At 74.1% G+C, this 57671-nt stretch carries 38 protein-coding genes and 1 rRNA gene; 16 read left to right on the top strand and 23 right to left on the bottom strand.

The features are described from left to right. The first annotated feature begins 4 nt into the window (after window positions 1-4). A 5S ribosomal RNA gene (gene rrf / locus J5Y05_RS20885) occupies window positions 5-121 on the top strand. Window positions 122-250: 129 nt separating this feature from the next. Here the strand turns inward: rrf and J5Y05_RS20890 are convergent. The 5 genes from J5Y05_RS20890 to J5Y05_RS20910 are packed head-to-tail and all read right to left on the bottom strand — an operon-like array spanning window position 251 to window position 5861. Continuing rightward, window positions 251-1561: a DUF58 domain-containing protein gene (locus J5Y05_RS20890; protein WP_210874569.1), complete on the bottom strand. Its 1311-nt coding sequence runs from the start codon at window positions 1559-1561 to the stop codon at window positions 251-253. Then, window positions 1561-2550 carry an AAA family ATPase gene (locus J5Y05_RS20895; protein ID WP_210874570.1) on the bottom strand — a complete coding sequence of 330 codons (990 nt, stop codon included), beginning with the start codon at window positions 2548-2550 and terminating at the stop codon, window positions 1561-1563. The genes J5Y05_RS20890 and J5Y05_RS20895 overlap by 1 nt, the downstream gene beginning before the upstream one ends. Further along, entirely contained in the window at window positions 2550-3761 is a 1212-nt protein-coding gene (locus tag J5Y05_RS20900) for a DUF4350 domain-containing protein (RefSeq protein ID WP_210874571.1), read from the bottom strand. Before J5Y05_RS20900 ends, J5Y05_RS20895 begins: the two co-directional genes overlap by 1 nt. Continuing rightward, on the bottom strand, window positions 3758-4525 hold the full coding sequence (locus J5Y05_RS20905) for a DUF4129 domain-containing protein (protein ID WP_210874572.1): 768 nt from the start codon (window positions 4523-4525) through the stop codon (window positions 3758-3760). Before J5Y05_RS20905 ends, J5Y05_RS20900 begins: the two co-directional genes overlap by 4 nt. Before the next feature lie 4 nt (window positions 4526-4529). Further along, complete coding sequence (locus J5Y05_RS20910) at window positions 4530-5861, bottom strand: DUF7847 domain-containing protein (protein ID WP_210874573.1); 1332 nt, start codon at window positions 5859-5861, stop codon at window positions 4530-4532. 140 nt (window positions 5862-6001) lie between these two features. On the opposite strand from J5Y05_RS20910, the gene mtnA reads away from it, so the two are divergent. The 7 genes from mtnA to J5Y05_RS20945 all read left to right on the top strand — a co-directional run bounded on the left by mtnA (window position 6002) and on the right by J5Y05_RS20945 (window position 14943). Beyond that, window positions 6002-7144 (top strand): S-methyl-5-thioribose-1-phosphate isomerase, encoded by a 1143-nt coding sequence (gene mtnA / locus J5Y05_RS20915; protein ID WP_210874574.1) that lies wholly within the window; start codon window positions 6002-6004, stop codon window positions 7142-7144. A gap of 4 nt (window positions 7145-7148) precedes the next feature. Beyond that, complete coding sequence (mtrA, locus tag J5Y05_RS20920) at window positions 7149-7838, top strand: two-component system response regulator MtrA (RefSeq protein WP_189397631.1); 690 nt, start codon at window positions 7149-7151, stop codon at window positions 7836-7838. 1 nt (window position 7839) lies between these two features. Beyond that, on the top strand, window positions 7840-10002 hold the full coding sequence (gene mtrB, locus J5Y05_RS20925; RefSeq protein WP_210874575.1) for an MtrAB system histidine kinase MtrB: 2163 nt from the start codon (window positions 7840-7842) through the stop codon (window positions 10000-10002). Next, complete coding sequence (locus J5Y05_RS20930; protein ID WP_210874576.1) at window positions 9992-11836, top strand: LpqB family beta-propeller domain-containing protein; 1845 nt, start codon at window positions 9992-9994, stop codon at window positions 11834-11836. The genes mtrB and J5Y05_RS20930 overlap by 11 nt, the downstream gene beginning before the upstream one ends. A 158-nt stretch (window positions 11837-11994) precedes the next feature. Next, complete coding sequence (locus J5Y05_RS20935; protein ID WP_210874577.1) at window positions 11995-12966, top strand: ComF family protein; 972 nt, start codon at window positions 11995-11997, stop codon at window positions 12964-12966. 313 nt (window positions 12967-13279) lie between these two features. After that, a complete protein-coding gene (hpf, locus tag J5Y05_RS20940; RefSeq protein ID WP_307854017.1) occupies window positions 13280-13972 on the top strand; it encodes a ribosome hibernation-promoting factor, HPF/YfiA family in 693 nt (230 codons plus the stop codon). Window positions 13973-14196: 224 nt separating this feature from the next. Then, a complete protein-coding gene (locus J5Y05_RS20945; RefSeq protein ID WP_210874579.1) occupies window positions 14197-14943 on the top strand; it encodes a response regulator in 747 nt (248 codons plus the stop codon). A 15-nt stretch (window positions 14944-14958) separates the two neighbouring features. Here J5Y05_RS20945 and J5Y05_RS20950 read toward each other — a convergent pair whose 3' ends face one another. Together J5Y05_RS20950 and J5Y05_RS20955 are read right to left on the bottom strand one after the other, a co-directional pair. Then, entirely contained in the window at window positions 14959-16134 is a 1176-nt protein-coding gene (locus J5Y05_RS20950; RefSeq protein ID WP_210874580.1) for a winged helix-turn-helix domain-containing protein, read from the bottom strand. Between the two features lie 61 nt (window positions 16135-16195). Next, window positions 16196-16765: a GNAT family N-acetyltransferase gene (locus tag J5Y05_RS20955; RefSeq protein ID WP_210874581.1), complete on the bottom strand. Its 570-nt coding sequence runs from the start codon at window positions 16763-16765 to the stop codon at window positions 16196-16198. A gap of 279 nt (window positions 16766-17044) precedes the next feature. Between J5Y05_RS20955 and secA the strand changes: the two genes are divergently transcribed. After that, complete coding sequence (gene secA, locus J5Y05_RS20960) at window positions 17045-19861, top strand: preprotein translocase subunit SecA (protein ID WP_210874582.1); 2817 nt, start codon at window positions 17045-17047, stop codon at window positions 19859-19861. Window positions 19862-20254: 393 nt separating this feature from the next. Here the strand turns inward: secA and J5Y05_RS20965 are convergent, their stop codons facing one another. Further along, a complete protein-coding gene (locus tag J5Y05_RS20965) occupies window positions 20255-20902 on the bottom strand; it encodes an Rv3235 family protein (RefSeq protein WP_210874583.1) in 648 nt (215 codons plus the stop codon). A gap of 317 nt (window positions 20903-21219) precedes the next feature. On the opposite strand from J5Y05_RS20965, the gene J5Y05_RS20970 reads away from it, so the two are divergent. The 4 genes from J5Y05_RS20970 to J5Y05_RS20985 all read left to right on the top strand — a co-directional run bounded on the left by J5Y05_RS20970 (window position 21220) and on the right by J5Y05_RS20985 (window position 29659). Further along, a complete protein-coding gene (locus J5Y05_RS20970; RefSeq protein WP_210874584.1) occupies window positions 21220-21744 on the top strand; it encodes a DUF6912 family protein in 525 nt (174 codons plus the stop codon). Window positions 21745-21836: 92 nt separating this feature from the next. Beyond that, the gene (locus J5Y05_RS20975) at window positions 21837-22502 is read left to right on the top strand and encodes an HAD family hydrolase (protein WP_210874585.1); all 666 of its coding nucleotides are present in this window, start codon (window positions 21837-21839) and stop codon (window positions 22500-22502) included. Window positions 22503-22989: 487 nt separating this feature from the next. Further along, window positions 22990-27918 (top strand): NAD-glutamate dehydrogenase, encoded by a 4929-nt coding sequence (locus J5Y05_RS20980; RefSeq protein ID WP_210874586.1) that lies wholly within the window; start codon window positions 22990-22992, stop codon window positions 27916-27918. 217 nt (window positions 27919-28135) lie between these two features. After that, on the top strand, window positions 28136-29659 hold the full coding sequence (locus tag J5Y05_RS20985) for a putative glycosyltransferase family protein (protein WP_372450509.1): 1524 nt from the start codon (window positions 28136-28138) through the stop codon (window positions 29657-29659). 30 nt (window positions 29660-29689) lie between these two features. Here J5Y05_RS20985 and J5Y05_RS20990 read toward each other — a convergent pair whose 3' ends face one another. From J5Y05_RS20990 to J5Y05_RS21005, 4 genes are all read right to left on the bottom strand, one after another. Continuing rightward, window positions 29690-31351, bottom strand: a complete 1662-nt coding sequence (locus tag J5Y05_RS20990; protein WP_210874587.1) for a glycosyltransferase family 2 protein — start codon at window positions 31349-31351, stop codon at window positions 29690-29692. Next, on the bottom strand, window positions 31348-33552 hold the full coding sequence (locus J5Y05_RS20995) for a CDP-glycerol glycerophosphotransferase family protein (protein WP_210874588.1): 2205 nt from the start codon (window positions 33550-33552) through the stop codon (window positions 31348-31350). The genes J5Y05_RS20990 and J5Y05_RS20995 overlap by 4 nt, the downstream gene beginning before the upstream one ends. Window positions 33553-33738: 186 nt before the next feature. Then, the gene (locus J5Y05_RS21000) at window positions 33739-34617 is read right to left on the bottom strand and encodes an ABC transporter ATP-binding protein (RefSeq protein ID WP_210874589.1); all 879 of its coding nucleotides are present in this window, start codon (window positions 34615-34617) and stop codon (window positions 33739-33741) included. After that, window positions 34610-35539, bottom strand: coding sequence for an ABC transporter permease (locus J5Y05_RS21005; protein WP_210874590.1), 930 nt, complete (start codon window positions 35537-35539; stop codon window positions 34610-34612). The genes J5Y05_RS21000 and J5Y05_RS21005 overlap by 8 nt, the downstream gene beginning before the upstream one ends. 188 nt (window positions 35540-35727) lie before the next feature. Here J5Y05_RS21005 and J5Y05_RS21010 point away from each other — a divergent pair, with 188 nt between their 5' ends. Continuing rightward, window positions 35728-36354 carry a TetR/AcrR family transcriptional regulator gene (locus tag J5Y05_RS21010; protein WP_210874591.1) on the top strand — a complete coding sequence of 209 codons (627 nt, stop codon included), beginning with the start codon at window positions 35728-35730 and terminating at the stop codon, window positions 36352-36354. Window positions 36355-36462: 108 nt separating this feature from the next. On the opposite strand, the gene galE is transcribed toward J5Y05_RS21010, so the two are convergent. Together galE and J5Y05_RS21020 are read right to left on the bottom strand one after the other, a co-directional pair. Continuing rightward, window positions 36463-37443, bottom strand: a complete 981-nt coding sequence (gene galE, locus J5Y05_RS21015) for a UDP-glucose 4-epimerase GalE (protein WP_210874592.1) — start codon at window positions 37441-37443, stop codon at window positions 36463-36465. 91 nt (window positions 37444-37534) lie between these two features. Then, the gene (locus J5Y05_RS21020) at window positions 37535-38005 is read right to left on the bottom strand and encodes a MarR family winged helix-turn-helix transcriptional regulator (protein ID WP_210874593.1); all 471 of its coding nucleotides are present in this window, start codon (window positions 38003-38005) and stop codon (window positions 37535-37537) included. A gap of 104 nt (window positions 38006-38109) precedes the next feature. Here J5Y05_RS21020 and J5Y05_RS21025 point away from each other — a divergent pair, with 104 nt between their 5' ends. After that, entirely contained in the window at window positions 38110-38523 is a 414-nt protein-coding gene (locus tag J5Y05_RS21025; protein ID WP_210874594.1) for an organic hydroperoxide resistance protein, read from the top strand. A gap of 15 nt (window positions 38524-38538) precedes the next feature. On the opposite strand, the gene J5Y05_RS21030 is transcribed toward J5Y05_RS21025, so the two are convergent. The 9 genes from J5Y05_RS21030 to J5Y05_RS21070 form a co-directional block, all read right to left on the bottom strand. Continuing rightward, on the bottom strand, window positions 38539-40080 hold the full coding sequence (locus J5Y05_RS21030) for a hypothetical protein (RefSeq protein ID WP_210874595.1): 1542 nt from the start codon (window positions 40078-40080) through the stop codon (window positions 38539-38541). A gap of 141 nt (window positions 40081-40221) precedes the next feature. Then, window positions 40222-41499, bottom strand: coding sequence for a glycosyltransferase family protein (locus J5Y05_RS21035; RefSeq protein WP_210874596.1), 1278 nt, complete (start codon window positions 41497-41499; stop codon window positions 40222-40224). Beyond that, entirely contained in the window at window positions 41496-43718 is a 2223-nt protein-coding gene (locus tag J5Y05_RS21040; protein ID WP_210874597.1) for a bifunctional glycosyltransferase/CDP-glycerol:glycerophosphate glycerophosphotransferase, read from the bottom strand. Before J5Y05_RS21040 ends, J5Y05_RS21035 begins: the two co-directional genes overlap by 4 nt. Before the next feature lie 7 nt (window positions 43719-43725). Beyond that, window positions 43726-45933 carry a bifunctional glycosyltransferase/CDP-glycerol:glycerophosphate glycerophosphotransferase gene (locus J5Y05_RS21045; RefSeq protein ID WP_210874598.1) on the bottom strand — a complete coding sequence of 736 codons (2208 nt, stop codon included), beginning with the start codon at window positions 45931-45933 and terminating at the stop codon, window positions 43726-43728. 159 nt (window positions 45934-46092) lie between these two features. Beyond that, window positions 46093-47433, bottom strand: coding sequence for a CDP-glycerol glycerophosphotransferase family protein (locus tag J5Y05_RS21050; protein ID WP_210874599.1), 1341 nt, complete (start codon window positions 47431-47433; stop codon window positions 46093-46095). Between the two features lie 154 nt (window positions 47434-47587). Beyond that, the gene (locus J5Y05_RS21055; protein ID WP_210874600.1) at window positions 47588-48508 is read right to left on the bottom strand and encodes a carbohydrate ABC transporter permease; all 921 of its coding nucleotides are present in this window, start codon (window positions 48506-48508) and stop codon (window positions 47588-47590) included. Further along, window positions 48505-49851, bottom strand: a complete 1347-nt coding sequence (locus J5Y05_RS21060; RefSeq protein WP_210874601.1) for a carbohydrate ABC transporter permease — start codon at window positions 49849-49851, stop codon at window positions 48505-48507. The genes J5Y05_RS21055 and J5Y05_RS21060 overlap by 4 nt, the downstream gene beginning before the upstream one ends. Window positions 49852-49854: 3 nt before the next feature. Beyond that, the gene (locus J5Y05_RS21065; protein ID WP_210874602.1) at window positions 49855-51234 is read right to left on the bottom strand and encodes an ABC transporter substrate-binding protein; all 1380 of its coding nucleotides are present in this window, start codon (window positions 51232-51234) and stop codon (window positions 49855-49857) included. A 334-nt stretch (window positions 51235-51568) separates the two neighbouring features. Then, window positions 51569-55261, bottom strand: a complete 3693-nt coding sequence (locus tag J5Y05_RS21070; protein ID WP_210874603.1) for an FHA domain-containing protein — start codon at window positions 55259-55261, stop codon at window positions 51569-51571. A gap of 595 nt (window positions 55262-55856) precedes the next feature. On the opposite strand from J5Y05_RS21070, the gene J5Y05_RS21075 reads away from it, so the two are divergent. Next, window positions 55857-57467, top strand: a complete 1611-nt coding sequence (locus tag J5Y05_RS21075; RefSeq protein ID WP_210874604.1) for a serine/threonine-protein kinase — start codon at window positions 55857-55859, stop codon at window positions 57465-57467. The last annotated feature ends 204 nt before the right edge of the window (window positions 57468-57671 follow it).

Raw genomic sequence — 57671 nt, forward strand, 5'->3', positions numbered from 1 at the left:
GTGTTTCGGTGGTTATAGCGTAGGGGAAACGCCCGGTTACATTCCGAACCCGGAAGCTAAGCTCTACAGCGCCGATGGTACTGCAGGGGGGACCCTGTGGGAGAGTAGGACGCCGCCGAACAAATATTGGGAAGGCCCCGCACCTTTTGGTGCGGGGCCTTCTGCGTTTCCGGGACTTTTTCCCTGTGCGGTGAGGTCATCTGCCGGCGGAGGGGGCGGGGTCGTCCTCTCCGGAGGAACCCCGTCCCCGTCACAGACGGCCGGCGGCCTTCAGTTCCAGGTAGGCGTCGGCCAGCGCGGGCGCCAGCTCGTCCGGCGTCGCGTCCACGACCGTGACACCGTGGCGGCGGAGCTGGTCGGCCGTGCGCCGGCGTTCCTCCTGGGCCTGAGCGGCGGCTGCGGCCTCGTAGAGGGCGTCCGCGTCGCCCCGGGCCTCGGCCATGCGGGCCACGAGCGGGTCCGCGACCGAGGCCAGGACGACCGTATGACGCCGGGTGAGCCGGGAGAGGACCGGGAGCAGGCCCTCCTCGACCGGGGCCGTATCGAGCGACGTCAGCAGCACCACCAGGGAGCGGCGCGGAGCCGAGCGGAGGGCCGCCGCGGTCAGGCCCCGCGCGTCCGTCTCCAGCAGCTCCGGCTCCAGCGTCGCCAAGGCGTTCACCAGGGACGGAAGCACATCGTTGGCCGTACGCCCCTGGACCAGAGCGCGGACCCGCCGGTCGTACGCCAGGAGGTCCACCCGGTCCCCGGCCCGGGAGGCCAGCGCGGCGAGCAGCAGCGCGGCGTCCATGGAGGCGTCCAGACGCGGTGCGTCGCCCACCCGGCCCGCCGACGTCCGGCCGGTGTCGAGGACGAGCAGGATGTGCCGGTCGCGCTCGGGACGCCAGGTGCGTACCGCGACGGTCGAGTTCCGGGCCGTGGCCCGCCAGTCGATGGAACGGGTGTCGTCGCCCGGCACGTACTCGCGCAGGCTGTCGAACTCCGTGCCCTCGCCACGGGTGAGCACGCTGGTGCGGCCGTCCAGTTCCCGCAGCCGCGACAGCTTCGAGGGCAGGTGCTTGCGGCTGGTGAACGGCGGCAGGACCCGTACCGTCCACGGCACGAGGTGGCTGCCCTGGCGGGCGAAGAGACCCAGCGGGCCGTACGAGCGGATCGTCACCCGGGCGCTGCGGTGATCGCCGCGGCGCGTCGGCCACAGCCGTGTGGTCAGCCGACGGCGTTCGCCGGGCGGGACCGTCAGCCGGTGGCGGGAGGCCGCCGTCTCCGTCCCCGGCCGCCAACTGCTCGGCGGCCAGGCGTCCCGGAGCTGGGCGCGGAGCCGGCGGCGCGACGGATTGGCCACCGTCAACGTGACGTCGGCGGTGTCGCCCAGACGTGTGGAGGTGTCGCCGGACCGCGTCAGTCCCAGGCTCCGTACCGGCGCGGCCAGGGCGAAGTCGCAGGCGCACGCCACGGCCAGCGGGGCGTTCACCGCGAGAATGCCCGTCCAGCTCGGGTCCCAGATGCCGACGGGGACGGAGCCCAGGGCCGCCAGGAGCGCGGCGCGACCGGTGAACGCCATCAGCGCGGGACGGGGACGTGGGCGAGGATGGCGTTGATCACGGAGTCCGTGGTGACGCCCTCCATCTCGGCCTCGGGGCGGAGCTGGACGCGGTGACGGAGCGTCGGCAGCGCCAGTGCCTTCACGTCGTCGGGCGTCACGTAGTCACGGCCCGTCAGCCAGGCCCACGCGCGGGCCGTCGAGAGCAGTGCCGTGGCGCCGCGCGGGGACACCCCGAGAGTGAGCGACGGCGACTCGCGGGTGGAGCGGCAGATGTCCACCACGTAGGCAGTGATCTCCGGGGACACGGTGGTCTTGGCGACCTCGGCGCGGGCCGCCTCCAGGTCGGCGGCACTGGCGACGGGGCGTACGCCGGCGGCCCTCAGGTCGCGCGGGTTGAACCCCGCGGCGTGCCGGGTGAGGACGTCGATCTCGTCCTCGCGGGAGGGCAGCGGGACGGTGAGCTTGAGCAGGAAGCGGTCGAGCTGGGCTTCCGGCAGGGGGTAGGTGCCCTCGTACTCCACCGGGTTCTGGGTCGCCGCGACGAGGAACGGCTCGGGGAGCGGGCGAGGGGTGCCGTCGACGGTGACCTGGCGCTCCTCCATGGCTTCGAGGAGGGACGACTGCGTCTTCGGCGGGGTGCGGTTGATCTCGTCGGCGAGGAGCAGGTTGGTGAAGACCGGGCCGGGCTGGAAGGAGAACTCGGCGCTGCGGGTGTCGTAGACCAGGGAGCCGGTGACGTCGCTCGGCATCAGGTCGGGGGTGAACTGGACGCGCTTGGTGTCGAGTTCGACGGCGGCGGCGAGGGCGCGGACCAGGAGGGTCTTGGCGACGCCGGGGACGCCTTCGAGGAGCACGTGACCGCGGCACAGGAGGGCGACGACGAGACCGGTGACGGCGGCGTCCTGGCCGACCACGGCCTTGGCGATCTCGGCGCGCAGGGCCTCCAGGGAGGCGCGGGCGTTGCCCGGGACCCCGGTGTGCCCGGCGTTGTCAGTGGTCGGGTCCATCATGGACGGCGTACCTCTCTTTCGAGGGCGTCGAGTCGGTCGGTGAGTGCGACGAGAGCCGCGTCGTCGCTCGGCGTCGGGCCGAACAGGAGGGTGTGCAGGGACTGTTCTCCGTCACCGTGGAAATGGGCGGAGAGCGCGGGGAGCAGGGCCTCGGGCGCGTGCGCCTGGGAGACGGGGACGCCGACGAGGGGAGCGAGGCGGGTGCGGGTGGCGGAGCGGAGGGCGGAGGCGGCGCGGTCGCGGGCGTTCGCCTTGCGGTAGAGGCGGGCGCGGCCTTCGACGGCCTCGGAGGCGCGGACCGCGACGGGGAGGTTCTCGGGCACCAGGGGGCCGAGCCGGCGTGCCCGCCACAGGGCGGCGAGGCCGGCGGCGACGAAGAGCTGGAGGGTGCCCCAGAGCCAGCCGGAGGGGAGCAGGTCGAAGAAGCCGCGTTCGTCCTGGGGGGCGGAGGCGTCGGACAGCGAGGGGAGGTACCAGACCAGATGCGGCCGGGAACCGAGGAGTTGGAGGGCGAGCGAGGCGTTGCCGTGCTCGGCGAGGCGGTTGTTGCGCAGGATGTCGGAGGCGCCGAGTACGACGGTGTCGCCGCCGGGGGTCTCCGTTCCGCCCGTCGCGGCCTCGGGGATGCGCAGGAGGGTGGCGAGCCGCCGGCTGCGGTAGCAGGCGTCGGCGTCCGCGTCGGTGGTGCTGTAGCGCAGACCGCCGGTGGCGGCGGACCCCGCGCGCCGGGCGGCGGGCAGGTCGCAGCCGGGGGAGAGGGTCGATGTGTGGCTGAGGGCCGGGTCGGCGGTGACGCCCGGGGCCAGCAGTTCCACGGAGGGGCCGCCCGGCGCCACGAGGACGGTGCGCCCGCCCGCCCCGGCCGTCGCGGACCGCAGTGCGGTCTGCTGACGCTCCGTCAGCAGGTCGGGTATGGCCACCAGGACGGTGGTGTCGGGGCCGGCCGCGGACCGGGCGTCGTCCAAGGTGGTGACCACACGGGTGTCCACCCCGCGGTCGGCGAGGAGTTCGGCGACGGCCCGGCTGCCGTAGGGGTCGGCGGAGCGCGGGTCGAGTTCGCCGTGCCGGACGTCGGAGCGGACCGCGGCGATCACGACGGCGCCGGCGAGCAGCAGGACGAGGGCGAGCGTGACGCCCCGCGCGCGGCTCCACAGCCGGCGGACCGTGGGCGAGGCCGAGGTGGTGGGCGGGGTGGCCTCGGTGGTCATCCGGCGGCTCCCCGGGACGTGGTGAGGTCGGCGCCGGCGGTGGTGCCCGTCGGCTGCGGCCTGGTGCGGGCCAGCTCGCGGTCGAGGGCGGCGAGGTGCCGGTACGCCTCCTCGGAGCCGGGCCTGCCGCCGTACGTGACGTCGTCGAAGTTCCGGGCGGCGGTGCGCAGCCGGTCGCCGTGGCCGGGCAGGGCGCGGCCGGCTTCCGTGGCGGCCTCGTCGGCGGTGCGGCCGGGCCGGACGTCGAGCAGGGCGCGTTCCTCCAGGGCGCGGACGAGGGCGCGCATCCGTTCCTGGACGGCCTGGCTCCAGTGGCCCTGGGCGGCGTGCGCCTCGGCGGCGGCGCGGTGGTCGGCGGCGCTGCGGGGCCGCTCGTCGAAGAGGGCGGACGCGGAGACGGGCCGGCCGTGCGGAGTGCCCAGGCGCCACCAGAGGGCGCCCAGTACCGCGAGGACGGCCACGATGACGACGACCAGGCCCACGGTCCCGCCGGGGGTCGCGCCGGAGGCGACGCTGAACAGGTCGTCGAGCCACTCCCAGAAGGCGGTCAGCGCCCGCTGTATCCAGCTCGGCTCGTTCTCGTGGTACATCCGTTTGGCCAGCTCGCGCCGGGCCGCCTCCCGCGCGGGGTCGCGCGGGAGGGTCACGGGCGGTTCGTCGCCCGATCGCGCCGACGCGAGTACGGAGACGTCGGCGGCGTGCCGCGTCACCCGTATGGCGGTGCGTGACAGCACCTCCGTGAGCACTCCCCCCGCCGTGCTCACCGCATCAGCTCCCCGGGACGGTGCCGGGGGCGCCGGCGCCGGGGGTCTGGACGCCGGCGGCACGGGCCAGTTCGAGGTCGAGGGCCTCGCGGCGGATGCGCTGGTCGATGTAGAGGAGCACGGTGACGCCCGCCGTGATCGGGAGCGTGATCGTGGAGCCGATCACCGAACCGATGCCGCTGATGACGAGGAAGGTCCAGCCGAGGCCGCCGGTGCCCTCCGCGAAGTCGCCGAAGCCGTCGCCGGCGCCCAGGCCGGCCACGAGGGTGAAGGGGATGAGGACGACCACGCTGACGGCGGCCGCGATCAGCATGGCGACGACCTGGATGCCGAGCACTCGCCACCAGGAGCCGTCCACCAGCTTGCCGGAGCGGCGCAGCGCCTTCACGATCCCCTGCTTCTCCAGCATCAGCGCCGGGGAGGCCAGGGAGAGGCGGACCATGAGCCGCACCGCGTAGACGGCGGCGCCCAGAAAGCCGAGGACGGTCAGGGCGATCCCGGCCCCGTTGCTGCCCGCGAAGAAGGTGACGAGGAAACCGGGAAGCATGCCGGCCAGGAGGACACCGAACACCATGACCATCATCAGCAGGATCAGGCCGAGGAGCCGTGGCACCTGCGGGCGGGCGTCGCGCCACGCCTCGCGGGTGGTCACCGAGGTGCCGAGGACGGCCCGGCTGGTCACGGTGGTCAGCAGGGCGGTGGCCACGACGGTGCCGATGAGGGTGACGACGAAGAGGAGCGCCGAACCGAGCATGGCGCCGAGGAAGGCGTCGGCCACCTCGCTCGCCGAGGCGTTGCGGTCGCCGAGGGACCCGGCGCCGACGCTGTCCAGGAAGAAGCCCTGGAACAGGACGGCGACGACCTCCGTGAGGACCGCGATGGTCAGCGAGATGCCGAGGACGGTGCGCCAGTGGGCGCGCATGGTGGAGACCGCGCCGTCCAGTATCTCGCCCAGGCCCAGTGGACGGAGGGGGATCACGCCGGGCTTGGCCGCGGGCGGGGGCCCGCCCCAGCCGCCTCCCCAGCCACCGGGGCCTCCCCAGCCTCCGGGAGCGCCGTAACCGCCGCCATAGCCGCCGTGGCCGCCCCAGCCGCCGCTGGGGGGCGGGGCCGCCTGCCAACCGGGGTGGGGTGCCTGGCCGGGGGCCGTGGGCGCGGACCACTGGGCGGGGGGCGGCTGCTCGTCGGACCACTTCGGTCCGGCGTGCGCCTGGTCCGGGCCCGGAGCGCCGGCGGGCTGATCGGTGCCGGGAAGGCCGGCGGGACCGGACGCGCCGGGCTCCCGCCCGTCGGACGGGGCGGGTCCGGGCGATGCCCAGCCCGGAGTGTCGTTCATCGTCGCTCCTTCACGGTGCCCGTCCGCGGTCGCGGTGGCGTTACCGCAGCCATCGTGCCATGGGGTGGACCGGCACGGACCTGGTGCGGTGCGGCCCGCGCACCTTCAGGGCGCCGCCCGGCAGGGGGCAGACTGGCCGCATGGCTGATCAGTACGCGCGAACCGGCGAAGACCGGTGCCCGAGCGGCATCCCCGTCCTGCGCTGGGAGGAACTGCCCGGGGGCCCCGCGCTGGTCCTGCTGGACCAGACCCGGCTGCCGGCCGAGGAGGCCGAGCTGGTGTGTCCCGACCCGTCCGCCCTGGTGGAGGCGGTCCGGTCGCTCGCCGTGCGCGGGGCACCGCTGCTCGGCATCGCGGGAGCCTACGGGGTCGCGCTCGCCGCCGCACGCGGTTTCGCCGTGGAGGAGGCGGCGGCGGAGCTGGCCGGGGCCCGCCCCACCGCGGTGAACCTCGCCGTCGGCGTGCGCCGCGCCCACACCGCCTACCGGGACGCCCTCGCGGAGAGCGGCGACCCGGGGCGGGCCGCCGCCGCGGCGCTCACCGCGGCGCGGGCCCTGCACCGGGAGGACGCCGAGGCCAGCGCCCGGATGGCCGGGCACGGGCTGGCGCTCCTGGACGAGCTGCTGCCCGGCGGCGGGCACCGCATCCTGACCCACTGCAACACCGGGGCGCTGGTGTCGGGCGGGGAGGGCACGGCGTTCGCCGTGGCGCTCGCCGCGCACCGGGCGGGGCGGCTGCGGCGGCTCTGGGTGGACGAAACGCGTCCGTTGCTGCAAGGTGCTCGCCTGACGGCCTATGAGGCGTCCCGCCACGACATGGCGTATACCTTGCTCACCGACAACGCGGCCGGTTCGCTGTTCGCGGCCGGTGCGGTGGACGCCGTGCTGATCGGTGCGGACCGCGTCGCGGCCGACGGTTCGGTGGCGAACAAGGTGGGGAGCTATCCGCTCGCGGTACTCGCGCGGTACCACCATGTTCCGTTCATCGTGGTGGCGCCGGTGACGACGGTGGACCCCGGCACACCGGACGGGGGTTCCATCGAGGTCGAACAGCGCCCCGGGTGCGAGGTGACGGAGGTCACATCACCCTGGGTGCGGAAGACGGGAGCGGGAGGTGGGATTCCGGTGGCACCGCTGGGGGCCCAGGCGTACAACCCGGCGTTCGACGTGACGCCGCCCGAACTGGTGACCGCCATTGTCACCGAGGAGGGCGCGGTCTCGCCCGTGACGGCCGAGGCCCTTGTCGAGCTGTGTGCCAGGTCACGCCAGGTCACGATGAGCTAATGGGATGATGTCGTTTATGAAGGGACGAGTCCTTGTCGTCGACGACGACACCGCACTGGCCGAGATGCTCGGCATTGTGCTGCGTGGTGAGGGTTTTGAGCCGTCTTTCGTAGCCGACGGCGACAAGGCGTTGGCGGCGTTCCGGGAGAGCAAGCCCGATCTGGTGCTGCTCGACCTGATGCTGCCCGGTCGGGACGGCATCGAGGTGTGCCGCCTGATCAGGGCGGAGTCGGGTGTGCCGATCGTGATGCTGACGGCCAAGAGCGACACGGTCGACGTCGTGGTGGGCCTGGAATCGGGCGCCGACGACTACATCGTGAAGCCGTTCAAGCCCAAGGAGCTGGTGGCCCGCATCCGTGCCCGGCTGCGCCGTTCCGAGGAGCCCGCTCCGGAGCAGCTCGCCATAGGCGACCTGGTCATCGACGTCGCGGGGCACTCCGTGAAGCGGGAGGGGCAGTCCATCGCCCTGACCCCGCTGGAGTTCGACCTGCTGGTGGCGCTGGCCCGCAAGCCGTGGCAGGTGTTCACCCGCGAGGTGCTCCTGGAGCAGGTCTGGGGCTACCGGCACGCGGCCGACACCCGGCTGGTCAATGTGCACGTCCAGCGGCTGCGCTCGAAGGTCGAGAAGGACCCGGAGAAGCCGGAGATCGTTGTGACCGTCCGCGGCGTCGGCTACAAGGCCGGACCGAGCTGACATGACCAGGGACAGCGCCGCGGCGGCGCCGGGCCGTTCCGGGCCGGGCGCCGGGCGGCCTGTCGACCCCGGGCCCTCCGGCTCGCGCTGGGAGCGCCTGCTGGAGGGCGGGCTGCTGCACGGCGGTGTCCAGGGCAGCCCCGTGCTGCGTCTCTTCATGCGCTGGGTGCGCCGCCCGCTGCTGCCCGTCATGCGGCTGTGGCGGCGCAACATCCAGCTCAAGGTCGTCGCCACCACCCTGCTGATGTCCCTGGGCGTCGTCCTGCTGCTCGGCTTCGTCGTCATCGGACAGGTCCGCAACGGACTGCTGGACGCCAAGGTGAAAGCGTCCCAGAGCCAGGCCACCGGCGGGTTCGCCGCGGCCAAGCAGAAGGCCGACGAGGCGGCGAGCACCACCACGGGCGACGACGGCGGCACGCCCGCGGACGGCCGCGCCCCGCAGAACGTCATCCAGTGGATGAGCGATCTGGTGAAATCGCTCTCCAGTGGCGGCCAGGGCGCCTTCGACGTGGTCACGCTGCCCGTGGGCGGCGACAGCGGCAGCGGGCGCGGACCGCGTGCCTCCGGCCTGGTCGATCCCTCGGCCAGCGTGCCCGAGGCGCTGCGGCAGCGGATCGACGGCAGTACGGCGGCGGCCCAGAGCTACACCCGGATCGTCTACAGCTCCGACCAGGGCTCCCAGCCCGCCCTGGTCATCGGCAAGCAGGTCAACGACCCCAACGGTGAGCCGTACCAGCTCTACTACCTCTTCCCGCTCACCCAGGAGGAGAAGTCCCTCAGCCTGGTCAAGGGCACTCTGGCGACGGCCGGGCTCTTCGTCGTCGTCCTGCTCGGGGCGATCGCCTGGCTCGTGGTGCGCCAGGTCGTCACGCCCGTGCGGATGGCGGCCGGCATCGCGGAGCGGCTCTCCGCCGGACGCCTCCAGGAACGGATGAAGGTCACCGGCGAGGACGACATCGCGCGGCTCGGCGAAGCCTTCAACAAGATGGCGCAGAACCTCCAGCTCAAGATCAACCAGTTGGAGGAGCTGTCGCGGATGCAGCGCCGCTTCGTCTCCGACGTCTCCCACGAGCTGCGGACGCCGCTGACCACCGTGCGGATGGCCGCCGACGTCATCCACGACGCGCGCGTGGACTTCGATCCGGTGACCGCGCGCTCCGCCGAACTCCTCGCCGACCAGCTCGACCGCTTCGAGACGCTCCTCGCGGACCTGCTGGAGATCAGCCGCTTCGACGCGGGCGCGGCGGCCCTGGAGGCCGACGCGATAGACCTGCGGGAGGTCGTCCGCCGGGTGGTCAGCGGCGCCGAACCGCTCGCCGAGCGCAAGGGCACGCGGATCGTCGTCATCGGCGACCAGCAGCCCGTCGTCGCCGAGGCGGACGCCCGCCGCGTCGAGCGGGTGCTGCGCAACCTCGTCGTCAACGCCGTCGAGCACGGCGAGGGCGAGGACGTCGTCGTCAAGCTCGCCGCGGCCGGCGGCGCGGTCGCCGTCGCCGTGCGCGACTACGGCGTAGGGCTCAAGCCCGGCGAGGCGACCCGGGTCTTCAGCCGGTTCTGGCGGGCGGACCCGGCCCGCGCCCGGACCACCGGCGGCACGGGCCTCGGGCTGTCGATCGCCCTGGAGGACGCGCGGCTGCACGGCGGCTGGCTCCAGGCGTGGGGCGAGCCCGGCGGCGGGTCACAGTTCCGGCTGACGCTGCCGAGGACCGCGGACGAGCCGCTGCGGGGCTCCCCGATCCCGCTGGAACCACCGGACTCCCGGCGCAACCGCGAACGCGACACCACCGACGCCCAGGACGCGGCCCCCTCCGACGGCTCCGACGCGGGACCGGCCGCGCCGGCCCGGACGGCGACCGCCGCGACGGCCACGGCGACCGGCCGGGGACCGATACCCCCGCTGACCACCGCCGAGCCCCCGACGGCCGACCCCACCGCGCTGCCCGGCAACGGCGCGCGCGTGGTGGCCCGGCCCACCGCGGGAGCGCCGCGGCCGGACGGCACGGACGGCACGGACGGCACGGACGGCACGGACGCGCCGGACGAGACGGAGGAAGCGGACGAGGCGGAGCGCCCGGATACCGGGTACCGCCCGGACACCGGGAGCCGCCCGGACGCCGGGTCCGAGGACACGCACAGGCAAGGGGAGGCATCACGTGGGCGCTGACCGCGCGGGGAGCGGCCGGCGGGCACCGGTGCGCGCGGTGACGTACGCGGTCTGCGGCGTCGTCCTGCTCGCCGGGTGCGCGTCCATGCCCGACAGCGGCGACCTGCGGGGCGTGGAGTCGACGCCGCGGCAGGACCCGCAGGTGCGGGTCTTCGCCATGCCGCCGCGCGAGGACGCCTCGCCCGTGGACATCGTGCAGGGCTTCCTGGAGGCGCTGACCAGCGACGATCCGCACTACGAGACGGCCCGGAAGTACCTGACGGCGCAGGCAGCGAAGTCCTGGCGCCCGGAACGCTCCACGGCCGTGCTCGCGGGCGCCCCCGGCACCGTCTCCGACCACTCGGGCAGCCGCGAGGAGGCGAACGACTACTCGGTCACCCTGACCGGCGCCCAGGTCGCCACGGTGGACGCCCAGCAGTCGTACGCGCCGGCGGAGGGCTCCTACCGCAAGCCGGTGCACCTCACCCGGGACGGCAAGAGCCGGCAGTGGCGGATCGACGTGCCGCCGCAGGGCGTCGTCATGGGCAAGTCGGACTTCCAGCGCAACTACCTCTCCGTCAACAAGTACTACTTCGCCGCGAACACCGTCCCGGAGACGGCGTCCGGCACCGGCAGGCGCCCGGCGGCGGTCGCCGACCCGGTGTACGTGCGCCGGCGGGTGGACTCCATGACCCAGGTGGTGCGTTCCCTGGTCGAGGGGCCGACGCGGCTGATCGGGCCGGTGGTCCGGTCGAGCTTCCCGGCCGGGACGGCTCTGGCGCAGGGTGCCGCGCCGCTGACGCCGGACGACCGCAACACGCTGACCGTGCCGCTGAACGAGCGGGCGGCGCGGGTGGGCGAGGACACGTGCGACGAGATGGCCGCCCAGCTCCTGTTCACCCTCCAGAGCCTCACGCCGGCCGTGGACGAGGTCGAGCTGCGTTCCGGCGGCACCCGGCTCTGCTCGCTCACCGACGACCGGGCCGAGGCGGTCGCCACCCGGGGGTCGGCCCAGCGGCCCGACTCCCTGTACTTCGTCGACGGGGAAGGGGGCCTGGTGCGGATCGCCGCCGGCAGCAACGGCACCCGCCCCGATCCGGTGCCCGGCCCGCTGGGCGAGGGCGAGACGGCCCTCGGCTCGGTGGCCGTCTCGCGCGACGAGCACCGGGCGGCCGGGGTCGGCGCCGACGGCAAGTCGCTGTACGTCGCCTCGCTGGAGCCGGGCGCTTCGCTCGGGGACCCGCTGCTGAGCAGCGCGGGCAAGGGTGAGGCGGACCGGCTGACGCCGCCGAGCTGGGACGCCCAGGGCGACCTGTGGATCGCCGACAGGGACCCGGGAGCGGCCCGGCTGCTGGTCTTCACGGAGGGCGCGGGAGAGCCGGCTCAGGTGCGGACGCCGGGTCTGGACGGGCGTGTCCAGGCGGTGCGGGTCGCGGCCGACGGGGTGCGGATCGCGCTGATAGTCGAGAGGGACGGCAAGCGCTCGCTGCTCATCGGGCGGATCGAACGGGAGACGCGGGACGGGGAGGAGAACCCGACGGTCACCATCCTCGAACTGCGCTCCGCGACGCCCGAGCTGGAGGAGGTCACGGCCATGTCGTGGGCCGGCGACAGCCGGCTCGTGGTGGTCGGGCGCGAGCAGGGCGGCGTCCAGCAGATCGGATACGTGCAGGTCGACGGCTCCACACCCGAGGCGTCCGTGCCCGCCGCCCTCACCGGGGTGAAGGAGATCGCCGCGACGGAGGACGAGCGGCTCCCGCTGGTCGCCTACTCGGAGGACGCCATCGTCCGGCTGCCGTCCGGGATGCAGTGGCAGAAGGTGACGGAGGGGACCGCGCCGGTCTATCCGGGGTGACGGCACGGCCGGGACGCGGTGCCGCGAAGCGGGCTGCGCCGCTGTGACCTGGGCTGTTACGCATGTGGGTGACGGCCGTCGCGCGGTGCGCCGGGTTGTCCACAGGGCGTTGTCCACAGGCCCTGCGGGATGCGGCGGAGCCGTGCACAGTGGTCGTCATGCGGGAGTGGTGGCGGGACCTCATGGACCTGGTGCTGCCGGCCGAGTGCGGAGGCTGCGGCACCACCAGGACGGTGCTGTGCGCGTCCTGCCGCGAGGCGCTGAGCGGGGCGGCGCCTCGCCGGGTGCGGCCGTCGCCGGAGCCGCCCGGACTGCCGCCGGTGCACGCGGCGGCGCCCTACGCGGACGAGGTGCGGGCCGTGCTCCTGGCCCACAAGGAGCGGGGCGCCCTGACCCTCGCGGGACCGCTCGGCACGGCCCTGGCGGGGGCGGTGCGGGCCGCACTGGGGCAGGCACGGGCGGGGCCGGGCGGTCAGACGCCGGGACGCGAGGCGGTACGGGTGCGCGCGGGGCCCGTGGTGCTCGTGCCGGTGCCGTCCGCGCGGAGGGCGGTGGCGGCACGCGGACACGACCCGGCGCGGCGGATCGCCCTCGCGGCGGCGGGCGGGCTGCGGCGGGCGGGGACACCGGCGCGGGTGCTCAGCGCCCTGCGGCAACGGCGGGCGGTGGCCGATCAGGCGGGGCTCGGCGCCCGTGAGCGCCGGCGCAACCTCGCCGGGGCGCTGGCGGTGGTGCCCGGAGCGGTCCGGTTGCTGGAGGGCGGCGGCCCGGTCGTCCTCGTCGACGACCTCATGACCACCGGGGCGACCCTGGCGGAGGCGGCGCGCGCGGTACGGGTGGCGATGCTCCCGCCCGTCCCGACGGCTCCACCGGGTGCGGCGGGGGCTGAACGCGGGGCGGCCCCGGCGACGTACGGAGGGACGTACGCAAGGGCGTCCGCAAGGGCCGGAAGGACACGCGGAAGGGGCGGATCGGCCGTGTATCCGGCGGCGGCAGGGGAAGGCAGAGAACAACGGACGAAGGGGCCGGTACGGACGGCCCCCCACGAAGGCGGTGATGCGATCCGTCGGCCGATCTACGCGGCGGTGGTCGCGTCGCCACCGGATTCCTTCGGAATAAACCGGAACTGATCGTTAACTTGCCGCGTTGCAGGTAATGAGGGAGTCAATTCACGGGAACGGAGGTACATCGCGTTAGAGGGTGACGACATCCGTCCGGGCGAGATATGTTCGGTTGAGAGGCAAAGCCGCAGGCCACACCTCGTACACCGGAATGCCGTGCTGCGGGTTTCCCCGTCATCACCCGCACCGGTGGAGTGGAGTTCTCGTCCGTTGGGGAGGAGGTGGAAGTCACCGAGTCCGAGGCTCCGGAGCACACCGGAGCCTGGTGCGAAAGGGAGACGCTCCGCCAACGAAGCGGAGCGATCCGGGAACGGAGTTCTGCGTGGACATCGTCGTCAAGGGCCGCAAGACCGAGGTGCCCGAGCGGTTCCGGAAGCACGTGGCCGAGAAGCTGAAGCTGGACAAGATCCAGAAGCTCGATGGCAAGGTGATCAGCCTCGACGTCGAGGTGTCCAAGGAGATGAATCCCCGCCAGGCCGACCGTTGCGACCGGGTGGAGATCACCCTCCGTTCGCGCGGACCGGTGATCCGGGCGGAGGCGGCGGCGAGCGACCCGTACGCGGCGCTCGACCTGGCCGCGGAGAAGCTCGACGCCCGGCTGCGCAAGCAGCACGACAAGCGCTACTCGCGGCGCGGTGCCCGCCGGATCTCGGCCGCCGAGGTCCCCCAGCACGTCCCGGACGCGGCGACCCTCAACGGGAACGGCGCTGTCGCCGCCCAGCAGGATCAGGCCGGCGTCCCGACCAGGAAGATCGGCTCGCTGGAGGTCCAGGGCGACGGTCCCCTGATCGTCCGCGAGAAGACCCACGTCGCCGCGCCCATGACCCTCGACCAGGCTCTCTACGAGATGGAGCTGGTCGGGCACGACTTCTACCTGTTCGTCGATTCGGAGACCAAGGAACCGAGTGTCGTCTACCGGCGGCACGCGTACGACTACGGGGTGATCCACCTCAGCACGGACACGATGATCACGCAGGAGCTCTCCCCCGAGGCGGGCGACGCGCTCGGCGCCTGACCACGCCGGGTGGCAGTGAAGCGGTGCCCCTGGAGCGCGTGTGCGCCCCCAGGGGCACCGGTGTGCGACGGTGCGCGAGGGCGTGCGACCCTTGCGCCGCCGTGCTCTGTCACCCCGGCGCCGGTCAGCATGGAATCATGGCGTCATCGGCCCAACCGGTGGGCCGTTGCCTTGGATTGGCGATGGCTCAGAAACGCGGGCCGCAGCCGTCAGGGGGAGGAACGATGGCCAACAGTTTCGGACCGATGCAGGACGAAGGCGTCGTCGACGGCGTCGACGGCCTGGGCCCGGACGGAGGCTCGTCCCGCAAGGAACCCATCAGGGTCCTGGTCGTGGACGACCACGCCCTCTTCCGCCGCGGTCTGGAGATCGTGCTCGCGGCCGAGGAGGACATCCAGGTCGTGGGGGAGGCCGGCGACGGCGCGGAGGCCGTGGAGAAGGCCGCCGACCTGCTGCCGGACATCATCCTCATGGACGTGCGGATGCCCCGGCGGGGCGGTATCGAAGCCTGCACCTCCATCAAGGAGGTGGCCCCCAGCGCGAAGATCATCATGCTGACGATCAGCGACGAGGAGGCCGACCTCTACGACGCGATCAAGGCGGGGGCGACCGGCTACCTCCTCAAGGAGATCTCGACGGACGAGGTGTCCGCCGCCATCCGCGCGGTCGCCGACGGCCAGTCCCAGATCAGCCCGTCCATGGCGTCGAAGCTGCTCACCGAGTTCAAGTCGATGATCCAGCGGACCGACGAACGCCGGCTCGTGCCCGCGCCACGGCTCACCGACCGCGAGCTGGAGGTGCTCAAGCTCGTCGCCACGGGGATGAACAACCGGGACATCGCCAAGGAGCTGTTCATCTCCGAGAACACCGTGAAGAACCACGTCCGCAACATCCTGGAGAAGCTCCAGCTCCACTCCCGGATGGAGGCCGTGGTCTACGCGATGCGGGAGAAGATCCTCGAAATCCACTGACCGCCCGGCGCGGGATCAGGCGAGCAGCCGGGCCAGCTCCCGGGTGAGGGGCTCCCGCAGCTCCGGTGCCTCGACCCGCTCCAGGCGCACGTTCGTGCAGGCCACCCAGCCCGCGGCCTCGACCAGGGCCTGTGCTGCCGCCGGGACCGCCTTCGCGCCCTCCAGCGTGATCTGCTTGGCGACCAGCGTGCGCCCCTCGCGCGCCGGGTCCACGCGCCCGATGAGCTGCCCGCCCGCCAGGACCGGCATCGCGTAGTAGCCGTGCACCCGCTTCTGCCGGGGCACGTACGCCTCCAGGCGGTGGGTGAAGCCGAAGAGCCGCTCGGTGCGCGCCCGCTCCCACACCAGGGAGTCGAAGGGGGACAGCAGCGTCGTACGGTGCCGCCCGCGCGGTGGCGTCGCCAGGGCCTCCGGGTCCGCCCAGGCCGGCCGCGCCCACCCCGCCACCGTCACCGGGACCAGCCCCGATTCCGCGATCACGGCGTCGACCTGCTCCCCCTTGAGCCGGTGGTAGTCGGCGATGTCGGCGCGGGTCCCCACACCCAGCGAGCGGCCCGCCAGCCGGACGAGCCGGCGCAGGCACTCGGCGTCGTCCAGGTCGTCGTGGAGCAGCGTGGCGGGCACGGCGCGCTCGGCGAGGTCGTAGACCCGCTTCCAGCCGCGGCGCTCGACGCAGACCACCTCGCCGTACATGAGGGCGCGCTCGACGGCGACCTTCGTGCCCGACCAGTCCCACCACTCGCTGGTCCGCTTCGCGCCGCCCAGCTCCGTCGCGGTGAGCGGACCCTCGGCGCGCAACTGCTCGACGACCTGGTCGTAGGCGCCGTCGGGCAGGGCGTGGTTCCAGTGCGGGCGGTCGCGGTAGGCGCGGCGGCGGAAGGCGAAGTGGGGCCACTCCTCGATGGGCAGGACGCAGGCCGCGTGGGACCAGTACTCGAAGGCGTGGGTGTCCTTCCAGTAGGCGTCCTCGACGCGCGTGCGGCCGACCGCGCCGAGGCGGGCGTACGGGATGAGTTCGTGGGAGCGGGCGAGGACCGAGATGGTGTCGAGCTGCACCGCGCCGAGGTGGCGCAGGACCCCGCGCACGCCGCCGCGGCGGTCGGGGGCGCCGAGGAAGCCCTGTGCGCGCAGCGCGATGCGGCGGGCTTCGTCGGCGGACAGTTCCAGGGCGGGGGCCGGGAGTGTCGTCATGGGTCCGCACGATAAGGGGTGGGTACGACAGCGGGCCGGGCCCGTCCGCCGTACCCGCCGCTCACTTCGGGGCCGGCAGGTAGGGGGCCTTGGAGGGGAGGGACAGGTCGGAGGGGAGCAGGGAGCCGATCCAGCAGTCGCGGCGCACCCCCCGGTGGTCGAGGGCGCTGCGCAGCGTGCCCTCCATGGTGAACCCGGCGCGCAGCGCCACCGCCCGGGACGCGGTGTTGCCGGCCTCGGCCCGCCACTCCAGCCGGTCGACGCCGACGCGGGTGAAGGCCCAGCGGGCGATGGCGACGGTGGCCTCGGTGAGGTGGCCCCGGCCGCGGTGTTCCTCGACCGACCAGTAGCCGATCTCGCCCAGGCCCGGGGCGTGGATCGTGACCCCGGCCATGCCGGCCAGCTCCCCGCCGGTCAGGAAGACCCCGAAGGTGAACATCGTCTCGTTCGCCCAGCCCTCGGGCACCATCCGCTCCGTGAAGCCGCAGGCGTGCTCCGGCAGGTAGGGCGAGGGGACCGTGGTCCAGCGCTGGATGTCGGGGTCCTGGCAGGCGGCGTACACGGCGTCGGTGTCCTGGGGGCCGACGGCGCGCAGCACCAGGCGTCCGGTGGTGAGGGTCTCGGGGTCCATCGTGCGATTCTGCTCGCCGGCGCACGCCCGGCGCCAACGCTTTGCGGTGCGTGACCGTCCGTTCACGCGCCGCGGGATTTCCCGGTGCGGAGCGGCACCATCGGCGGGCCCCGGACGTTGTACCCGTCGGGAGCGGCCCGCGGCGGGGCCGGCCGGAGGCACGATCCCCGCTTCGGCGGGCTCCCGGGGCGGCGGGGTCCTCGCATACCATGGCCGTTGCTCCATCAGTACAAGGGAAACCGACCGTCCCAGGCCCGACCGGCAAGGAGACCAACCCCCGTGTCCGTCCTCTCCAAGATCATGCGTGCAGGCGAAGGCAAGATCCTGCGCAAGCTGCACCGCATCGCGGGCCAGGTCAACTCCATCGAAGAGGACTTCGTCGGCCTCTCCGACGCCGAGCTGCGCGCGCTCACCGACGAGTACAAGCAGCGCTACGCCGACGGGGAGACCCTGGACGACCTGCTGCCGGAGGCGTTCGCCACCGTGCGCGAGGCGGCCAAGCGCGTCCTCGGCCAGCGCCACTACGACGTGCAGATGATGGGCGGCGCCGCCCTGCACATGGGGTACGTGGCCGAGATGAAGACCGGTGAGGGCAAGACCCTCGTCGGCACGCTGCCCGCCTACCTGAACGCGCTCTCCGGCGAGGGCGTCCACATCGTCACGGTCAACGACTACCTGGCCGAGCGCGACTCCGAGATGATGGGCCGCGTCCACCGGTTCCTCGGGCTGGAGGTCGGCTGCATCCTCGCCAACATGACGCCGGCCCAGCGCCGTGAGATGTACAACTGCGACATCACCTACGGCACGAACAACGAGTTCGGCTTCGACTACCTCCGCGACAACATGGCGTGGTCCCAGGACGAGCTGGTCCAGCGCGGCCACAACTTCGCCATCGTCGACGAGGTCGACTCCATCCTCGTCGACGAGGCCCGTACGCCGCTGATCATCTCCGGCCCCGCCGACCAGGCCACCAAGTGGTACGGCGACTTCGCCAAGCTGGTCCGCCGCCTGAAGAAGGGCGAGGCGGGCAACCCGCTCAAGGGCATGGAGGAGACCGGCGACTACGACGTCGACGAGAAGAAGCGCACGGTCGCCATCCACGAGTCGGGCGTCGCCAAGGTCGAGGACTGGCTGGGCATCGACAACCTCTACGAGTCGGTCAACACCCCTCTCGTCGGGTACCTGAACAACGCCATCAAGGCCAAGGAACTCTTCAAGAAGGACAAGGACTACGTCGTCATCGACGGCGAGGTCATGATCGTCGACGAGCACACCGGCCGTATCCTCGCCGGCCGCCGCTACAACGAGGGCATGCACCAGGCGATCGAGGCGAAGGAAGGGGTGGACATCAAGGACGAGAACCAGACGCTCGCCACGATCACCCTCCAGAACTTCTTCCGCCTCTACAACAAGCTCTCCGGCATGACCGGTACGGCGATGACCGAGGCCGCCGAGTTCCACCAGATCTACAAGCTCGGCGTGGTCCCCATCCCGACCAACAGGCCGCTGGTCCGCAAGGACCAGTCCGACCTGATCTACCGCACCGAGGTCGCCAAGTTCGAGGCGGTCGTCGACGACATCGCCGAGAAGCACGAGAAGGGGCAGCCGATCCTGGTCGGCACCACCTCGGTCGAGAAGTCCGAGTACCTCTCGCAGCAGCTCAGCAAGCGCGGTGTCCAGCACGAGGTGCTCAACGCCAAGCACCACGAGCGGGAGGCGTCCATCGTCGCCCAGGCCGGCCGCAAGGGCTCCGTGACGGTGGCGACGAACATGGCCGGCCGCGGTACGGACATCAAGCTCGGCGGCAACCCCGAGGACCTCGCCGAGGCCGAGCTGCGCCAGCGCGGCCTCGACCCCGAGCAGCACATCGAGGAGTGGGCGGCGGCCCTGCCCCAGGCCCTGGAGCGGGCCGAGGCGGCGGTCAAGACGGAGAAGGACGAGGTCGAGAAGTTGGGCGGCCTCTATGTGCTCGGCACCGAGCGCCACGAGTCGCGCCGCATCGACAACCAGCTCCGTGGCCGCAGCGGGCGCCAGGGCGACCCCGGCGAGTCCCGCTTCTACCTCTCGCTCGGCGACGACCTGATGCGCCTGTTCAAGGCCCAGATGGTCGAGCGTGTCATGTCGATGGCCAACGTCCCGGACGACGTGCCGATCGAGAACAAGATGGTCACCCGCGCGATCGCCTCCGCCCAGTCGCAGGTCGAGCAGCAGAACTTCGAGACCCGCAAGAACGTCCTGAAGTACGACGAGGTCCTCAACCGGCAGCGCGAGGTCATCTACGGCGAGCGGCGCCGCGTCCTGGAGGGCGAGGACCTCCAGGAGCAGATCCAGCACTTCATGAACGACACCATCGACGCCTACGTGCAGGCCGAGACGGCCGAGGGCTTCCCGGAGGACTGGGACCTCGACCGCCTGTGGAACGCCTTCAAGCAGCTCTACCCGGTGCGGGTCACCGTGGAGGAGCTGGAGGAGGCCGCGGGCGACCGGGCCGGGCTCACCGCCGAGTTCATCGGCGAGTCCGTCAAGGACGACATCCACGAGCAGTACGAGGCGCGGGAGACGCAGCTCGGCTCCGAGATCATGCGCGAGCTGGAGCGCCGGGTGGTCCTCTCCGTCCTGGACCGCAAGTGGCGCGAGCACCTCTACGAGATGGACTACCTCCAGGAGGGCATCGGCCTGCGCGCCATGGCGCAGAAGGACCCGCTGGTCGAGTACCAGCGCGAGGGCTTCGACATGTTCCAGGCGATGATGGAGGGCATCAAGGAGGAGTCCGTCGGCTACCTGTTCAACCTGGAGGTCCAGGTCGAGCAGCAGGTCGAGGAGGTCCCCGTCGAGGAGGCCGCTCCCTCCCTGGAGAAGGCCCCGCAGGACGCCGTGCCGGCGCAGGCGGGTGCCCGCCCGGAGATCCGCGCCAAGGGGCTCGACGCCCCGCAGCGCCGGGACCTGCACTTCTCGGCGCCGACCGTCGACGGTGAGGGCGGTGTCATCGAGGGCGAGTTCAGCGCCGACGGTGAGCCGGTGCGGTCCGAGTCGGACGGCCTCACCCGCGCGGAGCGCCGCAAGCAGGCCAAGGGCGGACGCCGCCGCAAGAAGTGACCTCGCGGCGCCCGTGGCGCCGTGAGCGTGGAAGGGCCGGTCGTCCCCCGGGGCGGCCGGCCCTTCGGCATGCGGGGGAGGGGAAGGCTCCGGGGACCGGGCGGGCCCGGCGTGCCGGGGCGCCGTGGGGCGGGGGCGCGGCGTGTCCTGGGTGCCGGTCCGCCTGCTCACGGAGTGTCGGCGCGGTTTCTGCCGGGGGTGGGGGGCTTCGGGCGTGTCGGGCGGCGGTGTGTGCGGTGTGGTGCGGTGTGGTGCGTGCGGCCGACGGTGCACGGCCGGTACGGGGGCGGGGCAGGGGCGGGGGCGGCGGCGCGTACCCGCACCGCACCGCGTAGTGCCGCGCGGAACCGCCACCGTACGGCGCCACCCCACCGCGCCCCACGCACCCCCGTCTCAGTCCCCGTCCCCGCGTGGCCGGCGCGGGCCGCCCAGTTCCACCGCCGTGCAGCGCCAGCGCAGGTCCCGGCCCAGCTCCAGCCGGAAGGCCATGGCCCGGAGCTGGTCGCCCGCGCCGATGCGGGCGAAGACCTCCAGGGCGCCCGGACGGGGCTCGTAGTAGCCGATGTCGCGGACCACGGGGTGGGTGCCGCGGGTGCGCAGGGGGCCGCGTTCGGCGAGCAGGGCCAGCTCGTCGTAGGCGCGGCCGGCGGTGTGCCGCAGCATCGAGTGCACGGGGCGCCGGCCGCTGAGCACCCCCAGGAGCAGTTCGGCGAACCGGTCGGTGGGGCGTGGCTGCGGGACGGGGCGGCGCGGTGTCTGGGCGGGGACGACGGTCCGGGCTTCCGGCGCCGGGGCGCCCGCGGTCGTGCGCGGGACGGTCCTGGACCGTCCCGGTCCCGCGCCCGGCCGGGTGTCGGCGGGCCGGGTGCGGGACCGGGCGGAGCGGCCCGGGGAGGCCGGGGGGCGGCCACCGGGCGGAGCGGTCCGCGCGGGGGCGCCGCCGGGACCGCGGGGCGGCACCTCGCCGGACGCGGGGGAGAGCGGGCCGGCTGGTGTGCGCGGGACCGGGTGGGGCCGGGTCCTGGTCATGACCTTGTGCATGGGGCTTCCCCGTTCGGCGGCCCGGCGATACCGGGCGGTAACTTAACCGTCGGGGATCTTGTACTGGCCCGTGGGCGGTGCGGCAAGGCGGAGGCAAGCCGGTGTCGGACCGCCGGAAATTCACCGGTCCGGGTGACCGTGGGGGTGAGGAGCCCGCAACGGGGCGGGAGCACCGGGTGAGGTCCTGGCCGGAGGTGGACGTGCGGGGCGCCCCGGGCGGGGACTCGAAAGGGGACACCCACACGTATCCTGAAGGCTCTCCGGAGGCCCTCCGCCAAGGCCCCCGGCCCTGGTCCCGACCACGAAAGCGGCCCGTCATGCGCGTCTACGTCCCCCTGACCCTCTCCGGTCTCGCCGAGGCGCACCGGACGGGTGAGCTGGCGGCCGGAGCGAGCGGACCGCTCGTCGCGTACGCCGTCACCCCGGCGCTGCGGGAGTGGTATCTCTCCGACGACATCGAGGAACTCGAGTACGCCGCCCTCGGCCGGGCGGGAGCGGCCTCGCTGCGGCTGCTGGCGGCCGATCCGCAGGCCGCGCGACGCCGGGTCGTGGTCGCCGCCGACGTGCCCGAGGGGACCGCCACGGCCGACCCCGACAGGGGCCTCGACCCGCGGGCCCTCGGCGAGGTGCGGGTCACCGGCGCGCTGCCGCTGGCCAAGGCCGCCTCCGTGCACATGGACTCCGCCGACGCCGAGGCGGACGTGACCGCCGCGGCGCGGGCGCTGCCCGCGGCCGACGCCGGGGACGACGACGCCCGTTTCGTGGTGGACGGCGCCGAGGACCACGAACTGCTGTGGTACGCGACACAGGAGATCCCGAACCTGCTGGGCCCCGGCGCCTGACGCCCACCGGCCCGGCGCTCCCGGCGCCTCGCGCGGGGCCACCGGAGGCGTGCGCCCCCCTCGCTGTCAGTGGGGGCCGGTACGTTTTCCGCATGGGGATGTACACGGGTGCGCACATCGTCTGGGACTGGAACGGGACGCTGTTCCACGACAACGAGGCGATCATCGCGGCGACCAACGCGGCCTTCGCCGAGCTGGGGCTGGAGCCGATCACGCTGGAGCGGTACCGGGAGCTGTACTGCGTACCGGTGCCGAGGTTCTACGAGCGGCTGATGGGGCGGCTGCCCACCGGCGACGAGTGGCAGGTCATGGACGCGGCCTTCCACCGGCACTACACCGAGCACCGGCAGCGGTGCGGGCTCACCGAGGGCGCGGCCGAGCTGCTGGCGGGGTGGGGGACCGCCGGACGCAGCCAGTCCATCCTGAGCATGTACGGACACGACGACCTGGTGCCGCTGGTCCGCGGGTTCGGGATCGAGCCGCACTTCCTGCGCGTCGACGGCCGGAGCGGGCCCTCCGGAGGCAGCAAGGCCGAGCACATGGTGCGCCACCTCGCGGCGCTCGGCGGGGTCGAGCCGGGCCGGACGGTGGTGATCGGCGACGCCGCCGACGACGCGGTGGCCGCCCTGCACGCGGGGGCGCGGGCGGTGCTCTACACCGGCGGCTCGCACAGCCGGGCCGGTCTGGAGGGCGTGGGGGTCCCCGTCGTCGACACCCTCGCCGAGGCCGTGGCGGAGGCCGAGCGAATGGCGTCGTGACCACCCCCGGAGGGCCGGGCCGCGGCCTTTTCGTCCGCCAAACCTGTCCCACGGCCCGCACTCCTGTGCAGAACGTCAAACTTCCGGCCCCGGATTTGTACACAAGCGGCTCATGACGGACCACCCGGGAGGAGCGATAGCCTGGTGGACGTGATCAGCGCGATAGCTCGCGGGGGCATCGGTGCCTCCGCCCCGCGCCCGGTGCGCACGGACGACATCCGTGTCCGGGCGGCGGTCGCTGATTCTCGCGGGCGGGACGGGGCCACCCGGCCCCCGTACGACGCCGCGCACTCCCGGGACGACGGCGACGAGAGCGATGTCACACCGGCGAAGGCGAAGACAACGGCCGATATGCCCCCGCTCCTCCCATCTCGCGGCATAGCGTCGGAACAGACCGGGCATCCCGCGTTCCGACACCGCGCCGCAGGGCGGGAGACCGTACTTCCTTCTACGTCACGCAACGGCGCGCGACAGGAGCAAGAGGACAATGCAGACCAAGCTGGACGAAGCCAGGGCCGAGCTGCTCGAACGGGCCGCGCGGGTAGCTGAGAACAGCCCGGTCGGGGGCAACCTACCGACCGGGGCGACGGACGAAGGCACCCCGGGCTTCCCGGACCAGGCATCCGTGTTCGCGTTTCTCCAGCGCTACTACCGGCACACCGCACCGGAGGACCTGGGCGACCGCGACCCGGTCGACCTCTTCGGGGCGGCCGTCTCCCACTTCCGGCTCGCCCACCACCGTCCGCAGGGCACGGCCAACGTGCGCGTGCACACCCCGACGGTGGAGGAGAACGGCTGGACGTGCAGGCACTCCGTCGTGGAGGTGGTCACGGACGACATGCCCTTCCTCGTCGACTCCGTGACCAACGAGCTGACCCGGCAGGGGCGTGGCATCCACGTCGTCGTCCACCCGCAGATCGTGGTCCGCCGCGACGTGGCCGGCTCCCTCGTCGAGGTGCTCGCCGACCCGCCCGCCGACCTCCCGCACGACGCGCACGTCGAGTCGTGGATCCACGTGGAGATCGACCGGGAGAGCGACCGCGGCGACCTCAAGCAGATCACCGCCGATCTGCTGCGCGTCCTCAACGACGTCCGCGAGGCCGTCGAGGACTGGGGCAAGATGCGGGACGCCGCCGTGCGCATCGCCGACGGCCTGACCGACGAGTCCCTCCCCGACGACCTGGGCCCGCAGGAGGTGGAGGAGGCGCGCGAGCTGCTGCACTGGCTCGCCGACGACCGCTTCACCTTCCTCGGCTACCGCGAGTACGAGCTGCGCGAGGACGACTCGCTCGCCGCCCTCGCCGGCACCGGCCTCGGCATCCTGCGCTCCGACCCGCACCACGACGTCGACGAGGAGCACCCGGTCAGCCCGTCCTTCGAGCGGCTGCCCGCCGACGCCCGCGCCAAGGCGCGCGAGCACCGGCTGCTCGTCCTGACCAAGGCCAACAGCCGCGCCACCGTCCACCGGCCGTCGTACCTGGACTACATCGGCGTCAAGAAGTTCGGCGCCGACGGCGAGGTCGTCGGCGAGCGCCGCTTCCTCGGCCTGTTCTCCTCCGCCGCCTACACCGAGTCGGTGCGCCGCGTGCCGGTCATCCGGCGCAAGGTCGAGGAGGTGCTGGAGCAGGCAGGGTTCTCGCCCAACAGCCACGACGGCCGCGACCTCCTCCAGATCCTGGAGACCTACCCGCGCGACGAGCTGTTCCAGACCCCGGTCGGCGAGCTCCAGCCCATCGCCACCTCCGTGCTCTACCTCCAGGAGCGCCGCCGCCTGCGGCTCTACCTGCGCCAGGACGACTACGGGCGCTACTACTCCGCCCTCGTCTACCTCCCCCGGGACCGGTACACCACCGGCGTCCGGCTGCGGATCATCGACATCCTCAAGGAGGAGCTGGGCGGCACCAGCGTCGACTTCACGGCCTGGAACACCGAGTCCATCCTCTCCCGCCTGCACTTCGTGGTCCGCGTCCCGCAGGGCACCGTGCTGCCGCAGCTCTCCGACGCCGACAAGGAGCGCATCGAGGCCCGCCTCGTCGCCGCCGCCCGCTCCTGGTCCGACGGCTTCGCCGAGGCGCTCACCGCCGAGGTGGGCGAGGAGCGCGCCGCCGAGCTGCTGCGCCACTACGGCGGAGCCTTCCCTGAGGGGTACAAGGCCGACCACGGCCCGCGCTCCGCGGTCGCCGACCTCGGTCACCTGGAGCGGCTCGACGACGAGCACGCCTTCGCGCTCAGCCTCTACGAGCCGGTGGGCGCCGCCCCCGAGGAGCGCCGCCTCAAGATCTACCAGAAGGGCGGCACCGTCTCCCTCTCCGCCGTCCTGCCGGTGCTCAGCCGGCTCGGCGTCGAGGTCACCGACGAGCGGCCCTACGAGCTGCGCTGCGCCGACCGCACCACGGCCTGGATCTACGACTTCGGGCTGCGCATGCCCGCGTCGGTCGCCGGCGACCTCGGCGACGACGCCCGCGAGCGGTTCCAGGAGGCGTTCGCCGCCACCTGGACCGGCAAGGCGGAGAACGACGGCTTCAACGCCCTCGTGCTCAGCGCCGGGCTCACCTGGCGCCAGGCCATGGTGCTGCGCGCGTACGCCAAGTACCTGCGCCAGGCGGCCTCCACGTTCAGCCAGGACTACATGGAGGACACCCTCCGCAACAACGTCCACACCACCCGTCTGCTGGTCTCGCTCTTCGAGGCGCGGATGTCGCCGGAGCGCCAGCGTGCCGGGCTGGAGATCGTCGAGGCCCTCCTCGAAGAGGTCGACGCCGCCCTGGACCAGGTGGCGAGCCTGGACGAGGACCGCATCCTGCGCTCCTTCCTGACCGTCATCAAGGCCACGCTGCGCACCAACTTCTTCCAGGAGTCGCGCGAGGGCGGACCGCACGACTACGTCTCCATGAAGTTCGACCCGACCGCGATCCCGGACCTGCCGGCGCCGCGCCCGGCGTTCGAGATCTGGGTCTACTCGCCGCGCGTCGAGGGCGTCCACCTGCGGTACGGCAAGGTGGCCCGCGGCGGTCTGCGCTGGTCGGACCGGCGCGAGGACTTCCGCACGGAGATCCTCGGCCTGGTCAAGGCGCAGATGGTGAAGAACACCGTCATCGTGCCGGTCGGCGCCAAGGGCGGCTTCGTCGCCAAGCAGCTCCCCGACCCGAACGTGGACCGCGACGCCTGGATGGCCGAGGGCGTCGCCAGCTACCGCACCTTCATCTCGGCGCTGCTCGACATCACCGACAACATGGTGGCCGGCGAGGTCGTCCCGCCGGTGGACGTCGTCCGCCACGACGAGGACGACACGTACCTCGTCGTCGCCGCCGACAAGGGCACGGCGAAGTTCTCGGACATCGCCAACGAGGTCGCCGAGTCGTACAACTTCTGGCTCGGTGACGCCTTCGCCTCCGGCGGTTCGGCCGGCTACGACCACAAGGGCATGGGCATCACCGCCCGCGGCGCCTGGGAGTCCGTCAAGCGGCACTTCCGGGAGCTGGGCGTGGACACCCAGTCCGAGGACTTCACCGTCGTCGGCATCGGCGACATGTCCGGTGACGTGTTCGGCAACGGCATGCTGCTCAGCGAGCACATCCGCCTGGTCGCCGCCTTCGACCACCGGCACATCTTCGTCGACCCGACCCCGGACGCGGCCGTCTCGTACGCCGAGCGCCGCCGGCTCTTCGAGCTGCCGCGCTCCTCGTGGGCGGATTACGACGAGAAGCTGCTCTCCCAGGGCGGCGGCGTCTTCCCGCGCTCGGCCAAGTCGATCCCGGTCAACGCGCACATCCGCGAGGCGCTGGGCATCGAGGACGGCGTCGTCAAGATGACCCCGGCCGAGCTGATGCGGGCGGTGCTCACCGCACCGGTCGACCTGCTGTGGAACGGCGGCATCGGGACGTACATCAAGGCGTCCACCGAGTCCAACGCCGACGTCGGCGACAAGGGCAACGACCCGATCCGCGTCGACGGCAAGGACCTGCGCGTCCAGGTCGTCGGCGAGGGCGGCAACCTGGGCCTGACCCAGCTCGGCCGGATCGAGATCGCCACCAACGGCGGCCGGGTCAACACCGACGCGATCGACAACAGCGCGGGCGTGGACACCTCCGACCACGAGGTGAACATCAAGATCCTGCTCAACGGTCTCGTCAAGGACGGCGACATGACCGTCAAGCAGCGCAACAAGCTGCTCGCCGAGATGACCGACGAGGTCGGCGCGCTCGTCCTGCGCAACAACTACGCGCAGAACACGGCCATCGCCAACGCGCTCGCGCAGTCCAAGGAGATGGTCAACGCCCAGCAGCGCTTCCTGCGCCACCTGGTGCGGGAGGGCCACCTCAACCGGGCGCTGGAGTTCCTGCCCACCGACCGCCAGATCCGCGAGCGGATCGGCGCCGGGCAGGGCCTGACCGGCCCGGAGACGGCCGTGCTGCTGGCCTACACGAAGATCACGGTCGCCGAGGAGCTGCTGCACACCTCGCTGCCGGACGACCCGCACCTGCGCAAGCTGCTGCACGCCTACTTCCCGACCGCGCTGCGCGAGCAGTTCGGCGACCGGATCGACGGCCACCCGCTGCGCCGGGAGATCACCACCACGGTGCTGGTCAACGACACGGTCAACACGGGCGGTACGACCTACCTCCACCGGATGCGCGAGGAGACCGGCGCGTCGCTGGAGGAGATCGTGCGGGCGCAGACCGTGGCGCGGGCGATCTTCCACTCGGCCGAGGTCTGGGACGCGGTGGAGGCCCTGGACACCAAGGTCCAGGCCGACGTCCAGACCCGCATCCGGCTGCACTCGCGGCGCCTGGTGGAGCGCGGCACGCGCTGGCTGCTCAACAACCGGCCGCAGCCGGTGGAGCTGGCCGAGACCGTGGAGTTCTTCGCCGAGCGCGTGGAGCAGGTCTGGTCGCAGCTTCCCAAGCTGCTGCGCGGCGCGGACGCCGAGTGGTACCAGCGGATCTACGACGAGCTGACCGCCGCGGGCGTCCCGGACGAGCCGGCCACCCGGGTCGCCGGGTTCTCCTCGGCCTTCCCGACGCTCGACATCGTCTCGGTCGCCGACAGCATGGGCCGCGACCCGCTGGAGGTCGCCGAGGTCTACTACGACCTCGCCGACCGGCTGAGCATCACGCAGCTCATGGACCGCATCAGCGATCTGCCCCGCGCCGACCGCTGGCAGTCCATGGCCCGCGCGGCGATCCGCGAGGACCTGTTCGCGGCGCACGCGGCGCTCACGGCCGACGTCCTCGCGGTCGGCGGGGAGGCGTCGACGCCGGAGCAGCGGTTCGAGGTCTGGCAGGCGAAGAACGCGCCGCTGCTGGCGCGGGCCCGCACCACGCTGGAGGAGATCCACGGCTCGGACGCCTTCGACCTGTCCAACCTGTCGGTGGCGATGCGGACCATGCGGACGCTGCTGCGCGCGCACTCCTGACACCGGACACGGCACGGCCGTGAACGCGCCCCGGGCCCACGGCCCGGGGCGCGTTCACGTCTCGGAGCACGGGGGCACGGGCGGAGCATGCGCCGGGTACGCGCCGGGCACGGGCGGGGCACGGGTACGGGCAAGTGCATCGGAGCGCCTTGCCCGGCCCGCCCCGGCGCCCGGCCGGACCCACGCGGACATCGGACATCACGGATAAAGTGGCCGCGTGATCGGCTACCTCCGGGAGACGCGCGCCACGCCGCGCCGCACCGGGTCCGTGTCCGCGGCCGTCGCCGGGACCCTCGCCGCGCTCGTTCTCCTCCTGCTCCTCCCGGTGATCGTCCGACTGCCCTGGATCGGCGACCTCGGCATGCACGCGGCCACCGTGGAACGCCTGCGCGGCGACCTCCGCCACCCCGGCAACCCGCTGGTCGACGCCGACACGCCGAGCCCGTACTACTCGCCGTGGACGCTGCTGCTCGGGTGTGTCGCCCGGGTGACGGGTCTGTCGGTCTTCATCGTCCTGCGGATGGGCGCCCTCGTGGCGCTCACGCTGCTGGTCACCGGCGTGTGGCGGTACGTCCGCACGCTGAGCCGGCACCCGGCGGCGCCCCCGCTCGCCCTGCTCTGCCTGGTGCTGCTGTGGGGCACGACCCTGTTCACCTGGAGCGGCTTCCTCGCCCTGGACTCCTTCGCACTGACCGTCGCCTACCCGAGCGTGCTGGCGCTCGGCCTCGCCCTCCACCTCTGGGCGTGGCTGCCCCGCGCGGTGGCGTCCGGCGGCTGGGGCACGTGGATCGCGCTCGGGGTGCTGTGGGCGGTGATCCTGCTGGTCCACCAGTTCTCCGGCGTCGTCGCCTCGCTCGGCGCCCTGGCCACCGTGCTCGCCGCGCGGCCGGAGCGGCGCCGCCTGCTTCGGCCGGCCGTGGGCCTCGCGGCGGGGATGCTGGTGCTGTGGTGGTGGCCGTACTACGACTTCTTCGCGCTGGTCGGCGCCGAGGACGGGCTGGAGCCGGTGCACCGGGCGCTCTACCGGGACCTGCTCGGGCGGTACTGGCTGGTGCTGCTGGGCGTCGCCGCCCTCGGCGCCCGTTTCCGGCGGGTGCGGCGCGATCCGCTGGTGCTCTTCTTCGTGCTCGGCGTCGCCGTGTTCGCGGCGGGCGGGCTGACCGGGCACTGGTCGTGGGGGCGGGTGCTGCCGGCCGCGCTGATCCCGGCGCAGCTCGCGGCGGCCCTGGAGGCGCTGGAGCCGGCCCGGCCCAGGGTGCGCGCGGCCTGGGCGACGGCGCTGGCCGGCTCCCTGGCGGTGGGCGCGTGGGCGCAGGCGGGGACGGTCGGCCACGCCACCGGCCGGGCGGCGCTGCCCCGGGTGGTCGGCGCCGAGTACCGGCGGCCCTGGACCGGGTACCACTGGATCACGCCCTGGGTGCGGCGCGGGGACGTCGTCATGGCCCGCGTCGCGCCGTCGCGGCAGATCCCGGCGTACGGGGCGTACACCGTGGCACCCGGCTACCCCGACGTCTTCCTGGCGGACGCGGCGGACCGGGAGGCCGCCGTGGACCGGTACTTCGCGCCGGAGACCGCGGCGGACGTGCGGCGGGAGACCGAGCGGCGGTACGGGGTGCGCTGGGTGGTGGACCGGGACGGGGCGCTCGGCATGGACGCCGAGTTGCGCGAGGTCGCCCGGGGCCCGCACGGACAGGTGCTCTACGCGGCGCCCGGCCCGGCCCGGCAGCGGCCCGGCGGGTAGGCCGGGCCCGGCCCGGAACCCGGGTCCCGCCTAGCGCAGGGCACTCGCCGCCAGGCGGGCCGCCTTGCGTACCCGCGGGGTGGCCAGGCGGCGGGCGACCGGGCGGAGCACCGCCGTCGCCCCCACCGGCCGCCAGCGAAGCTGGAGCCGGCCCGGGTCGTGGCCCTCGGGCTCCACGGTGACCTCGTGCGGGGCCGCGCCGCCCCGGTAGGGCACGCGGGCGGTACGGGCCGGGAAGTCCGGCGGCGCCAGCAGCACCCCCGTGTGCGTCTGGCCCTGGTGGCGCAGGCGCAGCACCGGGTGGCGCACCCCCTCGAAGCCCTGGAGGGGCAGCGGCACGAAGGCCGGGTCGAGCCGCACCCGCCCCTCGAACAGGCCCGGCCGCACCGGTGCGAGCCGGAACGGCAGCGCGAGGCGCCGGCGGCCGGGGGAGAGGTGCAGCACCGCCCGCTGCGGGCCGACCGGCAGCCGCCGGGCCGGGTCGTACGTGCGGACCGCCAGGTCGACCGAGGCGTCCGGGCCCTCCTCGACCGACGTGACCTCGTGGCGGAGCAGGGCGGCGAAGAAGGGGCAGGCGTCCGGTTCCAGCTCGGTCAGGTCCAGCTCGCGGCGGGCCTCCTCGGAGCCGGGCACCCCCTCGCCCCAGTAGGTCCGCCCGCTTCCCGGGTCCGGGGTCATCCGGCGCGGTCCCACGGCGTGGCCGAGCCCGCGTGCCGCCGTCCGCACCTCCTCCAGGCGCCGGTCGCGCAGCAGTTGGAGCACCACCCGTTCCGGACGGGGCAGCTTGGCGTACGCCCCCGGCGCGAGCGTGTCGAGGTAGGGGACGACGAGGTCCGCGAAGGACGCCAGCCACTCGTCGTCCCGGTAGGGCAGGTCTCCGGCGTACATGCGGAAGTCGTGCTTGAGGAACTTGTGGTCCTTGTCCTCCCGCAGCGCGGCGTGCCCGCTCTCGGCGAGGAAGGCGTCGATGAGCCGCTGCACGTGGACGCGGTCGCGGACGTTGTCCAGCTTGTGCCGCTGGTTGGAGATGGAGGCGGCGGCCCCGGTGGCGTACGGCTCGATGTACCAGCGGTAGACCGGCTCCGGGACGATGGTGAAGGTCTCGGCGAGGCAGTACGCCTGCGCGGAGAAGAGCTGGTCCTCGTAGTGGATGCCCTCGGGGAAGCGCAGGCCGTGCCGGTCCAGGAAGGCGCGGGAGTACATCTTGCTGGTCGCCAGGTGCTCGAAGAAGAGCCGCGGGTCGGCCTCGATCCCCTCCAGCGTGCGGCGTTCGGCGACGAGGTGGGGCATCCAGGTGGTGCGGTGCCCGCTGTCGACACGGACCCGGCGCACCGCGCCCATGGCGAAGTCCAGCGCGCGTTCCCGGTGGGCGGCGAGCAGCACCTCCACCGCCCGCTCGGGCAGTTCGTCGTCGCTGTCGAGGAACATCAGGTACGGCGCCCGCGCGATCTCCATGGCCCGGTTGCGCGGGGCGCTGCACCCGCCGCTGTTCTCCTCCAGCCGCAGGTACACGATCCGCGGGTCGCGCGCCGCCAGCTCCCGCGCCACCCGCGGGGTCTCGTCCACCGAGTGGTCGTCGCTGATGACGATCTCGATGTTCGCGTGGGTCTGCCGGCGGACCGACTCCACCGCGCGCGGGAGCCGCCCGGCGTCGTTGTAGACGATGACCGTGACGGTGACGTCGGGAGTCACGCGACCTCCTCGGGACGCGGGGCGGGGGTGCGGTCCGCGAGCGGGACCACGGGCGGCAGGGACGCCTCGTCCTCGCCGAGGAAGACCCTGCGCACGACGCGCTCGGCGGCGTGGCCGTCGTCGAACTCGCAGAACCGGCGGCGGAAGGCGGCCCGCCGCTTCTCCGCGCGCTCGTCGCGCCAGGCGTCGCCGGCGAGCAGCTCGGTCAGCTCCTCCTGGGTGCGGGCCACCGGTCCGGGCGCCTCCGCCATCAGGTCGAAGTAGACGCCGCGGGTGGTGCGGTACGTCTCCCAGTCGTCGGCGTGGATCACGATCGGCCGGTCGAGGTTGGCGTAGTCGAACATGATCGAGGAGTAGTCCGTGACCAGCGCGTCGGCGGCCAGGCACAGCTCCTCCACCGGGTCGTAGGAGGAGACGTCGATGACCCGGCCGGTGCGGCGCGGCCCGGTCGGCGGGAAGGCGGCGCCGTCGTGGAAGTAGTGGGCGCGCACCAGCAGGACGGTGCCCTCGCCGAGCCGGTCGGCGAGGGCGGCGAGGTCCAGGCGGGGCGTCCAGCCGGCCTCGTAGTCGCGGTGGGTGGGCGCGTAGAGGACCGCGCGGTGGCCGGGGGCGATGCCGAGCCGTTCGCGGGCGGCCCGGACCTCGTCGGCGCCGGCGGTGTGGAAGACGTCGTTGCGCGGGTAGCCGTGGTCGAGGGTGGTCCAGCGGGAGGGGTAGGCGCGCTGCCACATGCGGGTGGAGTGGCTGTTGGCGGAGACGCTGTAGTCCCACTTGTCGACGCGTTCCATCAGGGCGGCGAAGTCCAGTCCGCGGGCGGCGGCCGGGTAGGGCATCTGGTCCAGGCCCATCCGCTTGAGCGGGGTGCCGTGGTGGGTCTGGAGGTGGATCGCGTCCGGCCGTTTGACCACCGCGTCCGGGAAGTTGACGTTGTTGACGAGGTACCGGGCGCGGGCCAGCACCTGCCAGTAGCGCGGGGTGCCGGGGACGACGTGGTCGGTGCCGGGCGGCAGCAGGGCGGCGTTGTCGGCGGAGACCGTCCACACCGGGTGGATGTGCGGGGCGAGTTCGGCGAGCTTGGCGGCGACGGCGGCCGGGTTGCAGGCGACGCCGCGGGCCCAGTACGCGGAGAAGACGGCCAGGCGGGGGTCGACGGGGCGGGCGAGGGCCCGGCGGTAGCCCTGGTCGCGGAGGCGGGCGACGGCGTGCCGCCTGCCGGTGCGCAGCGCCGAACGCACCTCGCGGCGGGCGCGGTTGGCCGACTGGAGCGCCCGGTACCTGGTGTACGCGCCCTCCTCCAGCAGGGAGCGGCGCACGCCCTCGAAGCCGGCCGGGTGCGTGTGGCCCTCGGGGCGGTGGCGCAGGGCGGCGGCGGAGGCCCGGCGGAAGAACTCCCGCGCGGCGCGTTCGGGCATCGTGGAACGGGCGAAGGTGCGCAGGCAGTCGCGGAGCATCAGGTCGTAGACGGCGCCGTGGACGGCGGGCCGGCCGGCGGCGAGGCCGAGCAGCCGCTCGTACCGGTCGATCACGGCGCCGTGCCGTCCGGGCGGGACGCCCGGGAGGCTCTCGGGGCGCAGACCGCGGTCCTCCAGTGCCGGGTGGGGCAGGCAGGCGACCCGGTCGGCGAGGAGTAACGCGGCCTGGGCGGCGAACTCCTCGTCGTCGGTGGTCAGCACCTCCTCGTGGGCCCGCCAGAAGGCGGCGCGCACGGCACGGTTGCCGAGCAGCGGGCTCAGCGCCAGCAGCGGCACGCAGGTGTCCAGGGTGAGGGCGGCGCGGCCGGCGCGGGCGAGGCGGGGGCCGTCCGGGGAGGGCAGCCCGGTCGCCCGCCAGGTGCTGTGGACGTGGTCGAACAGGAGGACGTCCACCGGGTCCGGGAGGCCCGCGGCGCGCTCGGCGACCGCGTGGGGTCCGCCGGGAGGCAGGCCGTCCTTGGCGTGGACGAAGTGCAGCCACCGTCCCGTCGCCCGTGCCGCCCCGGCCGCGCGGGCCGCCGCGTCGCCGGTGCCCTCCGGCAGCGGCAGCACCGTGAAGGCGGGGGCGTGTTCCTCGGCGGCCTCCCGGGCCCAGTCGCCGACCGCCGCGACGATCACCTCGGTGCCGGGCAGGGGGTGGGCGTCCAGGGAGCCGAGGAGTGCGGGCAGGTGGTCCTGGACGTTGTCGCCGTGTACGACGACGCTCAGTACGGGTGGCTCGGGACTCACGCGGGCTCCTTCGGTCCAACGCTCCGGCACTCCTGTTCGACCATGGTGTCACCGATCGGTGGGAAAGGCTGCCTATGAGGGGACTGTTCGGATGCAAAAGGGTTTGAGTCGATGTGGAGTCATTTCCTCCGCTCGGACCGGGCCGGTCCGCGGGGCTCCGGCGGCCCCGCGGCGGCCCACGGGGGGTCAGGGCGAGGCGGTGGGGGCGGCCTTGGGTCTCGGTGCCGGCTTCGGTCGCGGAGCGGTGCGGTCCGGCCCGCCGGTGAAGCGTTCGTACTCCTTGAGGACGTCCTCCGTCGGCCCGTCCATGCGCAGTTCACCGTGCTCCAGCCAGAGCACCCGCTCGCAGGTGTCCCGGATCGACTTGTTGCTGTGGCTGACCAGGAACACCGTGCCCGCCCGCTCGCGCAGCTCCCGGATGCGTCGCTCGGACCGCTTCTGGAAGGAGCGGTCGCCGGTCGCCAGCGCCTCGTCGACGAGGAGCACGTCGTGGTCCTTGGCGGCGGCGATCGAGAAGCGCAGCCGGGCCGCCATGCCGGAGGAGTACGTGCGCATCGGCAGCGTGATGAAATCGCCCTTCTCGTTGATCCCGGAGAAGTCGACGATCTCCTGGTAGCCCTCCTTGACCTGCGCCCGGGACATGCCCATCGCCAGCCCGCCGAGGTGGACGTTGCGCTCGCCGGTGAGGTCGTTCATCAGCGCCGCGTTGACGCCGAGCAGCGAGGGCCGGCCGTCGGTGTAGATGCGGCCCCGCTCCACCGGGAGCAGGCCGGCGACCGCCTTGAGCAGCGTCGACTTGCCGGAGCCGTTGGTGCCGATGAGGCCGATCGCCTCGCCCCGGTGGGCGACGAAGGACACGTCGCGCACCGCGTGCACCCGGCGGACGCCGGACGCCTTCCCGGTCTTCGGGCGGCGCAGCATGCGGTGCAGGGCGGCGGTCGCCGAACCGCGTCCGGCGCCGGTGCCGCCCACGCGGTAGACGACGTCGATGCCGTCGACGACGACGGTGGGGACGGTGGGGACGGTGGGGACGCGTTCGCCGGTCCGCCCGGTGAGGTCAGCCACGGCCGTAGGTCTCCTCTGCCTTCCAGAAGTAGAGGAAGCCGCCGATCCCGGCGAGCAGCGCCCAGCCGGTGGCGACGGCCCACACGTGCGGCGGCAGGTGGCTCCCGCCGAAGCTGTCGATCAGGGCGAAGCGCATCAGGTCGATGTAGACGGCGGCGGGGTTGGCCTGGAGCAGCGTGCCGAGCCAGGACGGCAGGTCGCTCTGGGCGCTCACCATGCGGTCGATGCTGAACATCACGCCCGAGGCGTACATCCAGGTGCGCAGCAGGAACGGCATGAGCTGGGCGATGTCGGGGATCTTCGCGCCCACCCGGGCCATGATCAGCGACACGCCCGCGTTGAAGACGAACTGGAGCACCAGTACCGGCGCGGCCAGCAGCCAGGAGGGCGCGGGCGGCACGCCGAAGGCGAGCAGGATCACCACCAGGGCGGCCATCGAGAAGAGCAACTGCTGCAACTGCTGGAGGCAGAAGGAGACGGGCAGCGCGGCGCGGGGGAAGTGCAGGGCCCGCACGAGCCCGAGGTTGCCGGAGATCGCCCGGGTGCCCGCCATGATCGAACTCTGCGTGAACGTCCACACGAACACGCCGGTGACCAGGAACGGCACGTAGTCCGGCACGCCCCTCTTGGTCTGCATCAGCACGCCGAAGATCACGTAGTACACGGCCGCGTTGAGCAGCGGGGTCATCACCTGCCAGAGCTGGCCCAGCTTGGCCTGGCTGTACTGGGCGGTGAGCTTGGCGGTGGCGAAGGCGCCGATGAAGTGCCTGCGCGCCCACAGTTGGCGGACGTACGCGGACAGCGTGGGGCGGGCTCCGCTCACCGACAGACCGTGGCGGGCGGCGAGCGCCGCGAGGTCTTCGCCGGGGGCGCCGGCCGCCGGGGCCGGTGTGGGGGGCGGTGCGTCGAGGACCTGGCTCACATCCGCTGCTTTCGCTCGGGGAGTTCGGGGTGGGGACGACGTCGGGGCCGGCCGGCGGCGCGCGGTGTTTCCCCGCGGGTCGCCCGGTGTTCACGTCGGGACGGGACCGTATCGTCGCTACGCGAGCGTAGGGCGTGGGCACGTCGGGACGCAACCGTTCCGTCGACACGCCCCTATGCTTGGCTCGCATGACGACCAACGCCGACCAGCCGCAGCCGCCCCCGCGCCGCCGGGCCCCCGCCGGGGCGGCCGTGCTGCGGGAGGACGTGACGGAGGCCATCCGGGCGGCCGTCTTCGCGGAACTGGCGGCCGTCGGCTACGCGCGGATGTCCATCGAGGGGATCGCGCGCCGCGCCGGCGTCGGCAAGACCGCCGTGTACCGGCGCTGGCGCTCCAAGCTGCACCTGGTGCTCGACGTCGTCTCGGCGCTCGCCGTCGGCGGCCTGCCCGCGCCGGACACGGGCGCGCTGGAGAGCGACCTGCGCCTGCTCTACGAGGTGACGTCGCGCGCCCTGCGCCACCCCGTGGCCTCGCAGGTCATCCCGGACCTCCAGGCGGAGGCGGCCCGCAACCCCGAGATCGCCGAGGCGCTGGGCAGGACGCTGCGGGAGGGGCAGGACGGGGTGGCCAGCGCGATCCTGGAGTCGGCGGAGGACCGCGGCGAGGTCCGCCCCGGCCTCGACATGGACCTGGCCCTGGACCTGATCTCCGGACCGCTCTACTGGCGCTCGGTCGTCGTGCGCGGCCCGAAACCGCCCCCGGGGTACCTGGGGGCACTGGCGCGGGCCACGGCGGAGGGCCTCAAGGCCCTCTGAGCGGCGCGCGGGCGGCTCGGCCGCACCAGTGTGCCCCGCGCGCGTGCCGCGTGTTCCCGGGCGGACCGCCCGTGGCGCGTGAGCGCCGCACGGACGGCGGACGGCGCTCTACGCGTTCGCCGCCTCCGGGTGGAGGGCGACCCAGCCCTCCCACGCGGAGACGATCATGTCCTGGACGCCGTACTTCGCCTTCCAGCCCAGCTCGGCGGCGGCGCGGTCGGAGGAGGCGACGACACGGGCCGGGTCGCCGGGGCGGCGCGGCCCGACCGTGGGCGGCAGGTCCCGGCCGGTGAGCGCGTTGATCCGGTCGATCATCTCCCGGACGGAGACGCCCTCCCCCCGGCCGATGTTGAGGGTCAGGGCACGCCCGGGGGACGCCTCCAGCGCGCGGGCGGCGGCCACATGGGCCTCGGCCAGGTCCACCACGTGGATGTAGTCCCGTACGCAGGTGCCGTCCGGCGTGTCGTAGTCGTCGCCGAAGACGCGCGGGGCGGCGCCCTGCGTCAGCTTCTCGAAGACCATCGGGATCAGGTTGAAGACGCCCGTGTCGGCCATCCGCGGGCCCGCCGCGCCGGCCACGTTGAAGTAGCGCAGGGCCGCCGTGGACAGTCCCGTCGCCCGGCCGGTCGCCCGGACCAGCCACTCGCCGGCCAGCTTGGTCTCGCCGTAGGGCGACATCGGCACGCACGGCGTGTCCTCGGTCACCAGGTCGACGTCGGGCATGCCGTACACGGCCGCGGAGGAGGAGAAGACGAAGGACGGGACGCCGGCCCGCGTCACCGCCGTGAGCAGGACGCGCAGGCCCTCCACGTTCTCCCGGTAGTAGTGCAGCGGCAGCTCCACCGACTCGCCGACCTGCTTCTTCGCCGCGAGGTGGACGACACCGGTGACGGCGTGGTCGGTGAGGGCGCGGGCGACGCGCTCGCCGTCGAGCACGGAGCCCACCACCAGGGGCACGCCGTCGGGGACGCGTTCGGCGACGCCGGTGGACAGGTCGTCGTACACGACCGCGCTCTCGCCCGCCGCGGTCATCGCGCGGACGACATGCGCCCCGATGTAGCCGGCGCCGCCGGTGATCAGCCAGGTCATTGCGGCCGTCCCCTCGTCAGTGGATCTCGCATCGTCGATGGCCCCCGGTGGTCATGGTCGGACATTCCCGCCCCCCGGACACCCGGAAAGGTCAGGAGGGCGCGGGCGCGGACGCCGGGCCGAAGGCGTCCAGGGCCGCCGTGAGCCGGTCCAGGCGGGCGCGCAGGTCCTGGACCTCGGCGAGGTCGAACCCGGTCGCGGCGGCGATCCGCAGCGGCACCTCGGCGGCCCGCTCGCGCAGCGCCGTCCCCGCCTCCGTCGGGCGCACCCGCACCGAGCGCTCGTCGCGCTCGCTGCGCTCCCGCACCACCAGCGCGGCCGCCTCCAGCCGCTTGAGCAGCGGCGAGAGCGTGCCGGAGTCCAGGCGCAGGTGCTCGCCCAGCTTCTTGACCGGCAGCTCGCCGTGCTCCCACAGCACCAGCATCACCAGGTACTGGGGGTAGGTGAGCCCGAGGTCCTTCAGCAGCACCCGGTACACGCCGCCGAAGGCGCGCGAGGCCGCGTTCAGGGAGAAGCAGATCTGCTGGTCGAGGCGGAGCCGGTCCGGCACGGGCGTGGTCATGCCCCCAGAGTAGCTTTCCGTCCGAGATTAGATTGTGCACAACTTAATTGTGTGCTCTACTCGGAGGGCCAGCAGCCGGCTCCACCACCGCAGGGACGGATTCCATGGACGCGCTCTACACCGCCGCCGCCACCGCCACACACGGCCGCGAGGGCCGTGCCGTCAGCTCCGACGGCACGCTCGACCTCCCCCTCGCCGCCCCGGTGGAGATGGGCGGCGACGGAGGCGGCACCAACCCGGAGCAGCTCTTCGCCGCCGGGTACGCGGCCTGCTTCGGCAGCGCCCTCGCCCTGGTCGGCCGCCGGGCCGGGGTCGGCCTCGCCGACGCGGCGGTCACCGCCGAGGTCGGCATCGGCCGCGAGGGCGAGGGGTTCGGGCTCGCCGTCACCCTCCGGGTGGAGCTGCCGGTGGAGGTCGACGAGGCGACCGGCCGTGATCTGGTCGGGCAGGCCCACCAGGTCTGCCCCTACTCCCGCGCCACCCGCGGCAACATCTCGGTCACGCTCGTCGTCGAGTAGCCGGGGCGGGCGCGCTCAGCCGCCGACCCGCGCCAGCACCTCGCCGGTCTCCTCGCTCCAGGCCACCACCACGGCCTCCTCGGGCACCGGCCGCCAGCGCGTCAGCAGCAGCCACCGCACGTGGTAGCGGCGGGCGACGGCCTCACGCCCTGCCCGGGTCGAGGAGGGATCGAGGTACGCCGCCACGTCGGCCACCCGCCGCCGGCGCTCCCGCTCGTCCAGCGACGGGTCGGGCCAGGCGGGCGCCGCCAGGTTCGGCCCGTACCCGGCGATGGCGTGACCCGCGTAGTAGCCGTCGGTGATCACCACCTCGCCGGGGCCGATGTACCGCGCGGCCCAGGCGTACTGCGGCCACCGAGGCGGCTGCGCGAAGCCCGCCGGGACCACCGCCCCGGCCTGGACGGTGAGGAGACCGGCGAGCGCCCCCGCCGTCGCCGTCCAGCCCAGCGCCCGCCGCCGGCGCCCCCACGGCCGGGGCTCCGCCAGCTCCACCGCCAGCGCGAACTGGAGCGGCACCAGCGTGAGCCCGAGGATGCGCCCGTAGGTGTAGTGGCCGCTGAACCAGCCGTACGCCACCACCGCGCACTCCAGCGCGAACATCAGCACCAGCGGGTCCCGCGCCGAGCGGCGCCCGCGCAGCCACAGCGCGGGCAGCCCCAGCAGCGCCAGCCAGAACTGCCCCGGCAGGTCCGCGTAGAGCACCCGGTGGATGCCGTCCACGCTCCCGTCGCCGGTCAGCGCGAACACGTCGAAGTACGGCCAGCACGCCGCCGTCGCCAGTGCCGCGGCGCCGGTCAGCGCCCACCGCCCGGCGATCGCGCCGCGCCACCCCCGCTGCCGGCCCGCCACCAGGGCCACCGCGCCCAGCGCCGAGGCCACCGACGTGATCGGGTGGACCAGCAGGACCAGCCCGTACAGGACGCCGAGCCCCGCGTACCCGGTGAGCCCGCGCAGCCCGTCGGGGCCCACGTAGCGCACCCGGCGGGCGTCGCCCGCCCGCGCCCCGGTCAGCGCCCAGGCCCAGAAGGTGAGCCCGATGGCGAAGGTCGAGGGGTAGCCCAGGTTGCCGGTCATCGAGATCAGCCCGAGGTACCCGCTCCACCAGGCCCGGTCGGTGCCCCACAGCAGCGTCATCGCGCCCAGCGCCAGCACCGGCGCCCACGGCCGGGGCGTCAGCACGCGCGCGAAGCGGCCGAGCCCGGTCAGCAGCACCAGCAGGTTCAGCGGACCGGCGAGCCGCACCACCTCCCAGCCGCCCAGCCCGGTCAGCCGGGCGAACGCGCCCTCGGCGACGGCGTACGGCGAGTAGTACGCGCTGCCCGCGCCCGGCAGGTCCGCCATCGGGTGCCGGGGGTGGAGGAGGGATGCCTTCAGCCGCTCCACCACGGCGGCGTGCTGGCCCGCGTCACAGCAGAGCGGCACCCGCCAGTACGCGAGGGACATCACGAGGAAGAAGAGGAACCCGGCCACCTGGTACGGGGTGGGACGCCAGGAGCGGCCCCCGCGCAGCGCCGAGGCGCCGCGCACGGACTGCCGGGTGAGGACGCCGGCGCTCACAGGATGATCGAGGGTGGGGACATGCGGGACATTTGGCGTATGTTCCCGATGCCGTCAACGACATGACGTCAGATCACCTGATCGGGTGAGAGGGCGTGCCGAAGGAAGGACGACCGCCCCGGGACCTCCGGGGCGCCCGCGTCACCCGGTCGCCGGGGCCCGGTCCGGACGGCCCTGCTCCGGCAGCGGCACCCGCGCGCGGACCACCGGCTCCAGCAGCAGCGGCAGCCCCACCACCGGCAGCAGCCAGGCCAGCACGATCAGCCGCTCGCCCCAGATGTTGATGTCCGGGTGGCCGGCCTGGGTGAGCACCCCGGTGAACGCCGCCGCGACGACGAACACGCCGACGCTCCCGCCCCGCCGCAGCGCGCCCCACGCCCCGGCGCCCAGGGCCGCCACGAACAGCGGCTGCCACGCCTGCCGGCGCAGCCACTCCACCCAGAAATTGCCCTGCAACCGCCAGAAATCCGGCCAGGGGTGCTCGCGGTCCGGCAGGGCGAAGTGGTTGGTCAGCAGGTCCTGGAGGCTGTCCATCTCCGAGGGGTAGTGCAGCAGCCGGGTCAGCGCCATGGTGAACAGCACCCCGGCCGCCCCCACAGCCCCGAGGGCGAGGACGTCCCGGTCCGGCGCCCGGCCCCGCGCGCGCCGCCGCAGGGAGATCAGCACGGCCGCCGCCGCCAGGCACAGCCCCAGGAACAGCGCCTGGGAGTGCTTGACGGCGAACAGCGCGGGCAGCGACACGCCGACCAGCAGCAGTCCGGCCCGCCGCCGCCCGGCCCGCAGCACCAGGGCGCACCCCCACACCGCGGCCAGGGTCAGCGCCATCAGCAGGCCCTCGGTCATCGGGCGCATCGCCGTCGTCCCGCTCGGCAGCACGTAGTACAGCGCCTGCCCGGCCAGCGCCAGGGGCACCGGCACGGCCAGGGTGCGCAGGATCAGGAAGACGAGGACACCGCCCGCCACCGTGATCGCCACGCTCGCCGCCCACACCCCCCACGTCACGCCGAACACGGCGATGAACGGCACCAGGACCACCGGGTACCCGGGCCGCACCTCGAAGATCCGCATGAAGCGCTCCGACATGTACGGCACCGTGTGCCCGGCGGTCTGACCGGCCGCCAGCCGCGGCTCCACCTGGCGCCACTCCCGCTCCCGGCACGTGTCCGCCACCCGCCGGGTGGGGTCGGCCCGGTGGAAGCGGACCACGTCCACGCTCTGGTCGCGCCGGGCCACCGACGCCTTGCCCGCGCAGACGTAGTCGATGGTGGCCGAGGCCGCCCCCCGCTTGCTCTCCCCGCTCAGGCTCAGGGCGTACGAGAGGTAGTTGCGGGTGTCGGGAGTGTCCCGGCCGGTGACGTTCGCCAGTTGGAGCACGGCGAACAGCGCGGCCAGGACCAGCACCCAGGTGCGCGGCCTCACGAAGAGGCGAGCAGGTCGTGGTCGGCGGGCACGGAACGGGCCACGGGCACCGAGACCGAGGGGGCGGGCATCGACTCGCCCAGCAGCAGCGTGCGTACCACGCGCTCGGCGGCCCGGCCGTCGTCGAACTCGCAGAACCGCTCCCGGAACGCCGACCGCAGCCGCTGCGACTCCGCGTCCCGCCAGCTCCCCGAGGCCAGCACCTCGGACAGCTCCTGCTCGGTCCGGGTCACCGGGCCCGGCGACTCGGCGGTGATGTCGAAGTAGGCGCCCCGGCTCGCCGTGTAGGCGCCCCAGTCGTCGGCGTGGATCACGATCGGCCGGTCCAGCAGCGCGTAGTCGAACATCAGGGCCGAGTAGTCGGTCACCAGGACGTCCGAGGCGAGCATCAGGTCCTCGACGTACGGCTCGTCCGTCGCGTCGATCAGCACGCCCCGGCGGTGCAGATCGGCCAGGCCCATGCCGCGGGCCGGGCCCGTGGCGAGCGAGGGGTGCAGCCGGACCACCAGCGTGTGGTCCTCGCCGAGGCCGGCGGCGAGCTTCGCCAGGTCGACCCGGTCGACGTGGCCGCCGCGCCGGTACTCGCGTCGGGTCGGCGCGTACAGGACGACCGTCCGCCCGGCCTCGACACCGAGCCGCTCGCGCACCTCGGCGCCCTCCTGCGCACCCGCGTTGACCAGCCGGTCGTTGCGCGGGCTGCCGGTGCGCGCGGAGGTGAACCCGCACGGGTAGGCGCGCTCCCACACCAGCTCCGAGTGCCGGTTGGCGACCAGGCTGTAGTCCCAGCGGTCGGCGCGGCGCAGCATCTGCGGCACGTCCACCCGGTGCCGGGCGCCCGGCTTGCCCTGGAGGTCGGCGCCCATGTACTTGAGCGGGGTGCCCTGGTGGGTGTGGATGTGCACGCTGCCGGGGCGCTTGACCAGGCTGTTGGGCCAGTTGACGTTGTTGACGAAGAACGTGGCCCGCTCCGTCACCCGGCGGTAGGCCGAACTGCCCAGCAGCACGTGCTCGGTGCCGGGCGGCAGCAGCTCCGCCTCCTGCGCGCTGCGCACCACCCACACACCGCGCAACCGCGGGGCGATCTCCTTGGCCTTGTGGTAGATCGCGGCCGGGTCGCCGAGGACGCCGCGGTGGCGGAACGCCGAGTACACGACGAGGTCCGGGTCGAGCGGACGGCGGTTGTTCACCGCGGCCCGGACCCGGCCGACCCGCCGGATCGCCGCCGTACGGGTCTTCTTGGCCCGCCGCACCATCGTCTTCCTGGTCTGCGCCGAGCGGCGGCCGAGCCGGTAGGAGGCCCAGCTCCCCTCCAGGACCCGCAACTCGGGCGGGACCGTCGCGCCCTCGGGCCGGCGGTCGCGGAACATCTCCGCGGTGCGCTGGAAGAACTCGGCCTTGTCCGACGGCGGCAGCCGGTCCGGCTTGGCCAGGATGTCGAGGCAGTGCTCGCCCATCTTGGCGTGCAGGAACGGCCGCCAGTGCGTCAGGTGCGGGCGCTCGTCGAGGAACGCGAAGACCCGGTCGTACTGGTCGTGCACGTCGAAGTGCTTGCGGCTGGTGGTGGAGAGGATGTTGCCCTGGCGGCGCTGCCGGTAGTACAGGCAGATGCGGTCCAGGGTGGCGATCCGCTCGGCGCTGAACATCACCGGGAAGGTCCACGGCGTGTCCTCGTAGTAGCCGGGCGGGAAGGCGAAGCCCTCGCGCTCGACGAAGTCGCGCCGGTAGACCTTGTTCCAGACCACCATGAGGAGGTCCATGATCTCCGGGTGCTCGGCGGCCGTGAACGTTTCGCCCGCGGTCTCCGCGAGGACCCGGGCGAGCGCGTTGCGCCGGGTCCCGCCCCACCAGTAGGTGCGCGCGTAGTCGAAGACCAGCACGTCCGGGTCGTCCGCCTCGTCGAGCCGGTCGGCCATGGCGGCGAGCGCGCCCGGGGTCAGCGTGTCGTCGCTGTCCAGGAAGAACAGGTAGTCGCCGGTGGCGAGCGGCATGCCCGCGTTGCGGGCCCGGCCCAGGCCGACGTTCTCCTCCAGGTGCAGCACGCGCAGCCGGTCGTCGCGGGCCGCGTACTCGTCCAGGATCGCGCCGCAGCCGTCGGGCGAGCAGTCGTTGACGGCGATGACCTCGATGTCCCGGTAGGACTGGCCGAGGACCGAGTCGAGGCACTCGCGCAGGAAGCCCTGCACCTTGAAGCAGGGGAGGATGATGCTGAAGCGGGGCACTGCGGGGTCAGCTCCTAACGAGGGTGGCGGCGGCGGGGGCCGGGACGCGGTCGGCGAGCGGGATCACGGGCGGGATCGCCTCCGGCGGCTCGCCGAGCAGCACCCGGCGCACGACGCGCTCGGCGGCGTGCCCGTCGTCGAACTCGCAGAACCGTTCCCGGAAGGCCGCCCGCAGGGCCGTCGCCCCGGCGTCCGTGTACGAGCCGTCGGCGAAGACCCGGGCCAGCTCCTCGGGGGTGCGCGCCACCCGGCCGGGCGGCGCCTCCATCAGGTCGAAGTAGACGCCGCGCGTCTCCCGGTAGATCTCCCAGTCGTCGGCGTAGACGACGATCGGCCGGTCGAGGTTGGCGTAGTCGAACATGATCGACGAATAGTCGGTGATCAGCGCGTCGGCGGCCAGGCACACGTCCTCGGAGGAGCGGTGCGAGGTGACGTCGATGATCCGGCCGCTGCTGCGGGCCCCGCCCCGGTCGTAGAAGTAGTGGGCGCGCAGCAGCACCACCACGTCCTCGCCGGCCGCCTCGCAGAACGCCTCCAGGTCCAGCGCGCCCGCGCCGAACCCGGTCTCGTAGTCGCGGTGCGTGGGCGCGTACAGGACGGCCGTCTTGCCCTCCGGCACGCCCAGTTCGCGGCGCACGCGGGCCACGTCCTCGGCGGTCGCCGTGTAGTAGACGTCGTTGCGCGGGTAGCCGTACTCCAGGTGCTCGTAGGAGCCGGGGAAGGCGCGCTCCCACATCTGGGTGGAGTGGCTGTTGGAGGAGAGGTTGTAGTCCCAGCGGTCCACGCGGCCCAGCAGCTTGCCGAAGCTGCCGCTGTTCGCGGCCACCACCGGGTACGTCGACTGGTCCACGCCCATCGTCTTCAGCGGCGTGCCGTGCTGCGTCTGCACGTGGACGCTGCCGGGCCGCTTGACGACGTCCTCGGCGAAGTTGGCGTTGTTGACCAGGTACGTGGCGCGGGCCAGCACCTCCCAGTAGCGGGCGCTGCCGATGACGGCGAAGTCGACGCCCTCGGGCATGGTGTGCGCCTGGTCGGCCTCGACCAGGAACACCGAGCGCAGGTGCGGGGCGAGTTCCTTGGCCTTGGCGTGGATCGCGGCCGGGTTGCAGGCGTAGCCGCGGCCCCAGTAGGCGCAGTACACGGCGAGGTCCGGGTCCAGCGGGCGGCGCAGGTGGCGGCGGTAGGCCATGGTGGTGCGCAGCCCCCGCGGGCGCGGCAGCAGGTCGCGGGCGCCGCCCTCGTCCTCGGCGCCGCCGGCGCGCAGCGCGCGGAAGGCGGTGTACGAGCCGGAGGCCAGCATCCGGTACTGCGAGCCGGTCCGGCCGGCCGGCGGGCGGAAACCGGCGGGGCGGTGGCGCCGGTAGAGGCGGCTCGCCCGGTGGAAGAAGGCCCGGCGTCCGCCGGTCAGCAGCTTCGGGTGGGCGGCCGTGCGCAGGATCTCCGCGAAGAGCTGCTCGAACAGCGGCCGGCGCCGCTCCTCCGGCAGCCCCTTCTCGGCGGCGTGCGCGAGCGCCAGCTCGGCCTGGTCCAGCAGCTCGGCGTGGTGCTCGCCGGGCTGCTCCAGCCGGCTGCCCTGCCGCCGCTCCTGGTGGCGGACCACCACGGAGCGCAGGACGGCCACCCGCTCGGCCTCCGCGGCGACCCGCGCGCCGAAGCCGACGTCCGTGAAGTGCCCGTCGGGGAAGACCAGGCCGCGTTCGTCGAGGAAGGCACGGCGGTGGACCGCGCTCCAGGCGGGCAGCGTCACGCCGGTCAGCCGCGGCGCCCGGTCCGGGGTGAAGGCCCCCTCCGGTGCCTCGGCGAGCAGGGCCGCCGCCGGATTGACCGGATCGCCCTCCCACCAGGGCACCCGCTCGTACTCCGTATAGAGGACGTCGACGCCGCCGGTGTCGGCGAGTCGTGCCTCCACCGCGGCGAGCGCGCCCGGGGCCAGCGTGTCGTCCCCGTCGAGGAAGAGCAGGTACGCCCCCTGGGCCGCGCCCGCCCCGGCGTTGCGCGCCCCGGCCAGCCCGGCCGACGGCGGGGAGTGCACGGGCCTCACCCGTGAGTCCCGCCCGGCGAGGCCGGCGGCGACGTCCGCCGCGGCGCTGTCCGGCCCGTCGCAGACCGGGATCAGCTCGAAGTCCGCGAAGGACTGGGCTAGGACGGAATCCAACGCCTGGGACAGCCGGCCCGCGACCCCATGGGACGGAACGACGATGCTGAAGCGGGGCATACTGCTCTTTCTCTCGTTGTCCTGGTCCACCGTGAGTCCTCCGCGGTCCGGACCGCCTGGCGGCCCGGACGACCGCCCGGCCGCCACGCGGGCGGCCGGGAGGGGACGGGCCGCGAAGAGCTGCGGGGCAAGTGGACTCCCGGTGGACGGAAAGCCGAATCAAAGGCTATCTGTGGTCCTGCGGGAACCCGCAGAGTGTGGCACGCGGGCGGAGGCGGTGCGTCCAGAAAGGGCCACGGCGGACCGGGCCGGCCGGCGCGCGCAGAGCGGTACGACCGGCGGAAGGTCCGTTTCCCCCAGCACGATGTGACGTACGACACGCTCGGCGGCGTGTCCGTCGTCGTACCGGCAGAACCGCTCGCGGAACGCGGCCCGCAGCCGGGCGGACTCCGCGCCGTCCCACCGGCCCGAGGCGAGCAGCCCGGTCAGCTCGTCCTCCGTGCGGACGACCGGGCCCGGCGGGCGCGTGCGTACGGCGACCCAAGCGTCGCGGGCGTCGCGGGCCGGGCCACGGGCCGCGCCGGGCGCCGGGAGGGCCGCCGCCTCCCCGGCGAGGACGACGATCGGCCGGTCCAGCACCGCGTAGTCGAAGACCAGCGGCGAACCGTCCGTGACCAGCACGTCCGCGGCGAGCAGCAGCGACTCCACGCGCGGGTGCCCGGTCACGTCCAGCAGCCGGGGGTGGCGCGGCGGCACGGGGGCCGGCGGGGCGCCGTCCGGGTGCTCGGCGCGCAGCAGTACCGCGTGGCGCGGGCCGAGCCGGGTCAGCAGGCGCCCCAGGTCCGGCCCCGGCGGCCGGGCGGGCCGGTGCGCGCGGTACGCGGGCGCGTAGAGGACCGTGATCACGCCGCCGGGGAGGCCGAGCGTCTGGCGCAGCCGGGCCACGTCCTCCTCCGTCGCCCGCAGCAGCGCGTCGGTGCGCGGCTGTCCGAACTCCGGGACCGGGCGGGTGCGCCCGCGGTCGGGCGCGGGGCGCGGGGAGAGCGGGATCACACCGTCCCGGACGCCACTCCCGCGTGGCGGACGCCCGGCGTCCGTGCCCCGGACCCCGGCCGGACCGGGCCCGGTGACGCCGAGCGGGGCGCCCGCCCCGGTCCGCACCACGATCTGGCCGCGCCGCGTGACCAGCCGGCCGTCGAGGTCGGTGCCGTGTACCAGGTAGCGGGAGCGGGCCAGTGCCGTCCAGTACGCGGCCGTGCCCGGCGTCAGGCGCCGGGGGCCGGGCGGCAGGGTGTGGTGGTGCGCCGGGTCGGCGGCCCACGCCGTGCGGATGTGCGGGGCGACGGTGCGGAACGCCTGCTCCAGCGCGCCCGGATCGCCCCCGCCGCGCCCCCGGTCGGCGGCGAAGAGGGCCCGGTCGGCGCGGAGCGGCAGGGTGCGCTGGAACCGGTAGTGCAGCCGCAGCGCCGGTCCGCGGACCGCGCGCAGCAGTCCGGCCAGGCACCGGCGCGCGGACACCGGGACCAGGTGCGCGGGGGCGATGACGGGGAACCGGGGCACGGGACATCCCTCACAGGAGCGGCGGGGGCGTTCGGCCCGGGAACGGCCGATGAACCGATTTGGTTACGGCCGCCGCGGCATTCGGGGCCCCACCGGCCACGACGAGGGGCGGACCGGAGACCCGGCCCGCCCCTCAAGGGTGATGTCACGGCGGCTACTTGACGGCGCCGGCCATCACGCCCGACACGAACTGCCGCTGGAACGCGAAGAACACGGCCAGCGGGATCACCATGGAGATGAACGCGCCCGGCGCCAGCACGTCGATGTTGTTGCCGAACTGCCGTACCTGCGTCTGGAGGGCGACCGTGATGGGCTGGCTGCCGGAGTCGGCGAAGATCAGCGCCACCAGCAGGTCGTTCCACACCCACAGGAACTGGAAGATGCCCAGGCTCGCGATGGCGGGACCGCCGAGCGGCAGCACCACCCGCGCGAACAGCCGCAGTTCACCGGCGCCGTCCAGCCGGGCCGCCTCCAGCAGCTCCCGGGGGATCTCCGCGAAGAAGTTCCGCAGCAGGAACACCGCGAACGGCAGCCCGAAGCCGACGTGGAACAGGACCACCCCGAGCACCGAACCGAACAGGCCGACCTTGCCGAAGAGTTCGGCGATCGGGATCAGCGCCACCTGCACCGGCACGACCAGCAGCCCGACCACGGCCAGGAACCACCAGTCGCGGCCCGGGAACTCCATCCACGCGAACGCGTACCCCGCCAGCGAGCCGATGACGACCACCAGGAGCGTCGCCGGGACCGTGATGAGCACGGTGTTGACGAGGGAGCCGGTGATGTCGCCGTTGCGCAGCAGCTCCGCGTAACTGGCGAAGGTGAGCTGCGACGGCTTCGTCAGCACCGTCCACCAGCCGTCCGCCGCCATGTCCTGGGGGCTGCGCAGCGAGGACAGCAGCAGGCCGATGGTCGGCACCAGCCAGAACAGGCCCACCAGGACCAGGAAGACCCGCACCGCTCCGCCGCCGGCCCGCTCGGCCAGCCGGGAGGCCGGCGACCGCCTCGCCGGGCCGGGTGAGCCGGACGCCGCCTGCTCCGCCGCCCCGGTCACGGTCTCCGCCTGCGCGGTCATCGCCGCACCTCCCGCCTGAGCCGCCGGACGTTGAACCACATCACCGGGATGACCAGGAGCAGCAGGAGCACCGCGATGGCGCTCGCCACACCCGGCTGGTCCGCGGCGAAGCCCTTGCGGTACAGCTCCAGGGCGAGCACGTTGGCGTCGTCCTGGGAGGAGCCGGGGGCGATGATGAAGACCAGGTCGAACACCTTCAGCACGTTGATCATCAAGGTGACGACGACGACCGCCAGGACCGGTGCCAGCATCGGCACCGTGACCCGCCGGAAGACCTGCCACTCGTTGGCGCCGTCGACCCGCGCCGCCTCCATCAGCTCCCGGGGCACCGCCGCCAGACCGGCCGCGATCAGCACCATGGCGAAGCCCGCCCACATCCACACGTACGATCCGATGATGGCCGGGGTGACGAGGGTGGGGCCGAGCCAGTCCAGCCCGTTGTACGGCTCCTTGAAGTTGTCGGCGGGCAGCCGCAGCAGCGCTCCGTCGGCCGCCGCGGGCAGCGTGAACGTGCCGTCGGCGGACGCCTTCGCCGTGGCGACGACCCGGCCGTCCTTGACGGCCTCGATCCGCATCCCGGCGTACCCCGGCTCGCCCGCGTCGACCTCGCCGAGCCGTCCGACGCCCTTGCCGCGGGTGAAGTCCTGCCAGGTGGTGCCGGTGACCTTGTCCGGCTCGGGGCGCGGGGCCGCCGCGTCCCTCGCGTCGTCCGGCATCCGTTCCGGGGCGACGCCGACCAGCGGCAGCGCCACCGGCTCGCCCGCCCGCACCGGCTCCCGGGTGACGAACGCGCCGCCGCCCGCCGCCTCCAGCGGCGAGTCGCGGCCCGGGTGCGCCTTCGGGAACGCCGACGACTCGGCGAAGGTGTCGTGCACGCCGACCACCACCGCGTTGGCGACGCCCTTGTCCGGGTCCTGGTCGTAGACGAGGCGGAAGATGATGCCGGCCGCCAGCATGGAGATCGCCATCGGCATGAAGACGACCAGTTTGAACGCGGTGCCCCAGCGGATGCGTTCGGTCAGCACGGCGAAGACGAGGCCGAGCGCGGTGGCGACGGTCGGCGCGAACACCACCCAGACGACGTTGTTCTTCAGGGCGGTGCGGATGCCGTCGTCGGTGAAGAGCGCCCGGTAGTTGTCGACTCCGGCGAACCCGTCTCCGGACTGGTCGTAGAGGCTGCGGATCAGCGAGTACCCGATCGGGTAGACCACGAGCGCGCCGAGCAGGACCAGGGCGGGCAGCAGGAAGAGCACCGCCACGGTCGTACGGGTGCCGGTCACGCTCTTGCGCGGTGCGGGTGCGGCGGGGGCCCCGGAGGCCCCCGCCGCGCCGGAGGACGTCATCGGTCAGCCTCCGTAGGCGGCAGCCGCGTCCGCCTCCAGCCGCGCCTGGGTGCCGGCGATGTCCTTCGGGTTCTTCAGGAAGTCCTGGAGGGCCTTCCACTCGCCCTTGCCGGGCGTGCCGCCGAACGCCTGCGGAGCCTGGTCGGACATGTCGAAGCGGAAGTCGTCACCGGCCGCGATCAGCGCCTCGGCCATCGTCTTCTGCACCTCGTTGGGGTACGCGGAGGTGTCCACGGCCTTGTTCGGCGACAGGAAGCCGCCCAGCTTCGCCTGGATCACCGCCGCGTCCGGGGAGGCGAGGAAGGTGGCGAGCGCCTGCGCGGCCTCGGAGTCCTTCAGGATGACGGCCGCGTCGCCGCCCGAGACCACCGGCGCGGTGTCACCGACGGACGGGAACGGGAACACCTTGGCGTCGGTGCCGACCTTCGCCTCGGTCTCCGCGATGTTGACCTGCACGAAGTCGCCCTCGTAGACCATGGCTGCCTTGGGCTGGTCGCCGCCGGTGAAGGTCTGCGTCACCGAGGCGGGGAACTCTGTCTGGAGCGCGCCGGAGGGGCCGCCCGCGACGTAGTCCTTCTTGCCCCAGATCTCGGCGAGGGTGGTCAGGGCCTCCTTGACGGAGGGGTCCGTCCACTTGATCTCGTGCTGGGCGAGCTGGTCGTACTTCTCCGGTCCGGCCTGCGACAGGTAGACGTTCTCGAACCAGTCGGTGAGCGTCCAGCCGTCCGCGCCGCCCACCGAGAAGGGGGTGACACCGGAGTCGTAGACGGTCTGCGCGGTGGCCAGCAGCTCGTCCCAGCTCTTGGGCTCGTCGGCGCCCGCGTTCTCGAAGACCTGCGCGTTGTACCAGATCAGGGACTTGTTGGCGGCCTTGTAGTAGACGCCGTAGGGTTTGCCGTCGACCGAGCCGATCTCCTGCCAGCCGGCGGAGTAGTTCTTGGCCAGCTCCTTGGTGGCCTCGGCGCCCAGCGGCTTGGCCCAGCCCTTCTCGACGGCCTGCTTGATGGCGCCGGGCTGCGGCAGCATCGCCACGTCCGGCGGGGCGCCGCCCGCGATCTTCGAGCCGAGGAAGTTGATGATCGGGTCCTGCGCGGGGACGAACGTCACCTTGGCGCCCGTGCGCTTCTCGAACTCGGCGAGGACCTTCTTGAAGTTGTCCTGTTCGGCGCCGGTCCAGACGGCGGCGACCTCCAGGCTCTGGCCGTCCAGCCGGGGGAGGGTGACGGTGGTGGCGGTCTTGCCGCCGTCCTGCGCGCCGCTCTTGCCGCCCTTGTCGCCGTCCCCGCCGCCGCAGGCGGTGAGCGAGAGCGCGAGGGCCCCCGCGGCGACCACGGCCGCGGTCCGCGCGGCTCTGCCTGTCCGGATGCTGTTGTTCGTCCGCATTACCTGCCCCGTTCTTCGTTCCTCGTCGAACGCTCGGCGCTTTTCCCGTGCGGGTCTGGTGTACGCCAGGGGGGTGAGGGCGGCAAGGGCGCGTCCCGGGCCGGACCCAAGATCGTAATGCCCTCGTGACCAGCGGCGGGGGCGGAAACCGCCGAGTGATCTACGCGCGTACGGGCAGGGGTGGTTGACGGGGTGTGAGGTGGGGCGGGGAGGGGTATCAGGGGTGGGTTTCTCTCGCGTCCCTCGCGGGTGCCGAGGGGCGCCAGGGGCCGGGGTGCCCCCGGACGGGGCGGGGGCACCTGGCGTCTCCCGGGGCCGGCCGGCGGCCGGCGGGTCAGAGCAGGGACGGCACCCGGGCCGCCGAGACCTCCCGCGCCGCCCGCTCCAACGCGCTGGCCAGCAGCGCCAGATCGGTCGGCCCGTTGCCCAGCTCGCGGACCGGGCGCCGGGCCGGCGGGTCCCCCATGCGGTGCCACTCCAGCGGGACCACCGTGGGCCGCAGGGTCGCCGTGCGCGGGATGCGGCCGGTGACCCGGCCCCCCTGGAACGGCGCCGTCCGGCCATCCGGGTACGTCAACCGCCCGCGTCCGGGGGCCGGTTCGTCCGGGCCCGGCACCGGCGCGTCCAGCGTGACGCGCAGCGCCGCCCGGCGCACCGGCTCCGTCTGCGCCGTACGGCCCCCGGGGCCGGTCGCGGCCACCAGGTGCACCCCGAGCCGCTCGCCCTCGCGCGCCACCGCCTCCACGGCCCGCAGCACCGACCCCGCCGCGGGCCGCCCCGGCGAGCCGAGCGGGGGAGCGACCAGGGCGTCGAGATCGTCCACGACCACCACGAGCCGCGGCAGCGGCGGCGCCGCCTCCGCCCGGCGCCGGGCCGCCCCGGGCCGCAGCCGCAGGGTGGAGCTGGGCGGGGAGTCGAGGTCCCCGGCGCCGGATATCGCCCCCGGGCCGCCGGTCGCCGTGCGCGGGGCCGCCATCCGGCCCGCCGCGCTCCCGGCGGCCCCGGCGGCCCCGGCGGACCCGGCGTACAGGGCGTGCCAGTCGGCGAAGTCGCTCCGGCCCAGCAACTCGGCCCGCCGCTTCAGCTCGGCGCTGAGCGACTGGGCGAACTCCCGCATCCGCAGCGGGTCGTTGGCGGCGAGGTGGGTGGTGACGTGCGGGACGTCCGTGCAGACGTGCAGGCCCTCGCCGTGCGCGGCGCCCGCGCCGACGGCGTCCCGGCCGTCGACCAGCACGATGCCGAGCCGGTCGGGGCGTTCGGCCGAGGCGAGCGAGGCGACCAGCGCCCGCAGCAGCTCGGTCCGGCCGCTGCCGGGCGGCCCCTCGATCAGCAGGTGCGGGCCCTCCGCCACGAGGTCGGCGCCGACCGGGCCGCGCGCCCCCGCGCCGAAGACGGCCTGCGCCCGCCCGCCCAGGGTGTCCGGGTCGTCGGCCGCGTCCGCCCAGCGGGCCATCAGGGAGGCCGGGGTGGCCCGCGCGAGACCCAGTTCGTCCAGGAGCCGGGCCGCCTGGGGCAGCGGCGCCGACACACGCGCGTGCCGCTCGCCCGAGGCGTTCGCGGCGCGCAGCGGCGCCAGAGCCCGCGCGAACCGCTCGGCCCACGCCGGGGAGACCGCGTCCACCGTGCCGAGGGTCCCGTGCCCGGCCGGCCCGCCCGGCGACGTCCCGTACGGCGGGACCCGCAGCAGCCGCAGGGCGGTCGCCACGTCCCCGCTGAGCAGGGCGACGGCACCGCACCGCCGGAACACCGGCGAGACCGCGCAGGCCGCCTCGTAGGTCCGCGTGACCGGCGAGGTGGGGGAGGCGGCGGGCGTCTCGGCGAGGCACACCACGTGCACCCCGGCCCGCGGGCCCTCCACGGCGAGCCGCACCAGCGCCTCGCGCTCCTCCGCGCCGCCCGGGTCCCCGTCCACGACGACCACGGTGAACGGCCCGGCGAAGCCGTACGGCCCGGCCGCGCCGCCTTCCGGATCGGCGGGCCCGCCCAGGGGCGCGGGGGAGGGCGCGGTGGCCGGGGTGGCCGCCGGGGCGGCGGTGCCCGGGACGGGTTGCGCCGGGATCGCCCCGGCGCCGGCCGGACCGGCCGAGCCGCCGGAGCCGCCCGTGCCTCCCGAGGCCCCGGCGTCGCTCGTGCCTCTCATGTCTCCGGCGTTGCGTGCGTCTCCGGCGTCCCGCGTGTCCCGGGTGTCCCGGGTGTCGGCCAGGTGGTCGTCCAGACGGCGCAGCAGCTCCTGCGCGCGGGCCGCGCTCTGCTCCCGGTCGTAGGCGAACAGCAGCCGGCAGTCCTGGCCGTGTCCCGGGCGCAGATGCGGCAGCCAGCCCAGCCAGGACCACTCGGCCTCCCGCTCGGCCAGTGAACGGGAGCGGTCCGCGCTGATCAGCACGATCTCCAGCACATCGGGGGAGTGCAGCGCGGCGAGCTGCGCCACGACCGAGCGGGCCAGCCCGGCCAGCCGCTCGCGGGGTCCGGCCAGTCCGAGCGCCCCGGCCTCGCGCAGCCCGGCGGTCACCGGGACGGCCGGCAGCGGTATCCCGGTGCCGGGCGCCGGACGGTCGGCGGTGCCGAGCCGCACGGCCAGCGCCTCCGGGTGCCCCGGGCCGCGCTCCCACAGCCGCGGGCCCGGTCCCAGCGCCGTCAGCAGCAGCGCGGCCGGGTCCGGCCAGGTCTCCGGCGCGGGGGAGGGGCCGGTCGGCCGCCGGGCGGAGGCCGCCTCCTCGTCGTCCGCCGTGTACGCGTCCGGTCCGGCCGCGTCCTGCGGGCCCCGTACGCCGGTCAGCCGCCGCGCCCACGCCCCGAGCCCGCCACGCCGACGGGTGCCCTGGTGCGCGTCCTCCGGCGTGTCGCGGTGCCCGCCCCGGGCGACGTCCCGGGGCACGTCCGTGCCCCGCAGCGGCGTCCCCTTGCGGCCCGTGCCCTCGCCCGGGTCCCCGAAGCCCCCGGGGTCGGCCGGGGGCGTCGCCCCCAGCGACGTGGCGCGCGGCGGGCCGCCGTGGTTCTCGATGCGCGGGGCGCCGCCCTGCCCCGGCACCACCGGCTGCCCGCCCGGCACCCCGCCGGTGCCGTGTCCGGGCGTGTCGTACGCCGCCGTGCCGTGCCCCGGCGTGTCGAAGCCCCGCGTGCCGTACGCACCCGTGCCGTGTCCGGGCGTGCCGTACGCACCCGTGCCGGACCCCGGCGTGCCCGACCCCTGCCTGCCCGACCCCGGCGTGCCGTGCCCCGGGGCGCCGTGCGGCGACACGCCGTGGCCCGCCGTGCCGTACTCCGCGCCGCCGTAGGCGTGGTGCGTCGGCGCGTCCGGCGTGTCGCCCCCGCCGGGCGCGCTCGCGGGGGCCGTCCCGCCGCCCGGCGGCGGGGCGGGCACCCGGATGTGTCCCTCGCCGTCCGGCGTCGTCGCCACCCGCGCCACGGACGGCCCGGCGGCGTCCACCAGCCGCAGCGCCGACTCGCCGATCCGCAGCAGCGCGCCCGGCGCGAAGCGGACCGGGCGCTCACCCACCCGGACGCCGTCCAGGGTGGTGCCGTTGGTGGAGCCGAGGTCGGCGACGCGGACCCGGCCGTCGGGGGAGAGCGTGACCGCGCAGTGCATCCGGGAGACGTCCGGGTCGTCGAGCGCGACGTCCGCGTCGGCGGACCGGCCGAGCCGGATCTGCCCGCCGTGCAGCAGATGGACGCCGCCCGCGTCGGGACCGGCCACCACGTGGAGCTGGGCCGCCGCCCCGGCCGGCTCGGCGTGCGGATCGGGCTCGCCGGGGGCGCCCAGGGTGAGGACGGCGCCGTCGGTCAGCGGGGGCTCGCCCAGGGTGCAGCGCCGGGCGTCCAGCCGCTGCGCGCCGGCGTAGAGCACCACCGGTCCCGAACCCGGGCCGTCACCGCCGGGGACGGCCGCGGCGAGCGCCGAGGCGACGGCGGCCAGCGCCGTGCCGGCCGGCGCCGTGACCAGTGCGTCACGGCTCGCAACGGCGCCCCGCCCCGGTGGGCCGGACGGTCCCGGGCCGAGCGGGTCTACGACGGTCAGCCGGATCTGCATCGCCGTCAGCGGTCCCTTCGCGCGGGCGCCCGCGCGCCGGGGACGAAGCCGTTCTCCGCGGTCCCCCACCGCGGACTTCCCCCACGCCACACGAGCACGTCGGCCAGTAACTGGAGGCATCCTCGCACCTGACCCGGACACCGTGCCCGCCGGCCGCCGATAAATGATCTTGATTGGTCGGCTCTGCCCGTAAAAATGCCCGACAGGTGACCTCTGGGCGATCGGATGACGCATGCTTGAGACCGGCCGTGTCCGACTCCGGCAACCAAGCGATCAGGTCGAGCGTCTTTCCTCCGAAGTCGGTCACCCCGCCCTCGAACGCCCGCCGCCCGCCGTCCGTACGTCGGACCGGGGGAGCGGGACGGACCACGGGAAGGGAACGGCCGCCGCGCGCACCGCGGCACTAAAGTGGGCCGGAACCGCCGGCCGGCGGGCGGTACGGCGGGCCGGCGGCCATGCGGCAGGCGAGAGCCGGCAAGCAGGCCGGCAAGCAGGCCGGCAGGACAAGCCGGCAGGCAACAGGCAACCCAGCAGGCAACAGCAGGCAACAGCAGGCAACAGCAAGCAACCCAGCAAGCAACAGGGAGCGCATGACGTGCGGCCGGTAGGCAGCAAGTACCTCCTGGAGGAACCGCTCGGTCGCGGCGCCACCGGGACCGTGTGGCGTGCCCGCCAGCGCGAGACCGCGGGCGCGGAGGCGGCCGTGGCGGGACAGCCCGGTGAGACCGTCGCGATCAAGGTCCTCAAGGAGGAGCTGGCGAGCGACGCCGACATCGTGATGCGCTTCCTGCGGGAGCGCTCCGTCCTGCTCCGCCTGACCCACCCCAACATCGTCCGGGTCCGCGACCTGGTCGTCGAGGGCGATCTGCTCGCCCTGGTGATGGACCTCGTCGAGGGCCCCGACCTCCACCGGTACCTGCGCGAGAACGGCCCCTTCACCCCGGTCGCCGCCGCGCTGCTGACCGCGCAGGTCGCCGACGCGCTCGCCGCCAGCCACACCGACGGCGTCGTCCACCGCGACCTCAAGCCGGCCAACGTCCTGCTCCGGCAGTCCGGCGGCGAGATGCACCCGATGCTGACCGACTTCGGCATCGCCCGCCTCGCCGACTCGCCCGGCCTCACCCGCACCCACGAGTTCGTCGGCACGCCCGCGTACATCGCGCCGGAGTCCGCCGAGGGACGCCCCCAGACCTCCGCCGTCGACGTCTACGGCGCCGGCATCCTCCTCTACGAGCTGGTCACCGGCCGTCCGCCGTTCTCCGGCGGCTCCGCCCTGGAAGTGCTGCACCAGCACCTGAGCGCCGAGCCGCGCCGGCCCTCCACCGTCCCCGAGCCGCTGTGGACGGTCATCGAACGCTGCCTGCGCAAGAACCCCGGCGAGCGGCCCAGTGCCGAGAACCTCGCCCGCGGCCTGCGCGTCGTCGCCGAGGGCATCGGGGTGCACGCGAACAGCGCGCAGATCGGCGCCGCCGAGAACGTCGGCGCGCTCCTCGTCCCCGACGCCACGCCCGCGCAGGTGCCGGGGGAGCCCGGCGCCGCCGACGCGACCCAGGTCCTGCCGCAGGGCTCCCAGGGCGCCTGGGACCCGAACGCCGCGACCAGCGTCCTGCCCCACACCGGCGGACCGGGCGGCCCCGGCCCCGCGGCCGACCCCACCGCCGTCCTGCCGCCCGTGCCGCCGGGACCGGACGGGCAGAACCCGGGCGACCCGCACCCCTGGCAGAACCAGCTCCGCGCCGCCCGCGACCGCAACGAGCAGACGCAGGTGCAGTACCTCGACCCGGCCGAGGACCCGCTGCGCCGCCGCCCCCAGCGCCAGGTCAGCCGCCCGCAGCAGCCGCCGCAGGGGTACGGCTACCCGCAGCAGCAGCCGTACGCGCCCCCGCAGCCGCCCCAGCAGCCACAGCGGCCCCAGCCGCAGCGGTACGCGCCGCCGCCCGCCCCCGAGCCGCGGCGGCCCGCCCCGGAGCCCCGCCCGCCCCGTGAGCCGCGTCGGCGCGGCGCCAACCCGATGCGCATCCCCGGCCTCGGCTGCCTCAAGGGCTGCCTCTTCACGATCGTCATCCTGTTCGTGGCGGGCTGGCTGATCTGGGAGCTGAGCCCGCTCCAGAGCTGGATCGGTGAGGGCAAGGGCTACTGGGAGCAGATCAGCGACTGGTCCGGCTCGGTCACCAAATGGTTCGGGGACCTCGGCGGCGCCGGCTAGCGCGGCAGCGGTAGCCGGCCTGGGCCGCGGCCCCCGCCGGAGCCCGGTAGGCTCCGGCGTCCGCGCCCGCACAACGCGATGTCGGAGATATGTCGACATCCGGCGGGTGATTCGCGCCGCCCTCGCGGGGGCGGCCCCGCCGGGCGCGTAGGTTGGGCGGCTGGGGTCCGGGTGTGCCGGCCGGAGGCGGGGCACCGCACCGCG

Source organism: Streptomyces tagetis (genome assembly GCF_018069565.1).
GTDB classification, from domain to species: domain Bacteria; phylum Actinomycetota; class Actinomycetes; order Streptomycetales; family Streptomycetaceae; genus Streptomyces; species Streptomyces tagetis.

Coding starts and splice junctions, on each gene's coding strand:
- J5Y05_RS20890 (WP_210874569.1), bottom strand. CDS start 1,561: ATGGCGTTCACCGGTCGCGCCGCGCTCCTGGCGGCCCTGGGCTCCGTC.
- J5Y05_RS20895 (WP_210874570.1), bottom strand. CDS start 2,550: ATGGACCCGACCACTGACAACGCCGGGCACACCGGGGTCCCGGGCAAC.
- J5Y05_RS20900 (WP_210874571.1), bottom strand. CDS start 3,761: ATGACCACCGAGGCCACCCCGCCCACCACCTCGGCCTCGCCCACGGTC.
- J5Y05_RS20910 (WP_210874573.1), bottom strand. CDS start 5,861: ATGAACGACACTCCGGGCTGGGCATCGCCCGGACCCGCCCCGTCCGAC.
- mtnA (WP_210874574.1), top strand. CDS start 6,002: ATGGCTGATCAGTACGCGCGAACCGGCGAAGACCGGTGCCCGAGCGGC.
- mtrA (WP_189397631.1), top strand. CDS start 7,149: ATGATGTCGTTTATGAAGGGACGAGTCCTTGTCGTCGACGACGACACC.
- mtrB (WP_210874575.1), top strand. CDS start 7,840: ATGACCAGGGACAGCGCCGCGGCGGCGCCGGGCCGTTCCGGGCCGGGC.
- J5Y05_RS20935 (WP_210874577.1), top strand. CDS start 11,995: ATGCGGGAGTGGTGGCGGGACCTCATGGACCTGGTGCTGCCGGCCGAG.
- J5Y05_RS20945 (WP_210874579.1), top strand. CDS start 14,197: ATGGCCAACAGTTTCGGACCGATGCAGGACGAAGGCGTCGTCGACGGC.
- J5Y05_RS20950 (WP_210874580.1), bottom strand. CDS start 16,134: ATGACGACACTCCCGGCCCCCGCCCTGGAACTGTCCGCCGACGAAGCC.
- J5Y05_RS20955 (WP_210874581.1), bottom strand. CDS start 16,765: ATGGACCCCGAGACCCTCACCACCGGACGCCTGGTGCTGCGCGCCGTC.
- J5Y05_RS20965 (WP_210874583.1), bottom strand. CDS start 20,902: ATGCACAAGGTCATGACCAGGACCCGGCCCCACCCGGTCCCGCGCACA.
- J5Y05_RS20970 (WP_210874584.1), top strand. CDS start 21,220: ATGCGCGTCTACGTCCCCCTGACCCTCTCCGGTCTCGCCGAGGCGCAC.
- J5Y05_RS20975 (WP_210874585.1), top strand. CDS start 21,837: ATGGGGATGTACACGGGTGCGCACATCGTCTGGGACTGGAACGGGACG.
- J5Y05_RS20980 (WP_210874586.1), top strand. CDS start 22,990: ATGCAGACCAAGCTGGACGAAGCCAGGGCCGAGCTGCTCGAACGGGCC.
- J5Y05_RS21010 (WP_210874591.1), top strand. CDS start 35,728: ATGACGACCAACGCCGACCAGCCGCAGCCGCCCCCGCGCCGCCGGGCC.
- galE (WP_210874592.1), bottom strand. CDS start 37,443: ATGACCTGGCTGATCACCGGCGGCGCCGGCTACATCGGGGCGCATGTC.
- J5Y05_RS21020 (WP_210874593.1), bottom strand. CDS start 38,005: ATGACCACGCCCGTGCCGGACCGGCTCCGCCTCGACCAGCAGATCTGC.
- J5Y05_RS21025 (WP_210874594.1), top strand. CDS start 38,110: ATGGACGCGCTCTACACCGCCGCCGCCACCGCCACACACGGCCGCGAG.
- J5Y05_RS21045 (WP_210874598.1), bottom strand. CDS start 45,933: ATGCCCCGCTTCAGCATCGTCGTTCCGTCCCATGGGGTCGCGGGCCGG.
- J5Y05_RS21055 (WP_210874600.1), bottom strand. CDS start 48,508: ATGACCGCGCAGGCGGAGACCGTGACCGGGGCGGCGGAGCAGGCGGCG.
- J5Y05_RS21060 (WP_210874601.1), bottom strand. CDS start 49,851: ATGACGTCCTCCGGCGCGGCGGGGGCCTCCGGGGCCCCCGCCGCACCC.
- J5Y05_RS21065 (WP_210874602.1), bottom strand. CDS start 51,234: ATGCGGACGAACAACAGCATCCGGACAGGCAGAGCCGCGCGGACCGCG.
- J5Y05_RS21070 (WP_210874603.1), bottom strand. CDS start 55,261: ATGCAGATCCGGCTGACCGTCGTAGACCCGCTCGGCCCGGGACCGTCC.